The following is a 57418-nucleotide window of genomic DNA, read 5'->3' on the forward strand; positions in this document are numbered from 1 at the left end:
CCACGATTCAAGCCGCCCCCTCCCCCGAGCCGCCTCCGGCCCCCGCTGACGCGGATGCCGAGGACGACGAGGACGACGACGAGGAAGACGACGACGAGGTAGACTTGGCCGAGGCGGGCCTGGACGACGTCGTCCTGGGCGCCGAGGCCGCGCTGGCCGCCGCGGAGGCCGAGGACGCCGCCGAGGCCCGGGGCGAGGACGTCGAGGAAGTCCCCATCGTCCTGGAGCCCGAGCCGGAGCCGACGCCCGATGAGCGCGCGCTGCGAGCGCCCCACGTCCGGCCCACTGGCGAGCCGGCGGAAATCGACCCCGACGAGCTGGACCCGGACGCGCTCAAGGTGGTGCTCCGCCTGCACCAGCACGGTCATCAGGCGTACATGGTGGGCGGCTGCGTGCGCGACCTGCTGCTGGGGCGCAAGCCGAAGGACTTCGACATCGCCACCAGCGCGACGCCGAACGAGGTGCGCAGCATCTTCCGCAACTGCCGCCTCATTGGCCGGCGCTTCCGGCTGGCGCACGTCTACTTCAAGGGCGGCAAAATCATCGAGGTCTCCACCTTCCGCGCGAACCCGACGGAGCTGGAGCCCGCGGCCACCGGGAGTGAGGAGGACGGGGAGGGTGAGGACCTGCTCATCACCCACGACAACGTCTTCGGCACCGCGCAGCAGGACGCGCGCCGGCGTGACTTCACCATCAACGGCCTGTTCTACGACGTGGCCGAAGGGCGGGTCATCGACTACGTCCGTGGCCGCCGTGATTTGGACGAGCGCTTCATCCGCACCATTGGCGACCCGGAAGTGCGCATGCGCGAGGACCCGGTGCGCATCCTGCGCGCCGTGCGCTTCGCGGCGAAGCTGGACCTGGACATCGAGTCGCGGACGTACGCGGCCATGGAAGGCGCGGTGGAGGATTTGCCCCGCTGCGCGCCCGCGCGCCTGCTGGAGGAGACGTTCCGCCTCATCCGCGGCGGTGTGTCCGCGCCCGCGCTGAAGCTGCTGGACGCGCTGGACGCGCTCAAAATCCTGCTGCCGCCCGTCAACGCGTACCTCAAGCAGCATGGCAAGGAGGGGGAGAAGACGTTCTACGCCTTCGCGGAGTCGCTGGACCGGCGCGTGTCCGCGGGCGAGGCGTTGGATGACGCCATCCTCCTGGCGATGTTGCTGATTCCCATCAGCCGCTCGACGGGGCCCGAGGAGTCTCAGGAGGGCCGCCCGTCCGTGTCGCAGGTGGTGGAAGATTTGCTCGCGGGCTTCGTGCAGTCCGCGCGGCTGCCGCGCCGCATCGCCGAGCGCTGCCGCATGCTGCTGCTGGCCCAGCGGACGCTGTCCGGTGAGCGCCGCCGTCGCAGCGCCGCCTTCAAGCGGCACCCGCTCTTCAGCGAGGCCCTCACCGTGTTCGAGATGACGGTGGAGGCCACGGGAGAGAATCGCGACCAGCTGGAGGCGTGGAAGGCCGGCGAGGTGCCGCAGCCTCGCGCCGCCGCCGCGGACGGCGAGGAGTCCGACGCGGGAGGCCAGCGCAAGCGCCGCCGCCGCCGCCGTCGCCGTCGCCCCTCGGCGAGCGGCTCGACCGGTGAGAGCTCCGAGCCAGGTGACGCCTGAGCCGAAGTCGTGTCCGTGAGGTGAGGGCGCCGGCTCGTCCTCCGAGCCGGGTGACGCCTGCGTCGAGGTCGCGTCCGTCAGGCATGGGGCCGCCCCGCCAACAGGCGTGAGGCCCCGCCCGTATCGGGGCCTCAGTCCCTGGGACCGCCTTTTTCCACCGGGCGCTCGGAGCGGTGTTCGGCGCTGTCGGTGGCCTCGCTGCCGGCGATGTCCGCGGTGGTGATGGCCTTGCTGCCGAACCGCTCGGCAATCTTGTCCAGCGCCGCGTTCAGCTTCGCGGTGCGCGGCGCGGCTGCGGGGAAGAGGCCCAGCTGGGGCGGCTCTTCATCCAACTGCACGCTGACGCCGGTGAGCCGCAGCGGCTTTCCCTGGTGCGACTTGTCCAGCAGCTCCAGCGCCGCGCGGTAGAGCGCCTGCCCGTCATCCGTGGCCTCGCGCAGCGTGGTGCGCCGGGTGATGAGCGTGAAGTCCGCGAACTTCAACTTGAGCTGCACCACGCGGCCCTTCAGCGCCGCCCGCCGCAGCCGCCGCGCCACGCGCAGGGCCTGGGCGTGGACGTGTGGCTTGAGCGCGTCCACCCCCACGAGGTCTTCGTCGAAGGTGTCCTCCGCGCCCACGCTCTTGGCGGCCCGGTCCGGCACCACCTCGCGCGTGTCGATGCCCTGGGACAGCTCCCACAGGTGCCGTCCGCTGGAGCCCAGCCTGTCCTCCAGCCAGTCCAACTCCCGGTGGGCCACGTCGCCAATCGTCTTCAGCCCGGCGAGCCGGAGCGCCTCCTCCGTCTTCGGCCCCACGCCCCACAGGCGCGACACCGGCAGGCCCGCGAGGAAGGCCACCGTCTCCTCGGCGCGCACCTCCCGCTGGCCATTGGGCTTGGCGAGGTCGGAGGCAATCTTCGCCACGAACTTCACCGTGGCCACGCCCGCGGAGGCGGGGAGGCCCAGCTCGTCGGCAATCTCCTTGCGGATGCGCCGGGCAATGTCCGCGGGCGTGCCGAAGAGGCCCACCGACGCCGTCACGTCCAGGAAGGCCTCGTCCAGCGACAACGGCTCGATGAGCGGCGTGTAGCGTTCGAAGATGGCGAACACCTGCTCGCTGGCCTCCGCATACGCGGCGAAGCGGGGCTTCACGACGAGCGCATGGGGCGCGGCCTTCGTCGCGCGGGCCATGGGCATGGCGCTGCGCACCCCGAAGGGGCGCACCTCGTAGGACGCGGCGACCACGACACCGCGCTGGGCATGCCCGCCCACGATGAGCGGCTTGCCCCGCAGCGCTGGGTTGTCCCGCTGCTCCACGGACGCATAGAAGGCATCCATGTCCACGTGGATGATGGCTCGCATCGTGTGAGTCACTTTAGCGGGGCACTCTGACGCCTGGCGGAGCACCTGGGGTTCGAGGCACCGCGGCGGGAAGCTGGACCTGGGACCCTGGCAACAGGTGATGGGCGAATCGTGGAAAGCCCTCAGTCCCGTTGCTCTCCGTGGGGCAGGGGCAGGCCATGCCGCTCCAGCTCGGCGCGCAGCTCCGAGGGCAGGGGACTGTGGACCGTCAGGGGCCGCCGCGTCTGCGGGTGCGTCAGGCCCAGGGAGCGGGCGTGGAGGAAGAAGCGGCCCAGCTCCGGGGCCTCGCGTCCGCCGTAGAGGGTGTCACCGACGATGGGGGCGCCAATGCCCGCGAGGTGCGCGCGCACCTGGTGCAGCACGCCGGTGAGAATCTTCACCTCCACCACGCTGAACTCACCCGCGCGCGACAGCACGGTGAACTTCGACACCGCCTCCCGGGCGTCCTCGGCCCCGTGGGGCGCGGGCTCCACGCGGTCCGGGTGCCGGGGGTGATGACGCAGGGGGAGGTCGATATCGCCCTCGTCCGTCAGCGGCCCCGTCACCAGCGCCAGGTAGCGCTTGTCCACGGCGCGGCTGCCAAAGGCCTCGCGCACGGCGTTCCACGCCTCCCGCGTCCGCGCGGCCAGGACGACGCCGGAGGTCTCCACGTCCAGCCGGTGGCACAGGCCGCCCTCGCGCGCGTCCACGGAGGCCTGGGCGCATTCGGGGTAGCGGGCCACCAGCGCGTTGGCCACCGTGCCCGTCTCCCCGGACTGCAGCGGGTGGGAGGGCCGGCCCGCGGGCTTGTCCACGAACACGAGCGAGTCGTCCGCGTGCAGCACGATGAGCGGGAAGTCCGTGTCGGGCACGGCCTCGCGTGATTCTTCTTCCACCTCGACGGCGATGTGCTGCCCGGCGGTGAGCGTGAGGCCCTTCTTCGCGGGGCGGCCATTGACCTTGACCGCGCCCGCCTCGAAGAGGCGCTTGAGCCGCGCGCGGGAGAGGCCCAGCGCGTCACCGACGAAGAGGTCCACCCGCTGGCCCGCCTTGTCGGCGTCCACGGTGAGGGTGTGCAGCTTGGAGGGATTCACTCGGACAGGGCCTCGTAGACTTCCTCGGCCGTCTGGAACCGGTCGTCCGGCTCCTTGCGGATGAGGCGGTGGGCGACGCGCGCGAGCTGCGGGTCCCCGTGCAGGTTCAGCGCCAGCACGGGGGGCGGCTCCGTCTCCAGCACCTGGCGCCAGAGCTCGTGCGGCGTCTTCGCGTCGAAGGGGGGCCGCCCGCTGAGCAGCTCATAGAGGATGACCCCCAGGCTGTACAGGTCGGAGCGTCCATCCAGGGGCTCGCCCAGAATCTGCTCCGGCGCCATGTAGCGGTAGGTGCCCACCAGCTTGCCGGCCTCGGTGATGGCCGCGTCGTCCGCCAGGAACTTGGCGAGCCCGAAGTCCATCAGCCGCACCTGCCGGTCATCGTCCACCATGATGTTGGACGGCTTGAGGTCGCGGTGGACCAGTCCGTGGCCGTGGATGTAGGCCAGGGCCTCGCAAATCTGGAGCATGGCGTCCTTGAGACGTCCCATGCGCTCGGGCCGGTTGAGGTCCTCTTCGCGCACCCCGCGCCCCGGCTCCTCCTCGGGCTCTGGGCCGCGCGGCATGGGCGGCGGCAGGTCGAAGCCCTCCAGCGAGTCATCCGAGCCGAGGCCCGGGTGCGGGCTGGCATCGGAGGAGAAGCTCTCCAACTCCTCGCTGGGCGGCTCCTCCGCGAAGGCCTCCAGTCCGAAGGTGCCGTCATGCGGGCTGTCGTCCGAGTCATCCATCGAATCGGAGAAGCTCCGGCTCAAGGGGCCGAAGTCATCGTCCGCGGTCCGGAGAATGGACAAGGGGCTGCGCGGCGTGTGGTTGCCCGGAGGGGGATTCCGCTCACCGCGGCTCAGGTCCAGGTAGTGGCGGAGGGTGAGGCCCTCGATGAGCTCCATGGCCAGGTACGGCACGCCCTGGTGCACGCCGGACTCGAACACCTTCACGACGTTGGGGTGAGACAGGTCCACGAGTGTGTCGAACTCGCGGGCGAGCCTGCGCGAGGCACGCGCGTCCCGTGCGGGGCCGGCTGAGAGCAGCTTCAGCGCGACCTCGTCGGTGGTGCGGCGGTCCAGGGCCCGATAAACGGTTCCTGCCCCGCCACTGCCAAGCGTCTCCAGAACGCGGTAGGGACCAATGTCCTTCGGGGGCATGGGGTGCCGAAATCCTACGGACCACGTCACGTCAGGGTCAACGTTGGCAGCGCCTGATTGCTCGGCGCACGGCGGAACCGGCGGCAAGTGAAGTTGATTTTACGGCTAAAACGCGGAGAGCACGACTTGGACCGGGGCGGGAAGTTCCAGTGGCGCGAAAGCCTGCGTCAGGCGGTGGCATGGGGAAGCTCGTGCTGGCGAAGGCCGAGGGCCAAGTGCTTTGGAGAAGACGGTTGTGCTCAAGGACATTCTCTCGCCCCTGATGGCGTAGAACCGACCGTCGGACTCGCACGAATCGGGCCCACCGCTTCAAGTGTCTTCGCCTGCGTCATCCTCGTCATCAGGAGTATGTGTGGTTGCGCTCGCGTGGGCGCGCAGTTGGTCCGCGGACGGCCTGAGCTGCGTCGGCTCAGGACGTAGTCGAGGGATACGTGCAAGGAGAGTTCATTCGGGTGGGCCTCGCTCGCGAGGAGTGCACGCTCCAGTCTCCAGTCGTTCCTCCCCTGAGGATGAAGTACGAGCAGTTCCACGCCGAAGCGGCGGCAGACCTCAAGAATGTGACTGCCGTGGGCGTCCAGATACTCATGTGAAAACGCGATGTCATGCGCCCACTCCAGCACGAGATAGGATTCGTGGCAGAAACCTGCATGGGCTGCCGTCTCAAGTACGCTGGAAAGCGATCATGCGGAGGTCCACCGCTTGACTTCGCAGGAGATGAGCCGCGCCCGCGTTCCAAGACCCATCGCGCCGGGGCGAGCAATGACTCGCAGGACGTCGGGCTAAAGGTCCCGAAGTAACTCACAGAGGGAGGCATAAAGCGCTCGCTCGCTGGTTGATCGCCCCGTACCCTGGTGCTTCTTCTCGAATTCTCGCCGCTGACGAGTCCCTTGGTGCTGAGCTCATTGCGAAGGCGATTGTAGGAGATTGGTGAGACGTTCAGCTCCCGGCGGAGATATTGACGAGGGCGCTTGGAGTCAGTTTCATATGGCATTCGAAGGACACGCAGTTCGTTGGTGGGGCGTCCAGCCGGCATGGCTGGGTTCCAATGGCTGTGGAGGGCGTTGGGGCTGCGCGGGGTATAGACCAACATGACGTCGTGTGAGGACTGGCGCGCTTCCTTGCTGGCGGCTTCGTGGGAATCTCGCTGTCTTGCTTGCGTTGACAGGTTCCGGGAGCCCTTCGCTCTCGGCGGCGCAATCAGGAGTTCGATGGGCGCTGTTCGCGTGCGTGGGTGTATCACGCGGCCGCACTCGGCGGTGTGTCGCCTCCATGCGCGGCGAGGATGCCCGTCGCCAGCGTCAGGAACCTCGTGCGCAGTGCTTCCGGAGCGAGCACCTCGAAGCCAGTTCCGACGTCGCAGAGCTGCCCGAAGGCAATCGCTTCGCGCTCGAAGTCCACGACCACCGTCTTGCTGCCATCCGCCGCGAGCGGCGCGGCGACCAGCCGTACACCATCCGCGCGCGGCCGAATCTTCCGCAGCGCCTCCGGGGTCAAGCGCAGCGTGACTTCGTACTGCGCGCGCTTCTCCGCGAAGCGCGAGCACCACGCCTTCCAGAACGCCGGCAGGTCGAAGCGCGCCGGCCGGACGAAGGTCTCCGGGCGCATCCGTGCGCCTTCCACGCGCGCGCTTCGATACACACGCGGTTCCTCCGCGCCCGTGCGCGCGACGAGGTACCAACGGTCCGCCTTGATGACGAGCGCGTACGGGTCCACCACCTTGCGGCTCGGCTTGCCCTCGAAGTCCCGGTACGTCAGGGACACGCGGCGGTCCTGCCAGACGGCGTCACGCAGCGTCGCCAGGTGCGGCACGGCCTCGCGCTCCGGAAACCACGAGGATGCATCCACGTGAAGCCGCTGACGCGCGTACTCCAGCGCGGGCTGCTGGAGCGCGGGCAGGGAGGCCGCCAGCTTCACCAGCCCCGAGCGCAGCGCCGACGTCAGCCCCAGGTCATCCAGGGCTCCCGGCGCCGCCACGGCCGCAAGGGCGTGCAGCTCCGTTCGCGTGAAGCCCGTGAGTTGCGTGCGCCAGCCTTCCATCAACGCCACGCCTCCCGCGGCGCCTCGGGTGGCGTACACGGGCACGCCCGCGCCGGAGAGCGCGTCCAGGTCCCGGTGGATGGTCCGTTCGGAGACCTGGAGCTCCCGTGCCAGCTCGCCCGCCGTCAACTTCGGGCGCGTCTGGAGAAGCAGTGTCAAACTGACGAGTCGGTCGGCGCGCATGGGCAGGTTCCGAAGCGAAGTCTACGCGGGGAATCATGACAGGAGGTGTCATGATTCCCGCGCCAGGCTGCGAACACGAACCCACGGCGGTCCACGGTCGCCCGTGGGCCTGGAGGAGTGCCAGCCATGAAGCCACTCGAAGGACGCATCGCCCTGGTCGCTGGAGCCACCCGAGGCGCCGGGCGCGGCATCGCCACCATGCTGGGAGAGGCAGGCGCCACCGTATACTGCACCGGGCGCAGCGTGCGCGGACGGCCCGCGACGGGCTCGCGGCCGGAGACCATCGAAGAGACGGCCGAAATCGTCGACGCCAAGGGCGGCCGCGGCATCGCCGTCCGCGTGGACCACTCCGTCGAATCGGAGGTCGAAGCCCTGTGCGCGCGCATCCAGCGGGAGCAGGGGCGGCTCGACATCCTGGTGAACGACATCTGGGGCGGCGACGGACTCACCGAGTTCGGCCCGGCCTTCTGGAAACAGTCCGCGGCGAAGGGGCAGCAGATGTTCGAGCGCGCCGTCTTCACGCATCTGCTCACCAGCCGGCACGCCGTGCCGCTCATGCTGGGTGGCGAGCGGGGGCTCGTCGTCGAAATCACGGACGGGGACTCGTTCGGCTACCGCGGCAACCTCTGGTACGACCTGGTGAAGCTGTCCGTCATCCGGCTCGCCTTCGGGATGTCCCGGGAGCTACGCCGCACGAACGTCACCGCGCTGGCGCTGACACCCGGGTTCCTCCGCTCCGAGGAGATGCTGGAGAACTTCGGCGTGACGGAAGCGAACTGGCGCGACGGCGCGGCGAAGGATCCACACTTCATTGCCTCGGAGAGCCCCGTCTACGTGGGCCGGGCGGTGGCGGCGCTCGCGGCGGATCCGAAAGTGGGCGCCAAGGCCGGCCGTGTCTTCAGCTCCTGGGCCCTGGCCCGGGAGTACGGCTTCACCGACGCCGACGGCTCCCAGCCGCACTGGGGCGACTACTTCGCGCGCGCCTTCGGCAAGCCGTACCGGGTCGCGGACGAGGACGCCTACACGTCCTGGCGCGACGGCCCCATGGAGCTGGCGAGCCCGGATTGGCCGCTGGGCTGAAGGGTCCTCCAGCGAACGGCTGCCTACCTTGACCTACATCGCGCAGCCCCTCTGACGGGGAGCGGCCACCCACCGCCACCGGGCGACCGGTCAGGGGCCGACCGTGACGGTTGGGGCACGCGCCCGTGGACGGCGCGCGGCGGCATCGCTAGGGTGCGCGGCTTCATGGACCGCCCCTCAGTGATTTCCACCCTGGAACAAGCCGTCAAGGCCCGGCCGATGCCGCGCCACGTGGGCATCATCATGGACGGCAACGGGCGATGGGCGGAGGCCCGGGGGCTGCCCCGGCTGGAGGGGCATCGGGAGGCGACGTCGAGCGTGCGTGAAGTGACGCGCACCGCGCGCCGCCTGGGCATCCAGGCGCTGACGCTCTATGCGTTCTCGTCGCAGAACTGGGCGCGTCCGGCGGAAGAGGTCGCCGGGTTGATGGACCTGCTGCGGGAGTACCTGGAGCGCGAGCGCTCCGAAATCCTGGACAACGGCATCCGCCTCAACGCCATTGGAGACGTGGACCGGCTGCCGCGCTACGTGCGCGACCCGTTGGAGCGGCTCCGGGCCGACTCCGCGCACAACACCGGCATGGTGCTGTCGTTGGCGTTGTCCTACGGCGGGCGGGAGGAGATCCTCCACGCGGCGCGGCGGCTGGCCGAGGCCGTGGAGCGTGGAGAACTGGCGGCGGGGCGGCTGGAGGAGAGCGACTTCGAGCAGTTCCTCTGGACGCAGGGATTGCCCCCGTTGGACCTGATGGTGAGGACCAGCGGCGAGCTGCGCGTGTCCAACTTCCTGCTCTGGCAGATGGCGTACGCGGAGATGTGCTTCACCGACGCCTTGTGGCCGGACTTCCGTACTGACGAGTTCCTCCGCTGCGTGTCGCAGTACCAGCAGCGTGAGCGCCGCTTCGGCCTCACGTCCGCTCAGGTGCAGCGGGAGGACGCTCCTCAGCAGGCCAAGGCGTGAACGACAAGAACCGAAACCTCGTCATCCGCGTCGTCTCCGCGGTGACACTGCTGCCGTTGGTCGTCCTGCTGCTGTTCCTCGGTGGTTACTGGAGCGCGGCCCTGCTCGCCGCCGCCGCCGCCGCGTGCGTGGGTGAGTACTACCTCATCGTCCAGAAGCGCCTGACGGTGGCCTCCTGGGTCGGAATGGCCTTCGCCGCGGTGCTGCCCTTCCTGCCGCTGCGGGACGCGGCGCGCACGGGCGAGACGGCCTTCTGGCTCACCATCGTCTTCGCGTTCTTCGCGTGGATCTACCACCTCTTCAAGGGCCCGCTGGCGGAGGCGCCCACCCGCACGGCGCACCTGGTCAACGGCTTCCTGTACGGCGCGGTGGGCCTCACGGCCATGTCCGCGCTGCGCCTGCTGCCTGATGACGGCATGGCCTGGGTCATCTGCGCGCTGGTCATCACCTGGGCCAATGACACCGCCGCCTACTTCTTCGGGCGGTTCCTGGGGAAGCACAAGCTCTACCCGGAGGTGAGCCCCAACAAGACGTGGGAGGGCTTCTTCGGGGGCATGCTGGGCTCGGTGGGCGGGATGTTCATTGCCCGCCAGTTCTTCTTCCCCGTCTTCACGGTGTGGGACTGCGTGCTGCTGGGCATCGCGGGTGGCATCCTGGGGCCGGTGGGCGACCTGTGTGAGTCCATGCTCAAGCGGGCCTACGGGGTGAAGGACTCGGGCTTCCTCATCCCCGGGCACGGTGGCGTGTTGGATCGCATCGACGCGCTCCTGTTCAACGCACCCCTGGTGTTCGTCTACGTGCAGTTCATCCGGGGCCTGCTGCCCTAGGGGCCGCCCCTTCCGGCTGCCCGTCTGCTCGGCGGGCCCGGTTGCGCGTTGTCCGCCTGGGCGCCCACGATTACTGTTGCGCCCATGCTCCAAAACATCGGGTTCTTCGTCCTTCTGCTCGGCGTGCTCGTCACGGTGCACGAGCTTGGCCACTTCCTGGTGGCGAAGGCCTGTGGTGTGAAGGTCCTGAAGTTCTCCATTGGCTTCGGACCCAAGCTGATCGGCTTCACCAAGGGCGAGACGGAGTACCAGGTTGCCCTGCTGCCGCTGGGCGGCTACGTGAAGATGGCGGGGGACATGCCCCACGAGGAGCTCAGCCCGGAGGAGGCCAGCCGGGGCTTCCTGGCGCAGCCACCGTGGAAGCGCGGCCTCATCGTCCTGGCGGGGCCGGCCTTCAACCTCATCTTCCCCATCCTCGTCTATTTCTTCGTCTTCCTGGGCCCGCACCAGGCCACCTCCACCTACGTGGGGACGGTGAGCGAGGGCATGCCCGCGGTGGCCGCCGGTATCCGCCCCGGAGATCGCATCCTGTCCGTGGATGGCGAGCCGGTGCGCACGTTCAATGACATGCGGGAGGCGTTCGTCGGCCGCTTCGAGCGGCCCGTCCCCATCGTCCTGGAGCGCAACGGCCAGAAGCTGACGCTGGACGTGACGCCCACGAAGAACGTGGAGACGTCCCCCATCGACACGGTGGAGCGCGGCTCCATTGGCGTGGAGGCCGTGTCGAAGCCGCCCATCGTCGGCGTGCCGCCGGGCTCGGTGGCAGAGCAGGCCGGGCTGCGGACCTTCGACCGCATCCTGGCCGTCAACGGCGTGAGCGTGGAGACGGAAGCGCGCTTCCAGCAAGAGCTGGACAAGCACGCGGAGGGCACGCCCCTGGAGCTCACCCTCCGGCGCATGGACCCCGTGGCCGCGGGCGCCGTGACGGGGCGGGCGGCTTCCGTGCTGAAGCTCACCGTGCCGAAGCAGCCGGGCGTGGGGCTGGCGACGGTGGGCGCGGAGACGTCCGACCTGTACCTGGCCACCGTGGCGCCGGGGAGCGCGGCGGAGAAGGGCGGCCTGCGACCCGGAGACCGCATCATCGCCCTGGATGGCGAGAAGCCGGAGTCCTTCGTCAAGTTCTCCTCGAAGCTGAACGCCCTGAAGGAGCGCTCCTTCCAGCTGACGTGGCGGGGCGCGGACGGCGAGCGCACGGAGACGCTGGCGCAGGCGCCGCTGAAGACGGAGGACGAGCTGGGCACGGCGAGCGCGCCCATCGTCCTGGGCGTGCGCAACTGGGTGCTCTCCGCGGCGGACATGCCGGTGCTGGACGAGGTGACGGTGCACCTGGGGCCGGGCGCCGCGCTGAAGCAGGCCGCCCTCATCGTCCCGAAGATTGTCGGGCAGATGGTGCGGGTCCTCGGCGGGCTGCTGGTGGGCTCGGTGCCGATGAACACCGTGGGCGGCCCCATCATGATGTACCAGCTGGCGTCCAAGAGCGCCGAGCAGGGCCTGGACAGCTTCCTCCACCTGATGGCGCTCATCTCCATCAACCTGGGGGTGATGAACCTGCTGCCCATCCCCGTGCTGGACGGCTTCCACCTGCTCTCCGCCGCCTGGGAGGGAATTCGCCGCCGCCCCATCCCTGTTCGCGTCCGCGAGGTGGCCAACATGGTGGGGCTCGCGCTGCTCGTCCTGCTGATGCTGTTGGCCGTGACCAACGACATCACCCGCTAGAGGACGCATGCGAGGACTCGCCGTTGCCGGACTGCTCTGCCTGGGCTTCACCTCCGCGTGCGCCTCGCGCGCGGCCAGGCCCGACCCGGCGGAGGACGCCGCCCGCCCGTCGAAGTCGCCGAAGTCCCGCGGTGGCTCGCCCGGGGTGACGCGGCGCGGGCAGATGCCGCGCTCATACCTGGGCGAAGGGCTGGCCTCGTTCTACGGCCCCGGCCTGCACGGGCGGCCCACCGCGAGCGGGGAGCGCTTCGACCAGGAGGCGATGACGGCCGCGCACCGCAAGCTGCGCTTCGGCTCGTGCCTGCGCGTGGTGAACATGGAGAACGGGCGCGCGGTGAAGGTGCGCGTGAATGACCGGGGCCCCTTCATCGACGGGCGCATCGTGGACCTGTCCAAGGGCGCCGCCCGGAAGCTGGGCATGCTGGACAAGGGCGTGGTGCGCGTGCGGCTGTACCGCTGCGAGGACCGGGTGTCGGAGATTCCGCAGGCAATGTGGGCCGCGCCGGTGTAGTGAGCCGTCCCATGTTTCTCTCGCTGGACACCTCGACGCTGACGTTGTCGCTGGCCCTGGTGGAGCGCGCGCCGGGTGGCGCGCTGCGCACGCTGGAGCACGTGGTGGTGGGGCCGCCGCGCAAGCAGAGCGAGCTGCTGCCCGGCATCGTCGGGGAGCTGCTGGAGCGCCATGGCGCCACGCTGCCCGCCCTGGAGGGGCTGGTGGTGGGGCTGGGGCCGGGCTCCTTCACGGGGCTGCGCATCGGCCTGGCGACGGCGAAGTCGCTGGCCTACGCGACGAAGCTGAAGGTGGCCGGGGCTTCGTCGCTGGCGGCGCTGGCGCTGGAGGGCCCCGAGGACGTGCCGCTGTACTGCCTGGCCGTGGCGCGCAAGAACGACCTGTACCTGGGGGCCTACGTGCGCCAGGGAGGCGCCGTGGAGTCGCTGGAGCCGGAGACGGCCATGTCACCCGAGGAGGTGGCCGCGCGCATGGCGGCGGAGCCCCGGGCCGTGGCGCTGGGGCCCGCGCTGGTGGACTACCGCGCCGCCCTGGAGTCGCACGGGGTGGCGCCGCACCGGCTGCTGGCGGCGCCGACGTTCCCGTCGGCGGTGGCGCTGGCGCACCTGGCGCGCTTCCCGGAGGCGCAGACGCTGGAGGCGCTCTTCGCCATGGAGCCGCACTACGTGCGGGCCTCGGAGCCGGAGCGCAACCCGAAGTTCCCGCCGCTGCCCGGGCCGGCACCCACCGCGCGGTTGAAGGAAGACTGAGCCGCCTCGTGGCGCTCGCGCTCCCGGCCCCCGGTGGCGTAAAGGACGCGCCATGAGAGACGACTTGACGATTGGCGTGGTGGGCGCGACGGGCGTGGTGGGCCGCGAGGTGCTCGCCGCGCTGTACGCGCAGGACGTGCCCGCCGAACAGGTGCGCGCCTTCGGCTCCGAGCGCTCCAAGGGCCTGGAGGTGGAGTACGGCGAGGACTCGCTCGAGGTGGAGCAGGCGACGCCGGACGCCTTCCGGGGCGTGAAGCTGGTGCTGCTGGCCACGCCCGCCGAGGCCTCTCGCAAGCTGGCTTTGGCCGCGCAGGCGGCGGGCGCGTGGGTGGTGGACGCCAGCAATGCCTTCCGGGGTGACGGCAACGTCCCCCTGGTGCTGCCGGGCTTCAACACGGACGTGCTGGGCGCGGGCTTCACCTTCAAGGGCCGCATCGTGTGTCTGCCGGGGGCCGTGACGACCGCCGCGGTGCACGTGGTGGAGCCACTGCGGAAGGCCTTCGGCGTGGCGCGCGCGCAGGTGACGGCGCTGATGGCGGCGTCCAGCGCGGGGGTGCGCGGGGTGGCGGAGCTGGAGAAGCAGACGGCGGACCTGCTGTCAGGCCGTGAGCCGGAGCCGCACGCCTTCCCCCACCGCGTGGGCTTCAACCTGGTGCCCCAGGTGGGCGGCTTCATGGTGAACTCACCCTGGACGGAGGAGGAGGGGGGCTGGACGCTGGAGGCGGCCCGGCTGTTCTCGTCCAAGGGGGACGTGCCCGTCATCGCCGGGACGGCGGTGCAGGTGCCGACGTTCTACGGCCACGGCCTCACCCTCAACGTGCAGCTCAAGAAGCCGGGCCCGGTGGAGCAGGTGCGCGCGGCCCTCAAGACGTCCGGGGTCTTGAAGGTGCTGGATGTGCCGGGCGAGCGCGTGTACCCCATGCCCATGCTCGTCACGTCCGACCCGGCGGTCCATGTGGGCCGGGTGCGCGCATTCCCCCAGGCCCCGGAGTGGGTGACGCTGTTCGCCTCCGTGGACAACGCCAGCCGGGGCGCCGCCCTCAACCTGGTGGAGGCCGGGCTCCGCCTGGCCGAGCGCCCCGCCTGACAAATTGGCAAAGCTCCCGGGGCCGTCCTGCCTGTTTGGCGCGGCGGGGCGGCCGTCCCGGAGTGATGCCCAGCGGACGAGAATGCGTTTCATGTGGCCTCCCGCTTGCTAGCCTGGGCGTACCCATGCGCCTCATTCTCGTTGGCCTCTTGCTCTTCGCGTCGACTGCCCTGGGGCAGCAGACCGTGACGTTCACGGCCTCGCCAAACATCCTCCAGAACAATCGCATCGTCGTCTCCCAGGCGGACTGCACGGCGGAACGCACCGTGACCTGGAGCCGGACGGGTCTGCTTTGCGAGACGCTGTACTTCTGGCTTTCCAGTGACGGCGCCTGTACGCGCGCTCCCGCGGGGGCGGACCTGTTGCTCCAGCAGGTCGCCGCTGGAGATACCACTACCACCACGGGAACGCTGACCCTGCGCGCGAGCGCGGCGCTGGAGGCGGGGGGGGATACCTGTGAGTCGCAGACCGCGACCGCGACCTTTCGGCTCTGCGCCTCCACCCCGCGTGTGACTGTTGACGTTATCGGCAACCAGACGTGCGCGGACACGTTCAGCTCGGTGGGCACGCCAGCCATCGACCTCGTGTATGACCCGGAGCCCCCCTCCGCGCCCTCCGCTCCCGCGGTGACGGGCCTGGACGGCGCGCTCAGCGCCACCGTGACGGTTCCCAGCGATTCAGCGTCGATGGTGGTGGAGGTGCTCTCGCTCGTTGGCGGTGAGGATGGTGGGGTAGGCACGGGCGAAGTGGTGAACTCGAAGGTGCAGGCCGTGTCGAACACGGTCTTCCGCATGGATGGGCTCGAGAACGGTGTGGAGTACGCCGTGCGGGCGATTGCCATTGATGCGGCGGGCAACCGGAGCGAGCCTTCCGCCGTGACGTTGGGGACGCCCATCGCGAGCGACGGTTTCTACGGCGGTTACCTCGATGCTGGCGGCTCGGAGACGGGTGGTTGCGCCGCGGCAGGCGGAGGCATCACGGGATGCGCGGTGCTGGCGTCCCTCGGAATCTGGTTGTCGTCGAGGAGGAAGCGGTCATGAGTCGGGCATCGGCCCTGGGGGTCGTGGCGTTGCTCGCCGCGCTGCCCGCTTGGGGGCAGGACACGGTAGTGGTGGAGGAGGAAGTCTCGCTGCGCTCGCCGCGTACGGGCGGCATTCAATTCCGCATGGGTGGCTACAAGCCCCTCATTGATGAAGAGCCCGGCCTCAATGGCACGCCGTACGAGGACTACTTCGGTGGCGAGTCACTGCTGACGTTCGAGGTGGAGCTCCAGAGGTACTTCTACCAAGGCGTGGGCACGGCGGGCGTGGGCTTCTCCGCCGGTTACGGCGAGAAGTACGGAACGGCGAAACTGGCCAATGGTACGGATGCGGCGGAGCGCACGGCGCTGCGCCTGGTGCCCCTGGCCTTCAACGTCTTCTACAAGTTCGACTACGCCGCCTTCGAGTGGGGCATCCCGCTGGTGCCCTACGGCAAGCTGGGGCTCATCTACACGCCGTGGTGGATTACCAAGGGCGCCGGCACCGAGGTGGTGGATGGGAACCGGGGCTCGGGCGCCCGCTGGGGCTGGGGCGCGACGGGTGGCATCGCCTTCATGCTGGACGTGCTGGAGCCGCGCTTCGCGCGCGACTTCGACTCCGACCTGGGCGTCAACCACAGCTACCTCTTCGCCGAGTACACCTATGCGGATGTGGACAACTTCGGCGGCGCGGGGCTGAACCTGTCGAACCGGCGCTGGATGTTCGGACTGGCGCTGGATTACTAAGCGGCTCATGCCGCTCATTCCGCGCCGCCCTGGGTCTCTTGTCGCGCTCCTCCTGATGACGGTCGCCGTGGGCCCCTGGGCCTCCGGCTGCCGCCGCGTGGTGCGGCCAGACCTGGGGCAGGACCGGACGGTGGAAGCGGGCGTGCCGGTCGACCTCGGCTCGCAGCGCGAGGACGCCACCGCCGTCACCTGGGACTTCGGTGACGGCAGCGACGCCCAGACGGCGCCGTGGGTGTCCCACGCCTTCTCCCGGGCAGGCGCCTATACCGTGCGCGCCCTGCACGAAGGGGAAGAGGTCGGCCACGTCCAGTTGACGGTGGTGCCGCGGCCCGTGCTGCGCGCGGTGCCCTCCAGCGCGCGCACCGTCATGTGGCTGCCCGAGCTGCGCGGCCATGTGGACCTGTTGATGGACTTCTACGCGCGGCTCGTGGGGCCGGAGAACGCGCGGCGAGCCGTGGAGTCCTCGCCGCTGCTGCCGCTGCTCTTCGCGGACCTGGAGGACGGCACCGGGACAGTGGTGGACCCAGACGAGGGCTTCGGCTTCTTCCTGCTCCCGGAGTTCGACGGCGTCGTGACGCTGCTGGGCATCACGGAGCCGGAGGCGGCCCTGAAGGCCGTCGCCATTGAGCTGGAGCGGGCGGGGCACGGCGTGATGCCGCAGCCGGACGGCGCCGTCACCGTGGAGCCCGCGTCGGGTGGACCTCCGATGTTGCTCTTCGAGGACCGGGGTTACCTCTATCTCGCCGTGCCGGAGGAGGGGCTGGAGGAGCCCGAGGAAGGCGAGCCTCAGCAGGCGCAGGTGCTGGCCATCCCCGACGCGGAGGTGGCACGCATGGCGGTGCGGAGCCTCACGGGGCCGGGCATCTCCGAGGATGCGCTGCTGACCGAGCTGAGAGGGAAGGTGGCGAACGGCAGCGTGTATCTCTTCTCCGGGCAGCAACCCGGTGTGACGCCTGATGAAGAAGGCACCCACCCGATTCGAGGTTTCGCCGCGTCGCTGGCGGTGAAGCCGGAGCGGTTGGACCTGGATGGGTTCCTGTCCTCGTCGACGCCGCTGTTCCAGGGCGCCCGCGCGCCCGCGTCGGCGTTGCTGCAGGACGCGGAGCTGGGGCCCATCGCCGCGGCGCAGCTCTCCGTGCCGCCCGAGGAGCTGGCGCGGCTGGCGTTCGGCGCGCCGGGCTCCGAGCGCCGCGAGCGCATGGTGGCGTCCTGGCGTCGTGAAGGACTGGACGTGGAGGCGTTGCTCAAGGCGCTGCGCGGCGACGTGGTGCTGCGTGCGTACTTCGACATCCCGGCCTTCTTCCGCAACTTCATCCGGAACAAGCGGCCCGACCTCAAGGGGACCCTCGTGGTCGAAGCGGGCTTGACGGCGTCGGAGCCCGTGCGGGCGCTCGTGCAGCAGCAACTGGAGGACTCCGCGCTGCGCTACACGACGCAGCAGGAGGCGAATGGCACGCTCTTCCGGACGCGGCTTCGGGCGCAGCCGGTGGAGCTGCGAATCATGCCCGAGCGCGCCAGCCTGCTGGCGGGGGAGCTGCTCCAGGGACGCCCTCGCGGTGACGTGGGCGCCCAGCTGCGGGAGCGCTTCGGCGGCGAGGCCTTCAGCGCGGGCCACGTGTCGGTGATGGTGGACCTGGGCCGGCTGCGCGCGGACCTGCGCGCGGCGGAGAAGGTGCCCGGCGTGCCGGGGCCGCTGCTCGGGGCGACGAAGGCGCTCTCGGGGGCGCTGCTGGACCGGATTACGCCGCTGGACTCGGGCTTCCTCGACTTCAGCCCGGTGGAGGGCGGTGGCCGGCTCAAGGGGCGCCTGTCCTTGCGCGCGGCGCAGGAGGCCTCGCGTTGAGCGGCGGTATGGCGGACACAGGGCATGTGCGCGTCACCGTCCTCTACTTCGCCGCGGCGCGCGAGCGCACCGGGCAGGCGCGTGAGTCCCTGGACGTGCCCGAGGGCGCCCAGGTGCGGGACGTGATGCGGCTGCTGACCGCCAGGTACGCGGCGCTGGCGCCACTCCTGCCGCACCTTCGTGTTGCCGTGGACCAGGAGTTCGTCGGGCCTGATGCCCTGGTGCGTGATGGGGCGGAGGTGGCGCTGATTCCTCCCGTGGCGGGAGGCGCACCTGGGGTGTTCCGGGTGGTGGACCGGCCGCTGCGGCTGGAAGAGGTGGTGGAGGCCGTCGGCGGAGAGGCGTACGGCGGGCTGGTGACGTTCAGCGGCTCCGTGCGCAACCAGACGAAGGGCCGGCGCGTGTTGCGCTTGGAGTACGAGGCCTACGCGCCCATGGCGGAGAAGAAGCTGGCGGAGATTGGCGCGGAGGCCGCGGAGCGGTTTCCCGGCGTGCGCCTGTCCATCATCCACCGCGTGGGGACGCTGGTGCCCGGCGAGCTGGCCGTCGTCATCGCCGCGGCGTCGCCGCACCGGAAGGAGGCGTTCGGGGGCTGCGAGTACGCCATCGAGCGGCTCAAGCAGGACGTCCCCATCTGGAAGAAGGAGTTCTTCGAGGATGGGGAGGTCTGGGTCGGCCTGGGGCCCTGAAGCGCCGCCTCAGCGGACGCGCAGGAAGGCGGGGACCGTGACGTCGTCACCGCCGTCGGGCTGCGTGCCGAGCTCTTCCTCCGTGAGCGGACGCAGGGGGGTGTCCAGGCCCATGGCCTTGCGGCGCTCGGCTTCCTTGTCGGCGGCCATCTTCATGGCGCGGACCTTGGATTCCTCCATGCGCTGAGGCGTGGGACCCGCGATGAGGAAGCCCACCGGCAGGCTGAGGAAGAGCATGCTCACGATGATGAGCCAGCCGAAGTCCTTCCACTGGAGCCGGTTGACCTGCTCCTTCACGACGGAGCGTTGGATGCGCAGCGAGAGCTGGCCTTCCGAGAGGCGGAGCGTCATGCCCTCCGCGAGCTCCACCGTGGTGCGCCCGTCGTGCTGGCGCAGGTCCGTCTGTGGCACGGCGGCGTAGGCGTCGCCTTTGATGGTGCGCTCGGCGCGGGCAGCGGGCGGCAGGTGGATGCGCCAGCCCTGCGCGGTGCGCTCGGCGAGCAGGAACGGCTCTTCGGGCAGGGTGAAGCCGTAGAGCGGCAGCGGTGCCGTCTCGTCCGGGGCGGCGTGGACGTTCGAATGCTCCGGCCCGTAGCTCCACGCCTCGGACAGATTGTCGCCCCAGTACAGCTCACAGAAGATTCCACCGCCTGCCTTGGTGTTCATCGCGGGGGGAAGCATAGGGCCTTGCATGGCTCGCGGCTCCTTCATCGACCAGGAGACGTCTTCCGAAAGACGGCCGACGCCCGGTTGGTCCCTGGACAGCCGGGAGGCGGGCTGGGTTCCGTCCCAGGCGGGAAAGACGGAGACCACCGCCGCGCCGCGGGAGAAGGGCCCCGCGGCGCGGTTTGGGGACGTTTGCTAGGTCTCGCCGGAGCCTTCCGCCAGCGCGGCTTCCGTCAGGACGCCTTGACGACGCCGGAGGCGCTGAAGCGCCGTCAACGTCACCCCTGCCATCAGGGACGCGTATCCCACCAGTGGCCACGCCGTGTCGCCGTCCAGCAGGACAATCACCAGGGTGCCGAGGACGCCGACGATGAGGCTCTGGATGCAGAAGTAGAGCGCGACCGCCGTTCCCGCCACATCGCCAAAGGTCTGGAGCGCGCCATTCGCGGTGACGGACACGGCGAACACGATGCCGGCCGAGATGAGCCACATCGGCGCGACGAACGTCCAGAATGACGGTGTCGCCGGGAGCTGTCCGGCCGTCAGGAGCCCCGCGCCGAGCAGCAACATGCCCATGCCTCGCGTGAGGCTTCCCGCCAGTCCCCAGCTCGCCACGAAGCGCTTCGCGAAGCGGGTCGTCAGCATCATCGCGAGCGCGGTGGTGGCGAAGGCCAGACTGAACCCGAGCTCGGAGAAGCCGGCCTGACCGATGAGCACCCGGGGCGCCGTGGAGAAGAACACGAAGAAGGAGCCCATGGCCGCGCTGAAGCCCAGGGTGTACGTCCAGAACGTGGCGCTGCGCAGGATGTGCCGGAGCGCGGGCCGCGGCTGGAGGCACTGGGCCGGGCGCGTCTCACGCCACCGCGGCAGGGCTTGCAGCAGCGCCGCCGTCGCCAGGATGCCGAGCGTGATGAAGATGGCTCGCCATCCCAGGTGCTGCATGAGCAGCGCTCCCGCGATGGGGCCGAGCGCGGGGACGAAGGCCAGCATGGCGCTGAACAGGCTGTAGAGGGTCGCGCTCTCGGGGCGCTCCGCATAGACATCGCGGACCGTCGCGAACGTGGCGACGAGGGCCGCGGAGGCCCCCATGGCTTGGAGGAGCCGGAGGCCGACGAACAGCGCGGCATCCGAGGTTCCCGCGAGCAGGAAGGATGAGGCCGCGAACAGGAGGGCGCCTGTCAGCAGCACGGGGCGCCGGCCGATGCGGTCGGAGACCGGGCCGAACACCATCTGCCCGAGCCCGAGCACCGCCAGGTACAGGCTCAAGGTGAGCTGGACGATGGCGGGGGAGGTGTTGAGGATTCCGGGCATCGCCGGAACGACAGGCAGGTAGATGTCCATGGCCAGTGAGGCCAGGAGGTCGAAGGGCGCCATCAGCAACAGCGCTGCTGGCACGGAGTGATTCCACGACGGGGATTTGAAGTCAGGCACGATTGCATCCGCACAAATGAGGAACATCTGGCGGCGCTCTGCCTCTCCACGGGTACCGGGATGAGCTGGCGCAGAGGGCCGCGGCAACGATTGACGTGTCGCCGCGGCTCACTCATCTGCGGATTCGGTGCTTCCCATCTCGCTGACTCCCATGCGGCGCGTCCGCGCTCGAAGGTCGGGGCTGGGTGTAGCAATCACGACGGTGTCGGGCAAATGCCCGCCGTGGCCGGACAGGACGTCGACGCCGAGCCATTCTGACGAGAGGCGCCGCGTCTGGCTGCACCCGCTGCGTTGGTTCCGGTCGGTGCGGCACCCGGGGCAGCGCCGGTGGCTGCCTACGTCCCCGCGTCAGCTCCTGCCGCGGAGCCTGACGCCGCGGGCGGAGGCTGTGCCGCCCCTGTCGTCCCCGCGTCCTGCGCCGGCGATTCCTCCATGCCGAGCCGCGCCGGCAACGCGCGCCGAATCTCCGCGGTCGCCATCAACACCACGGCCACGGCGATTCCCAGGAACCCCACCGTCTGCGCCACCGTCTCCACGCGAGGGGGAATCCGCCGGCCGCTCGCCGCCTCGACCAGGAGCAGCACCACGCGGCCACCATCCAGCCCAGGCACGGGCAGCAACGTCAACAGCGCCAGCACCACGGACGCGGCCACCAGGGTTCGCAGCAGGGCATCCGTCCCGGACGCCATCGCATCCGCGGACTCCTGCCGCACCATCGCTCCGGGGCTCGCCGCGTCCGCGCTCTCCAGGCCGTGCCGCATCATCCGGTTCAACAGCGCCACGCCTTCCGCGGCCACCTTGACGGTGTGCGTGAACGAATGGCTCAGCGCCTCGCCCGCGCTGTGCGCCTTGTAGACGTACTGCTGGCTCACCCCGATGCGGCCCGTGCCGCGCTCATCCCGCCGGGGCCGTACCACCACCGAGCGCGCATCACCGCCGCGCTCCACGCCCAGCTCCAGCGGGACGCCCGGCGCCGCGCCCACCTTCTCCACGAACTCCGACCAGCTCCGCAGCGGCTGCCCCGCGACCTTGACGATGCGGTCCCCCGGCAACAGCTGCGCCCGCGCCGCCTCCGAGCCCGGCTGCACCGTCCCCACCGTCAGCGGCACCACCACGTGCGTGCCCGACGTGTACAGCGCGAACAGGACGCCCAGCGCGAGCGCGTAGTTGGCCAGCGGCCCCGCCAGGATGATGAGGATGCGCAGCAGCGGCCCGCGCGCCGCGAAGCCCGCCGCCTCGTCCGCGTCCGCACGGTGTGGGTTCATCCCCTGCAGGTGCGCCGTGGCGCCCAGGGGCACCGCCGCCACCACGTACTGCGTCCCCCACAGCCGGAAGGACACCAGCGGGGGACCAAAACCGAACACGAAGCGGGGCACCCGCACACCGAGCAGCCGCGCGGCGACGAGGTGCCCCAACTCGTGGAGGGTCAGCAGGCCTCCCAGGGCGAGCAGGACGAGCGCGTAGTGCATCCTCCCGCGCCGCTCCTAGAGCTTCCGCCGCTGACCGGTCCGCTTGTACGTCACGTAGTCGGACAGGATGGTGTCGTGGTCGAAGCACAAGTCCTTCGGCAGCTCCTCCACGCGGAAGGCGCGGGCCTCGGCCGCGTCGTCGGCGCCCCGCGGTTCGCCCTCGGCCGAACCGATGTAGACGGTGGAGATGTTGTGCTGACGCGGATCCCTCCGGGGGTCCGAGTACGTGAAGAACTGCTCCGACAGCTTCACGTGAAGGCCCGTCTCTTCCAGGACCTCGCGCACGGCGGCGGCGTCGAGCGGCTCGCCCTCATCCACGAAGCCACCCGGCAGCGCCCAGCCGACAGGCGGATTCGCGCGCCGGATGAGGACGATGCGTTCACCGGGCAGCTCGATGATGCAGTCCACGGTGGGCTTGGGGTTGCGGTATTCGGGCATGACCCCCAGTCTACCCGCTGCCGTCACGCTCGCACTTCCTAGATGCGGGCCGTGGGGTATGGTGCGCGCCGTGTCGACTCCGAGACGCCATCGCCTCGTCCTCTCCGGCCTGCTCCTGGTGTGCCTGGCGGGCTGCCTGCCCCGCGTCCAGGAGCCGGGTGATTACGTCTTCGAGCCCGTCGAAGTGCTCCGCGACGACTGCGGGCTGCTGGAGACCAACCGCGGCCAGCTCTATGGCACCTTGCAGATCAGCGGGCGCGTCGTCCGCCTGGACTTCGGCTTCCTGGACAGCCACCTCGTGGGCTATTTCCTGGAGGACGGTGACCACTTCTCCATCGACGGGAGCGTGGTCAAGGCCGCCGCTGAGGTGAACGGCCAGGAGTGCCTGTTGGATCAGATCAACATCCACATCGACGGCACGACGCAGTGCGAAACGCAGTTCAATGGTGTGCTGCGGGTCCGCTACGACACGCGCCGCCCCGACGAATGCGTCTGCGAGATGTGGCTGCGCTACGAGGCCGTCAAGGAGTCGAAGCGCTGTGACACGGAGGGTTGAGACGGGCACCCTGGGTTCCTAGAACAGGGTGGCATTGTCCACGCTGGAGGAACGCATGGCGGATTCGAAGCATGAGATTCACTCGGTCCTGACGGAAGCACGCGTCTTTCCGCCGCCAGAGGCGTTCGCCCGGCGCGCGCACATCCGGAGCATGGCGCAGTACCAGCAGCTCTGGGATGAGGCCGCGAAGGACCCGGACACGTACTGGGGCGACCGCGCCCGCGAGGAGCTGTACTGGAAGGAGCCCTTCCAGACGGTGCTCGACTGGAAGCCGCCGCACGCGCGGTGGTTCGTCGAGGGCAAGACGAACCTGGCCTACAACTGTCTGGACCGGCACCTGGCCACCCGCAAGGACAAGCCCGCCATCCTCTTCGAGGGCGAGCCCGGCGACCGCCGCACCCTCACGTACGGCGAGCTGTCCACCGAGGTGAACAAGCTTTCCAACGCGCTCAAGTCGTTGGGTGTCCGGAAGGGTGACCGGGTGGGCATCTACCTGCCCATGGTGCCCGAGGCCGCGGTGGCCATGCTGGCGTGCGCTCGCATCGGCGCGGTGCACTCGGTGGTGTTCGGAGGCTTCTCCGCGGAGGCGCTCCAGGAGCGCATGAATGACGCGGGCGCGAAGGTGCTGCTCACCGCGGACGGCGGCTGGCGCAAGGGCGCGGCGGTGCCGCTCCTGACGAACGTGGAGGCCGCGCTGCCGAACATGCCCACCATGGAGAAGGTGGTGGTGCTCCGCCGCACGGGCAGCACGCTGGCGCTGTCCGGGCCCAGGCTGGTGGCGTGGGACACGCTGGTCAGCGGACAGCCCGCGGAGTGTGAACCGGAGTGGGTGGAGAGCGAGCACCCGCTGTTCATCCTCTACACGTCGGGCTCCACCGGAAAGCCCAAGGGCGTGCTGCACACCACGGGCGGCTACGCGGTGAACACGTCGCTCACCATGCGCTGGGTGTTCGACCTGCGCGAAGACGACGTCTACTGGTGCACCGCCGACGTGGGCTGGGTGACGGGCCACTCCTACGTCGTCTACGGGCCGCTGATGAACGGCGTCACCACCGTCCTCTACGAGGGCGCGCCCACCCAGCCGGGGCCGGACCGCTTCTGGGACATCATCGCGCGGTACAAGGCCACCATCCTCTACACCGCGCCTACCGCCATCCGCGCCTTCATGCGCCTGGGCGAGGAGCCGGTGCGCAAGCATGACCTGTCCTCTCTGCGGCTGCTGGGCAGCGTGGGCGAGCCCATCAACCCCGAGGCGTGGATGTGGTACCGCGACGTCATCGGCGGGGGCCGCTGCCCCGTGGTGGACACGTGGTGGCAGACGGAGACGGGCGGCATCATGGTGTCGCCGCTCCCGGGCGCCACGCCGACGAAGCCTGGCTCGGCCACGCTGCCGCTGCCCGGCATCCACGCGGAGATCCTGGACCGCGAGGGCAACAAGGTGCCGCGAGGGCAGGGCGGGCTGCTCTTCATCACGCGCCCCTGGCCCTCCATGCTGCGCACCGTATACGGCGACCCGGACCGCTACGTGCGCACGTACTTCAACGAGCTGCCCGGCATGTACTTCACCGGTGACGGCGCCCGCACGGATGCGGACGGCTACCTCTGGTTGATGGGTCGCGTGGATGACGTGGTCAACGTCGCCGGCCACCGCCTGGGCACCGCCGAGGTGGAGAGCGCGCTGGTGGCGCATGCCACCGTCGCCGAGGCCGCCGTGGTGGGCCGTCCGCATGACTTGAAGGGCACCGCGCTGGTGGCCTTCGTCACCCTGAAGCAGGGCAACACGCCCTCCGACGCGCTGAAGAAGGCGCTGGCCGTCCACGTGGGCAAGGAGATTGGCGCCATCGCCCGGCCGGATGAAATCCGCTTCGCGGAGGCGCTGCCGAAGACGCGCTCGGGGAAGATCATGCGCCGGCTGCTGCGGGACGTGGCCGCGGGCAAGCAGGCCTCCGGGGACACCACGACCCTGGAAGACCTCAACGTCCTGGCCGCGCTGCGGCAGAACGACGACTGATGGACACTCGCTCGCACTTCAGGGCAGGGGGGCGTCAAAAGCAGCCTCTGCCCTGGGGTGGAAAAGCGGGAATCGTCGTTTCTGACCCTGGAAATGCGTGACTGTCTTGTTGTTAAGCGCCGGTTTCAGCCTAAGCAGCACATCCGGTTGAATCGGAACAAACGAATACAGCGGAGCCGTCAGGGTAGGCTGGTTGACACTGGAAAGATGCAGAGGCATTAAATGCACGGCTCGCCCCCCACGAGCACCGCGCCTCTCGTTGACCGCGCGACCTTCCCCCCTGGACGTGCTTCATGGATTTCCGAGCTCAACTCGACTCGCCGCTCTTCACCCACTTCATCTCCCATTACGCGCAGCCGACAGGGCCTGACCTGCTGGGGCGGACGGAGCCCTTCTTCGAGTGGCAGGAGTCGCGGCGGCAGGCCGGGCTCTGGCCGTTCTCGCGAAGCCTGGAGGCGGCGCCGAAGGCGGAGTGTGGTGTCCGCAGCGAGGCGGGGACGGCGCGCCAGGGGCTGAACTTCGGTTCGCAGGACTACCTGTCGCTGTCCACGCACCCGGCGGTGGTGGAGGCCGCTCAGCGGGCCATCCAGGACTACGGGTTGCACAGCGCGGGCTCGGCGATGCTGGGGGGCAACACGGCGCCGTCGCTGATGCTGGAGAAGGCGCTCGCGGAGCACCTGCAGACGCCGCACGTGGCGCTGTTCTCCACCGGCTGGGGCGCGGGCTTCGGCGTCATCGCCGGGCTGGTGCGTCCGGATGACCATGTGGTGCTCGACGCGCTGTCGCACGCGTGCCTCCAGCAGGGCGCCGCCGCCGCGACGACGAACGTGAGCCGCGTGCCGCACCTCAACAACCGCGCCATGCGGCGCAAGCTCCAGGAGATTCGCGCCCGCGACACGCAGAACGCGGTGCTCGTCGTCACCGAGGGCCTGTTCTCCATGGACTCGGACGTGCCGCGGCTGGAGGAGCTCCAGTCCATCTGCCGTGAGTATGGCGCGGCGCTGCTGGTGGACGTGGCGCATGACCTGGGCGCGATGGGTCCCCGGGGCACGGGCAGCCTGGGCGTGCAGGGCCTGCTGGGGAAGGTGGACCTGGTGGTGGGCGCCTTCTCCAAGACGCTCGCGAGCAATGGCGGCTTCGTGGCCACGCGCTCGCCGGCGGTGCGCCAGTTCATCCGCATCATGGGCGGGCCCCACATCTTCTCCAACGCGCTGCTGCCCATGCAGGCGGCGGTGGTGCTGGAGTCGCTGCGCATCGTCCGCTCGGAAGAGGGCGACGCGCTGCGCGCGAAGGCGCGGGAGAACATCCTGGCGCTGCGCGGGGCCTTCCAGGCGCGGGGCGTGACGTGCCTGGGCGAGCCCTCCAACGTCGTCCCCGTGCAGGTGGGCGACGCGAAGGTGGCGCGCCTGGCCTCGAAGAAGGTGTTCGAGCGCGACATCTTCGCCAACCTGGTGGAGTACCCGGCCGTCCGCCTGCGCGAGACGCGCTTCCGGATGCAGGTGATGGCGTCCCACACGCTGGAGCAGGTCCAGCGGGCCGCCGACGGGGTGTGCGACGCCATCGACGAGGCCCGCGCGGAGCTGGAGGTCCGTCCGGTCGCGACGCGCGCGTCCCGCCGCGACGACCGCCCGCAGGTGGAGCTGTAGCGCCCGCGTGGCGTGGGCGCTCAGGTGTCGTCGAGGCTGGTGGCGCGCAGGTGGGTGACGTCGCCCCACGTCACCAGCCGCCACGCGCCTTCGTGGTAGTCGAACTGATTCCACCCGGCGTTGAGCACGGAGAAGGTGCGCGGCGCCGCGTGCGGAATCCCCAGGCTGTGGCGGAACAGGAGGCTGAGCACGCCCCCGTGCGTCACCACGACCAGCCGCTCGCCCTGGTGGCGCGCGCCCAGCTCCTCCAGGCACTCCACCGCGTGGCGCAGCCGCTGGGACGTGCTCTCCCCGCCGGGGACGACGTAGTCCGGCGCGCCTCCGGCGTACGCGGCGAAGACGTCCGGGTGCTGCTGGCGTGCTTCGTCCCGGGTGAGGCCTTCCATGATGCCCAGGCCCCGCTCGCGCAGGCGCGTGTCTGACTGGACGGTGTGACCCGTGCGCGTGGCGATGCGCCGCGCCGTCTCCCGGGCCCGTCCCAGGTCGCTGCAATAGAGCGCCGAGAAGTGGACGGGCGCCAGGCGCGCGGCCAGGGCGTCCGCCTGACGCAGGCCCACCTGGCTCAGGGTGCTGTCCTGATGTCCCTGGAGGCGCCCCAGGGAGTTCCACTCCGTCTCTCCATGGCGGAGCAGGATGAACTCGGTCGTCATGGACTCAGCGCGTCCGCTCCAGGTGGGTGATGCCTTCTTCCAGCAGCGCGGCGACGCCCCGCCTCACCACGTGCACCACCTTGTGGCTGTAGGCCGGCCCACCGTGCGTGTAGTGGCCGCTGACCTTGTGGTGCAGCTCCGTGGCGCCCCACACCAGCACCAGGTCTGCCCAGTCCAGGTCGCTGCGGGCGCGGTCCGCCGTGCGGCGCTCCGTGCCGTCCACCATCCGCAAGTCAATCAGGTGGCCCAGCTTCTCCTCCAGCTCCTCGCGCACGGCCGGCGAGCCGCCCACCACCACCACGCGGCGCACGCCGTAGCGCTGGCAGGTCTCCACGAAGGCCACCTCCGCGCGGCGGTTGGCAGAGCCGCCGCAGCGCTCGCAGTGCAGCCGCGGCTCGACGCGAATCGGCTCGCGCCCGCTGGCCTGCGCCACCTTGAGGCACGCGCCCTCCGCGCACACCGGGAAGAAGCGCCCCGTCAGCAGCTCCGCCGCCTTGAGCAGCTTGGGCTCGCTCATGCGCTGGCGGCCGGGGCGGGTGAGGCCCTCTTCCTCCAGCACCGCGCGGGTGCGGGCGCGGACCTCGGGCAGGGTGAGGCCTCGCGCGGCCATCCACTCGTCGATGTCCCGGTCGGCGCTCATGACTTCACCACCGTCCGGGAAGGCGCCACGGGGAACAGCTCCGCCTGGAGGGCGGAAGGCGGCGAGCCGGTCGACAGGCCCAAGGCCTCGCGTACCGGCGCGAAGCTGCGCCGGTGGATGGGTAGCACGCCCTTCTCACGCAGCACCTGCAGGTGCTGCGGCGTGGGGTAGCCCTTGTGCGCGGCGAGCCCGTAGCCCGGGTACTGGGCATCCAGCTCCGCCATCCATCGGTCGCGCGTCGTCTTCGCCAGGATGGAGGCCGCGGCGATGCTCAGCGACAGGGTGTCCCCTTTGATGATGCCCTTCTGCGGCACCGAGCACTCCGGCACCGTGCGCGCATCCACCAGCAGGTGGTCCGGCTTCACCGACAGCCCCTCCACCGCGCGGCGCATGGCCAGCAGGCCCGCGTGGTAGATGTTGATGCGGTCGATCTCCTCCACCTCCGCGCGGCCCACGGCCCACGCCACCGCGTCGCGCTTGATGGCCTCGGCGAGCGACTCGCGCTTCTCTGCGTCGAGAATCTTCTTCGAGTCATCCAGCCCCTTGAGCCGGAAGCCCTTGGGCAGCACGGCCGCGGCGGCGACCACCGGCCCCGCGAGCGGTGCCATGCCCGCCTCGTCCACGCCGGCGATGTGCGTGTGCCCCCGCTCCCACAGCTCCGTCTCGAAGCGGAGCAGCTTGCGCAGGCGCTGGCCCTCCGCGCGGTTCTTCTCCTGGCGCGAACGGATGCGCCGGGCGAGCGCCTGCGCTCCCGCGCGCGGGTCCGCGTCCAACGCCTCCAGCACGCCGGCGGGGACGGGATGGGCCAGGGTGACGAAGCGCGTGGTCAGCTCGGACAGCGCGCACTGAAGCAACTGTTCCACGGTGTCTGCGGACATGATGAGCGCCCGGACCTACCTGGAACGTGTGCTGACAGGACCCCATGCGCAGGGAACGCGCTCACCGCGGCAACACAGCCCCGTGGCCCCGTGCACGGAGGAAGCCGACTGGAGGGCCCCCCTGGAAGCAGGGTGGGCCAGACGCGGGGAAGGCTGACGGGCGTCACGCATGTCAGCAGCCGTACTCCATGGGGTGGGTGGAGCACAACCACCCTCGCGTTCATTCAGATGAATCCGTGAAGCCGAGGTTGTTTCAGCGTCGCGCGGGGGCGGGTCCTACGGATTGAGCTGGAGTTGGAGGGTGGCCGGCTCTGGCTGGCAGTTGCAGGCGTCACACACCCACTCCACCTGCTGGGCCCCGGACACCTTGGCGCCCGCGGTGGCCACCACCCGCACCGCGCTGGGCGCGAGCGATTCGTTGATGGCGGTGCTGACGCCCTGGTCGTCCGTCACGCCGGTGATGCTCACGTTGGAGCTCACATTGGTGCCGGTGACTGTCGCCCCGCGCACGCGCGCGCCCTCCGCGGACAGCACCTCCACCTTGAGCGACACCAGCTCCGCCTGGCAGTCGTCCACCGCGCGCCCCATGCGAGGCGCCTGGTCACATGCCGCGAAGAGACCGAAAACCATGAGCCACGAAAGCGAGCGTGCGCGAACCATGCCGTGAAGGGTGATGCTGGCGTGCGGGCGCGGCAACGTCTGTATCAGTCGGAAGTCGGAGCCACGCGTTCACTCGCGAAGCGTGCCGCTGCCGTGTCTGGGTAACGGTGGAGCACGTAGCGGTAGACTTCTTCCGCGCGCGGCGCGTCGTGCATCCGTTCGCCCAACACACGCGCCAGAAGTACCAACGCACGGGGCGCGGTGGGCGCATCGGGCGCCGTGTCCGCCGCGGCTTCCAACGCCGCTACCGCCAGTGGGAAATCTCCTTCCACGGCCGCGGCTTGTCCGACGAACAGGTGGTGCTCAGGGGACACACGCAGCCGCGGTTGCTGCCGCAAGGCGGCATACAGCGACATCACGAGTGGAACATCGCGGGCGTTCACCGCGGCCGCCAGTGCCTCCAGGGCGTCGTCGCTGGAGGTCCCCGTCTCGGTGACGGTGGCCGCCGCTCCGGTGAAGGGGAGGGGCCCGGCTTCCCGCAGGGGCGGCGCCAGGCGGCTCGGTGGGGCGTCGCCCAGCACGGGGCCCAGGTAGTCTTGCTCCAGGCCATACCCCAGCGCATCGCCCCGCGTGTACAGCAGCAGCCCCACCACGTGCGCGGCGGTGAAGGGGATGACCAGCGTGACGGCTTCGGCCAGCACGCGTGAGATGATGAAGAGGTCCAGCACGCGCAGCAGCAGCGCCACCCCGTGCGTCATGAGGTGGAGGACGCCCAGGCCCACCAGCGTCCCCGCGACCAGCGTGTAGTCCCGTCCCAGGCGGCGGACGATGCGAAGCGTTCCGGGCACATCGAACAGGGTCAGCAGTGGCTGGCGCGCGGCGGTGATGAGGAGCGCCGCAGGCAGCCAGAGGACACCGAGCAGCAGCAGGCCCATCAGCACTGGATCCACCGTCAGCAGTCCGGGGGTGTCCAGGCTCCGAATCCACGCGCCGAGCGCCGAGCGCCCCTCTTGGAGGAGCGGGCGCAGCACCGTGACGTAGAGGAACGCGGGCATCCAGACGACGGCGAAGGTCACCACGCCGCGGAGGCCGGGGAGGACCGCGTCATGGAAGTAGTCGCGGTAGTCGGGCGAGCGCAGCGCCGTCTCGCCGCGGGCCGAGTCCCGCGCCAGCGTGAAGAAGGTGCCCCAGAAGACGCCTCCGTAGAGCGTCAGCGGGATGATGGCCGAGAAGGAGATGGCCAGCTCCACCAGCCACCGGAGCGCCGCCAGGAAGACGCTGACCGCCACCATGACCTGCACGCCGGACGGGGTGAAGACGTAGCGCCACGCGCCCTTGAGCCGCTGCGCCACGGACACCCGGCTGCGGGCGGTGAGCAGGGTCTGCGCCACGTCGCCGCAGCGCGCGCACGCCACCAGCTCCACCGTCTGCGCCCGCCGGCCCACCACGCAGTCAGGGCAGAGCGCTTCGTCACACCGCTCGCAGCGCCATCCGGCCACGGCGGTCCGATGCCGCTGACAGCGGGGCAGGGGCGCATCCGGTGGAATGATGTTGGGCGATGAGGGGCTCATGGCCCCCAAGCCTACGACTGCCCCGGGGACTCTTCCCAGGGGGCGCCGAGCCACGCCTGATAGGCGGCCTTCTGGGCGTCGGTGGGGCGCTCCACGCGGGACAGCCACGCCGCCTCCGCGGGCTTCGTTCCCAGCACCACCGGGACTTCCACCAGCCGGTCGCGGCGGAACACCGTGAGCCGCACCGTCTCGCCGGGCCGCCGCTCCTCGCAGCGCGGCAGCAGGCTGGCGCCGTCCACCTTCCAGCCATCCAGCGCGACCAGGTCGTCCTCCACGTAGAGCCCCGCGTCCTGTGCGGGCGAGCCATCCATCACCACGGCGATGGTGCCGCTGCCCCGCGTGGTGACGCCCAGCCAGCCCTTGGGCTTGCCTTCTCCCGTTCGGCCTCGCGGCGGCGGCGTGCCTCCCTTGTCGCTGGCGGCCTCGCGCGGACGGAAGTTCAATTCCAGACCCACGTGGGAGAAGACGGAGTAGTCCAGCGGCTGCGTGGTGCGCAGCGCCCGGTCAAAGAAGGGCGTCAGGTCCACGCCGGCCACCTCACTGGCCGCGGCCTCCACGCCGTCCTCGGGGACACCGGAGCCGTCGCCGTGGCGTTGCCACAAGAGGCGCGCGACGTCATCCAGGCTCCGGGCGTCATGCGTGGCGCGGCGGAGCTCCAGGTCGAGCAGCGCGGAGACGACCTCGCCCTTGAGGTAGTAGGAGATGGCGCTGTTGGGCGAGTTCTCGTCCGGGCGGTAGTGCTTCACCCAGCTCACCAGCGACGCCTCCGTCAGCGTCTGCACGCGGCGCCCCGGCGTGGCATGCAGCGCGGTCAACGTTTCACCCAGGCGCGTGAGGTAGCGCTGCGCGGACATCAGCCCGGCGCGCCGCACGAAGAGGTTGTCGTAGTACGCCGTGGCGCCCTCGAAGGCCCACAGCAGGGACGTGTAGTTCTCCTTCGCGTAGTCGAAGGGCACCAGCGCGCGCGGCTTCACCCGCTTGATGAACCACAGGTGGAAGTACTCGTGCGCCACCAGGGTGAGCAGGTCCTCCCAGCCTCGGTTGGTGGAGAGGCCGACGCGAGGGAACAGCAGCGCGGTGCTGGCCTTGTGCTCCAGGCCGCCTCGGCCCCGGTCCGTCAGGTACAGCAGGATGAGGTAGCGCGGCATGGGCAGGCCGCCGAACACGCGGGCCTGGTGCTCGCAGATGCGCTTGAGGTCCGCGCACAGCCGCTCCGGGTCCTGCACCGTGTCGCCCCACACCACGACTTCGTGTGGCACGCCCTCCACGCTGAAGGTGAGCGGCGTGTGGGGACCGACCTCGAAGGGGCTGTCCACCAGCTCGTCGTAGTCCTGGGCGACGAAGGTGTTGGCGCGCTGGCCCAGCGCGCAGAAGGTCCGCCAGCCCGCGGGCGCGTCCACCGTGACGTGGTGCTCCAACCCGCGCGTGGCCTCCGTGTAGAGGAACGTGGCGGCGCCGTTGAAGTAGGCGTGCGAGCCGTCCAGGTGGTTGGTGCGCACCGTCAGCTCGTTGGCGTAGAGGCGGTAGCGCAGCGTGACGGCCACGCCCCCCGCATCCACCCGCCAGGTGCGCTTGTCCACGCGCCGCACCGGCAGGAGCGTGCCGTCCGGCGCATGGGCCGTCACGTCCTGCACCTGCCGCGCGAACTCCCGCACCATGTAGCTGCCGGGCGTCCACACAGGCAGCACGGCGTCCAGCTCGCTGGCGCCTCCTGGGAAGGAGGCCTCCACCTCCAGCAGGTGCGTGTGCGGCCGAGGCATGGAGACGCGGTAGCGGACGGCAGGGTGCATGAGCAGGGTCTCCCTCCTCCGGCCGCAGGTTACTTCGCGCGGACGAGGACGGCGCCGAAGAATCCGTCAGTCCCATGGGTGTGGGGCGCCAGCCGGAGGAAGGGCCCGGGGCCGACCTTCTCGGCCAGCTCCGCGCCCAGCAGCTCCGCCACCGGCTTCACCGTGAAATCCGGGTGCTTGGCGAGGAAGTCCTCCACCACGTTCTCGTTCTCCTCCCGCAGCACGCTGCACGTGCCGTAGATGAGCCGGCCGCCGGGCTTCACCAGCGTGGCGAAGCGCGCCAGCAGGGCCTTCTGCCGGCCCACATGCATCTCCAAATCCTCGGGCGTGAGGCGGTAGCGCGCGTCCGGCTTGCGGCGCAAGGTGCCCGTGCCGCTGCAGGGCGCGTCCACCAGCACCCGGTCCGCCTTGCCCTTGAGGGGTTCCAGCGCGCCGTCGGCCTCCGGGCCCTCGTGGGGGATGAGCTGGGCGCGCACGTTGTGCACCCCCGCGCGGCGCGCGCGCTTCTTCAGGTCCTCCATGCGGCGCTCATCGATGTCCAGCGCGTGCAAGTCACCCCGGTTCTTCATCTGCGCGGCGAGCTGCAGCGTCTTGCCGCCGGCGCCCGCGCACGCATCCACCACGCGCGTGGGCGGCGCGTCCACCAGCATGCCGAGCAGCTGGCTGCCTTCGTCCTGCAGCTCCAGCAGCCCGTCGCGGAAGCTCTCCAGCGAGAAGGCGTTGATGCGCGTCTCCAGCACCAGGCCCATGGGCGACAGCGGCGTGGGCTTGACGTCCACCGTCTCCGCCTTCAGCCGCTGCGCCAGCGCGTCGCGGTCCCCCTTGAGGAGGTTGGCGCGGGCGACCAGCGGGGCGCGCTCGTTCATCGCCTCCGCGGCGCGCGCGGCATCCCGGCCGAACGTCTGGAGGAAGCGGTCGGCGAGGAAGTCCGGCAGCGACGCGGCGATGGGGAAGCGCTCGCGGGCGGGCAGGGCCTCCAGGGCGGCGGCGGCTTCGGGGAGGGCACTCAGGGCCTGGGCATCCGGGGGCGCCAGCGCGGACTGGCGAGCCACCAGACCTTGGGGCTCGCCGTAGAGGACGCGCGAGGCGGCCAGCCGGAGCACGTCCTGCCGCGACGTGTCCAGGCTGTCGAAGCGAGGGTGGGCGCGGGACAGCAGGAAGTCCACCGTCCGCTGGCGGCGCAGCAGGCCGTAGACGCGCTCGGCCACGGCGCGGCGCTCGTTGGAGTAGAGGTTGGCCTTGCGGCGCAGGGTGAAGTCCAGCGCGCGGTCCGCCATGCGGCCCTCGTGCCGGACCGAGGCGTAGGCCTCCAGGCAGGCCTGGAGGACCAGGTCTTCTCGCAGGGGCCGCTCGGGCCGCTCGGAGGGGGCGAGTTTCTTCCTGGACGGGGCGCCGGACTTCTTCGGGGCCGACCGCGAGTGCGGGCGGGACTTGCGTTGGGTGGCCATGACGGAATGCGGCTTTGCATCCCTCGGGCCGGGTTGACAAGCGCGGAAAGCAAATCCGCCCTGGCGGACGCCCGGCCCACCTCCAGGTGTCGTCAGGAGGAGGGGCGCGGGCGACCAGGGCGGGGGAGGCCCTATTTACGGCGCCGGTGAAGCAGCCCCGCGGCAAGCAGGGCCAGGGCCGCCGGGAGGAGGGTGGCGGTGGGCCCCGCGGCGCAGCCTCCGCTCGCGCTGCTCAGGCCGTCATCCGGGGGGCCGGGCGAGTCCGGAAGCCCCGGACGGGGGGCCGGTGAGCCCGGGTCTGTCGTGCCGGAGTCCGGCGTCTGGGGCTCCTCACCGGGCGTCTCTGTCGCCGCCACCTGGACCAGGGCGGTGGCCGTCTGCATCACCGAGCCCTGGGTGGCGGTGGCCGTCACCGTGTACTGCCCGGGAATGGCGAAGACGTGCTCGGCGACCGCTCCCTCGGCCGCGCCGCCGTCACCGAAATCCCAGGTCACCGTGGCGGCCTCGAAGGACGGCGTGGCCCGGAAGAAGGCGCGGTGGGGCACCACGCCTCGCTCACCCTCCACGAGGAGCGTCAGCGCCCCCTCGGGAAGCTGCTCCTGGGGCGGCAGCTCCTTCCGCAGCGTGAAGCGGTCCACGATGTCTCCGTTCACCCCGAGCAACTGCGCGGTGAGCGTGCCGTCGACCACCGTCACGTCGAGGAAGCCATAGGCCTGGTTGTCTCGGATGACGCTCCAGTCCGGCTTGCTGCCGGGGAGCTTCCGCAGCGTCGCGCCGCCGCCGCCCACCACGAGGTAGGGGATGCCCGTTTCGCCGGACCCGGCGACGGCGTCACCCTTCATGGGCTTGCTGCGCTCGTAGTTGTGGTCGTGACCGGTGAGCACCAGGTCCACGCCGTACTTCTCCATGATGGGGCCGAAGTGACGGCGCATGGAGAGCTGCGAGCCGTGCTCGCCGCTGGACCAGGGTGGGTGGTGGAAGAAGACAATCTTCCATGGCTGCGTCGACCCCGCCAGGTCCCGCTCCAGCCACGCCTTCTGCGCATCCCGCGTGCAACGGTCCGCCGACGCCAGCCCCACGGCGCAGTTGGAGTCGAGCGCCACGAAGTGCACGTGGCCCCAGTCGAACGAGTAATAGCGCTCCGTGCCCTCGGGGTTGTTGGAGGGCAGGTAGAGGTTGTCCAGGTAGGGCTGCCCCTGGTTCGTCACGTACTCATGGTTGCCGATGGCCGCGAAGAACGGCACCCGGGCCAGCAGGGCCTCCATGGGCACGAAGAGGTTGTTCTGGATCTCCGCCTCGGTGCCATCGGCGTAGGCGTTGTCCCCCAGCGCGACGAACAGCTCCGCCTCCCGCTTGACCAGGGCCGCGGCGACCTTCCTCTGGTTCGAGCCGCCCGTGCCGAAGTCGCCCACCGTCACGAAGTGCACGCTGCGGGTCCCCGGCACCGGCGCGGTACGGAAGCGGGTGAGCGGCGTGCGCAGGCCACACGCCGACACCTCGTATGTGTACTCGGTGCCCGGCTCCAGTCCGGTCAGCACCACCGCATGTACCTTCCCAGCGTCCTGGGAGACGGCGGCCTGGTTGGTTGCTCCCTCGCCGTAGCGCACCTCCGCCTGGCAGTTGGCGGCGAGCCGGAAGGCAATCGTCGCCGTGTCCGGCCCCACCTTCTGCAGATACGGGTCCCGATACAGCGTCCCTGCACTCGCGGTGCTCGCCACCAGCATCAGCGCGGCCACCCAGGGGGCAAGGTGAAAGGGGGTCATCCGGTGCATGGGGCCTCCTCCCGAACAAGCTCGGGATGGAGGCGCAACCGTTCAACCGCTGACCTTCATCCTGCCCCCGCCCAGAGGAGGAGGCGGCGGGGCAGGGCCCCGTGTGTCCGCCTCCTCCCCGGTCAGGCGTCAAGGCTTGATGTCGTAGGACGCCAGGTCCTCGGTGCGTTCGCCTTCCTCACGCACCTTTCCGATGCCCGGGACGAGCCAGTAGAGGCGCGTCTTGTCCTGCTTCACCTCGCCGTTGTTGTTGACCTTGTCGCGCTGAATCTTGACGGCGTTGGTGAAGGTTCCCGCCCGCGTCGTCACCGTCACGCCGGATTCGAGCACCTTCCAGATGTACGTCGGGTCCTTCTGGTCCTTCGAGCCGTCGCCCATGGTGATGTACTCGAGCACGTCGCTCTTGTACGTCCAGGGCAGGGCGTCCGGGACTCGCGCCACGGACTTCACCGTGGCCGGAGACCAGGTGGTGGAGCGGACCTGCTGGCCGTCGCGGTAGTCGTCCTCGCGCAGGCGCACGACGAGCCCGTTGGTGAGCTCCACCTGCCACGAGTACTCCTCATAGAGGGTGCCGTTGAGCACGCGGTCCTGGCGGCTGTGCACCTGGACGGCGTTGATGCCCGCCTGGCCGGGGACCTCGCCAGGGCCCACCACCGTCACCTGCTTCTGGAAGTTGCCCTCGACGGGGTCCTGGATGTCATAGGTCCAGGTGCTGCCCGCGGTCAGCGGCCACAGCGACTGCGACCCGGTGGGCTCCTCTCCGTTGCCCTGTCCACCCGGTCCTCCCGGCACCACCGGCTCTCCCGGCAGTCCTCCGCCGGGCGTCGGGCCCTGCGAATCTCCCGCGGGCAGGCTGTTGCCGCCACACGCCACCAACCATCCCGCCGCGAACACGGCCACCCAGCTGCGCCTCATACCCGCTCCTCCCGTGTGCTCCTCGGATTCACCGCCGTCCACCGCAAGCCCCGCAGGGCCGCCCCCTCCGTGCGGCCCAGCGCCGCGGCGAGGGAGCCCGGCTCGGGCTCCTCGACTTCCAGCTCCAGCCGTCGCCCGTCGAAGTCGAGCGCGCAGCTCTTCACCATGACGTTCCGCTCACCCAGGACCCGGCGCAGCGTGGCCTCCGCGCCCACCAGGTCATCCGACTGCGCCGACAGCACCAGCCGCTGCTTCGCCGTGGCGGGGGGCGCCTCCTCGCGGTTGAAGCAGTCCAGCACGAAGAGCAGGGCCATCACGAACAGCATCCCGACGGAGGCCAGCCCCAGGCTGCCGTGGCCGCACGCCATGCCCAGTCCAATCATCAGGAAGAGGATGGCCGCGTCACGCGGGTCCTTCAGCCCCGAGCGGAACCGCACGAAGCCGCCCAGGCCCACCAGCCCGAAGGCCTTCGCCAGGCTGTCGCCGATGACGGCGGTGATGACCGCCGCCGCGGCGCACAGCAGCACCTGCGCCTGAATCATGTCCGCCTTGGGCAGCGCCCGCTTCATGAGCAGGCGCCAGGGCCTCAGCGACAGCAGGGTGCCAATGAGCGCCGCGGCCAGCATCCGCGGCAGAATCGCGGTGACGGACAGCGCGCTGAACTCCGCTTTCGCGCCTTCGAACAGGGCTGAGAATGGTGCGTCCATGTCGGTGACCTAGGCCTCCACCCGGGAAGAGGTGTCCACGCGGGGCGTGCGCGCGGGCTGCTGAGAGAGCGTCCGTGCGGTGGCGGCCACGGCGTAGGCGTTGCGCAGCACCGGCAGCCGGTCTGGATGCTCCGCCAGCACGCGCTCGACGAGCGCCTGCGCGTGAGGCCCCATGGGCAGTCCCTTCAAGGAGGACAGCGCGGTGGTGGGCCACCGGCCCAGGTGGTCCACACGCAGCTTCCAGGCCCGCGAGGCAGCCATGCCGTCCACCGAATCCAGCGCCTCCTTCGTCTGCGGCGCGCCGCGCTCGCGCAGCGCCCAGGCCTCCTCGGTGTCCAGGCCCGTCAGCGAGCGGAGCACCAACTTCAGCGCCTTGCCCGCCAGGGACTCCCGCAGGCCCCGGGCCACCGGCGTGTCCAGGCCCTGGGTGCTGCGCAGCACCGCCAGCCGGTCATGCGGCAGCAGGACTTCGCGCAGCGCATCCGCCCGCGCCCCCGGAACACAGGTGAGGCTGCGCGCCACCTCCGCGAACAGCTTGCGCTGCATGCCCGCCTCGCGCACCACCCAGGACTCCTCGCAGTCCTGGCCCGCGAGCCCCGCGAGCACGTCCGCCAGCCGCCCGTCCCGCATGGCGCGCTCACGCAGGGCCCACGCCGGGGCCGAGCCGTCCTGCTTGAGGCTGGCCAGCACCTCCGTCGGGGCCCGCGCGTACAGCCGCTGACGGAGCATGGCCGCGCGCGAGTCCGTGCGGCCCGTGAGGCTGAAGGCCACCTCCGCGGGCGCCAGGTCCGACAGCAACTCGCGCAGGTCCATGGCCGGCACGTCATCCAGGCCCACCATGCCGCGCGCGGTGAGGCCCGGGAAGCGCTCCGCGAAGGCCAGGCGCTGCTGGTGCGCTGCCAGGCCCGGGATTCCGCTCAACATCCACACCGCGAGCGCCGGTTCGCGCTGCTCCACGGTGTCCAGCGTCTGGAAGAAGCGCTCCTCCAGGTTCTGGAGCGTGGTGGGGCTGGCATGGCGCGGCCGGGCCGGCGCCGGGACGATGCGCTGCACCTGCTGCTCGCGCCCCTCCAGCCGGGCGACGACGGCGTCCACCAGCCGCTGCTCCAGCACGCGCAGGGGGACGTCGTTGTTCTCCAGGATGAGCCACCGCTGCGGGTCCTTGCGCGCCATCTCCAGGAAGGACTCGCGCACGCGCACCGCCAGGCCCGCGCCCACCAGCCCCTTCCGGCTGTCCCCGTCACTGGCGCGCTTGCTCTGGAGCTTGCCCAGGCGCTTGCGCAGCCGGGCGAGGTCCGGATCCACGTCCACCAGGATGACCAGGTCCGGCCACAGCCCCTGCGAGGCCAGCTCGCACGCGGGCCGCAGCTCGTCCATGGGCAGCCCGCGGCCTCCGCCGCTGAGCGCCAGGTGTGAGTACAGGTAGCGGTCGGTGATGCACACCTCGCCCCGGGACAGCGCGGGCGCCACCACTTCATCCAACTGCTGGGCGTCCCGCGCCAGGTTGAGGAAGAACTCCGTGCGTGGAGACATCTCCAGCAGCCGGGAGTCTCGCGTCAGCTCTCGGATGCGCCGCGCCGCGGGCGCCTGCAACTCGCCGCCCTCCCGCGCATGCGCCACCCGGTAGCCCAGCCGCTTCAGCTTCGCGGCCAGCAGGTTGGAGAGCGTCGTCTTGCCGCTTCCGTCAATTCCCTCGAAGTCGATGAACACTGTGCCCTATCCCCCTGCGACGCCATCCGAGGCGAAAGCGTGGACCTTCGCCATTCCCTCTGCGAACTTGCTGTAGGCCGGCGCTCCGCCCGGATTGAGCGACGCCAGCCACTCGGGCAGCTCCTGCCCGAGGTGCTTCACCTCCACCACCACTCGCGGCTCCACCCACTGCGCGGGCTCCAGCCGCTCCACCGACAACGCAAGCTGGGACAGCGCCTGCTCCGGCGCAATCCGGTGGTAGCGAATGTCCCGATCCACCGTCACCCGCCACGCCCGCGACGACTGGTACACGTGGCGCGTGTACGTCACCGCCAGCACCGGGCCGAGGCTGCCTCCGGCGATGAGCGGCAGCAGGCTGGCCCCGCCGCGAAGGACGCGGCCCAGGTCCGAGCGCGGCACCCAGACGCGGCGCTTCTGCGTGAGGCCGCGGCGCTCCCGTTTCACCTCCAGCACCACGCGCGCCTCGCCGTCCGCGCCCAGGTCCGGTGCGTACTCCTTCGTCCGGACCTTGAGACAGTCGTCTGGCGTGAGCAGGGCCCGCGCCGCCAGCGGGCCACCGGGCCGGTCGAAGTAGACGGACACGATGCGCGTGGGAGGCGGCAGGTGCCCCTCCAGCTCCAGCGACAGGCGCGTGCCCAGGGCCGAGGCCGTCTTCTCCTCCAGCACCAGCTTGAATTCCCGCCGGAGCTTGGTGACTTCACCTTCCGCGAACGACAGCATCGTTTGGGTCTCCGTGCTCAGAAGCGTGCGCCGAGTTCGATGGAGTGCTGCAGCCCCGGGAATTCATCGCCGGGGCGCAGCGCGCGCTCCGTCTGGAACTGGGCCCGGAAGCGAGTGCCGAGCAGCACGTTGAAGCCGCCCACCAGCGAATGTCCGTCCCCCCGCACCGTGTCGCCGCGAAGCTGCAGGGCCTCCACGCCCGCGACGGGCTGGATGGCCCATTCGTCGCCCACGTGGATGAGGTACTGGGCCAGCAGCATCTGCGCCGTGAAGGGCCCCAGGGGCAGCCGCCCGGAGATGGCCTCGCCGGTGAAGACGAAGCCCGCAAGCTTCAGCTCCGCGTCCGCGGCCACCGCGTGCTTGCGCGCCAGGTCCATGGCTTCGGAGACGTAGGTGCTCACGCCCACGGTGAGCGGCTTGAAGTTGAAGGGCCGCAGGCTCACGCGCGCGGCGGCGTCCTCCTTCAGCCGCACGCCCGCCTCGTCGATGGCCCCCTGGAAGAAGCCCGCGGAGATTTTGAGCCCCCAGACCTGCTTCAGCCGGACCTCGCCCATCAGCCCCATGCGACGGCCGCCCATCTGATGGGTCTCCGTGATGTACTCCTCCACCAGTCCGCGGGCCTGGATGGGCAGGTCCCACGACGACTCCAGCGAGCGCTGAAGGAAGGGCGTCTTGAACTGGCCGCCGTAGAGGCGGAAGCGCTTGCGGTCATCCGCCAGACGCACGAAGGCGTCCTTGAGCATCTGCGAGTCCGCCAGGTCCGCCGTCACTTCGGCTTCCAGGTTGGCCAGCGACGTGCGCACGCCCACGCGTGCGTCCGCGATGGAGAGGTTGCGCTGGTACTGGGTGCGCTCGTCGGCGCGGGCCCGAGCGGACACGCGTCCGATGACGCGGATGGCCTGCGCCCCGCCCTTGGGCTTGTCGTCAATCGCGTCCGGATTCTCGCCCAGCGAGTCGTCCTGCGGCTGACCGGGCCGCTGCTTTGGCTTGCGCTGGTTCGCGTCCTGCTCGGCCTTCGCCCCGTCATCCGCTCCAGGGAGCGGCTTCACGGAGGGCGGCTGCGCGCCGGGAGACGTCCTCGACGGCGGCGGCAGGGCCTGGGCCATGGCGCCCTCAAGCTGCGCCTGCGTGGCGCCGTCCTCCTCCGGCAGCAACAGCTCCGGAGGCTCCACACCGTCCACCACGCCACCTGAGAGCGGATCATCCTTCACGGTCGCGGCAGCTGCTTCCGTCCGCGGGCCAGGTGTCTTGGCGACAGCCCACGCTGGCATGCCCATCAAGATTGCGACGAGCAGGTTCCGCCTCGTCCGCTCATTCACCCGCCACCCGCCCATGTCCACGCCTCCCCGACCGCCACCGGAGCGCGTCCACTGCAACACGGGTGCCCGTTCGATGAGCGGACGCGGAGGGCTGGGTAGGGTCCGGTTCCGGACGAAAAGCAGGCCTGACGGTGTAGAAAACCCGTGACCAGGCCGTCACGTTGCCGTGACAGGGAACGAAAGTTCCCAATGTCGCGGCAGGCGACCCTGTACGAATGCCCGTCGGTTGGAAGGAGTTACTGGCTGGACGGAGGATCGGCCGGCGGGGTGGGGGGGCTGCCCGCTTCCGGCGTGGAGGGCGCCGCCGGTGGAGGCGGAGTCACCGTTGCCACAGGGGTGGCGCCGGACGACTTCACGCGCCGCAGGACGTTGCGCAGGCCCAGGGCCAGCGCCGTGCCAGCACCCACCAGAATCAATCCCCAGCCCATGCCGCGGGGGAGGGGCGAGCGGGCCACGGAGAAGCGCGCGGTGATCACCTTGAGGTGGGTGCCGCGGTATCGCACCTCCAAATCCCACGGCCCGGGCTCGTCCGGGGTGAACTGGGTGTGCCAGTTGACCCCGTCCCGCGTCAGCGTCTTCGTCTGCTGGGACGGCGACCCGGTGGGGTGGAAGGTGACGGTGAGGGGGCCATCGAATTCGGGGCCCTCGAAGTTGCCTACATGCAACGACACGGAGATGGGCTCACCCTCCGTTGGCATGGCTGGGTGGATGGTCCCCTGGAGCCGCTCCTCCGCGTCGGACCAGCGGAGTTCCAGGACGTCCCCCCGGCGTTCGACGCGAATCTGATCGTTCGCGGGAGCCGCAACCGTGGTAGTTGCAATGAGGAGGCTGGCGAGCAGTACCCACCCGGATTTGAATCCGGGGTGCCTTTGCCTCCGAAGTGGCTGTCCTCTAAGATGCGCTGCCCTGCTGCATTCCACCTGAGCCTGCTCCCCGCCGGCAATGTCCCGGGATGAACCCTCAATCATTCGGGAAATATCAGCTTCTTAAGAAGCTCGCCACGGGCGGCATGGCCGAAGTCTGGCTGGCGCGCCAGACGGGCATTGAGGGGTTCCACAAGAACCTCGTGGTGAAGCGCATCCTCCCGCACCTCGCGGAGGACCGTGAGTTCGTGGAGATGTTCCGGAACGAGGCGCTGATTGCCGCGCGCTTCAATCATCCGAACATCGCCCAGGTCTACGAGTTCGGCGAGGCCAACGGCACCTACTACATCGCCATGGAGTTCATCCACGGCGAGGACCTGGGCCGGGTGATGCGCAAGGCCGCCAGCACGGGCCAGTGGGTGGCCCGGCCGCTGGCCATCCGCATCGTCGCCGCCGCTTGCGAGGGCCTGTTCTACGCCCACAGCCGCACGGATGACGCGGGCCGGCCCCTGCGCGTGGTGCACCGCGACATCTCGCCGCAGAACATCCTGATCAGCTTCGACGGCTCGGTGAAGCTGGTGGACTTCGGCATCGCCAAGGCGGCGGATCAGGCGTCGCTCACGAAGTCGGGCGCCATCAAGGGCAAGTTCGCGTACATGGCGCCGGAGCAGGCCGCCGGCAAGCCGCTGGACGGCCGCGCGGACATCTTCGCCATCGGCCTGGTGCTCTACGAACTGCTCACGGGCGTGCGTCCGTTGAAGCGCGACTCGGAGCTGGCCACGCTGCAGGCCGCCATGGAGTGCGCCATCGCCGCGCCTTCACAGGTGGCGGACGTGCCGGAGGAGATGGACCCGGTGGTGATGCGGGCCATCGCGAAGAACTCGGACGACCGCTACCGGGACGCGCGCCAGTTCCAGATGGCGCTGGAGGAGATTCTCGTCGGGCAGCGCTGGGTGGCCGGCTCGGTGCAGATCTCCGAGCTGATGGAGACGCTCTTCGCCGACCGCCTGGCCGAGGAGAAGGCCCAGGGGCAGGTCGTTCCCGTGGGCGAGGACTCCGCGAACTCCGGCACGCCCATGCCGCCCACGCCGCCGCCGCAGGAGCGTGGCCGCAGCCGCACCTCCGCCGCCGCGGACATGAACTGGGAGGCGCCTCCGGGTGAGGCCTCGGTTCGCGAGCGTCAGCGTGGCGCGTCTTCCCGGACGTCCATGGGGCCTCGGCGCACCTCGGCCGCGGCGCCCGCGGTGGAGCCCGACGAGCAGGGGGAGTGGGAGGCGCCGTCTGGCGTCGATGAGGCCCCTCCGCCGCGCCGGAGCAGGACGTCCGCGGAGCTGCGCCGTCCGTCCAACCCCAACTCCACGCAGATTGCGCGGACGAGCTCCCGTTCGGACCTGAGCCGGACCGGCGTGGGCGAGCCGCCCCCGCCTCGTCGCTCCGCCACGCGCGCCGCGCCCATCGTGGATGATCCAGGGCCGCCGCCTCCGTCCCGCTCGCGCGCGAGCATGGCGGCGGTCGACGAGCGCACCCGGATGGAGGACGAGGAGCTGGACGACGAGCGGACCATGCTCCCTCCGCCGGAGCCCGCGCCGCCGCCCCCTCGCCGCCGGACAGGGATGCAGTCCGGAATCCACCCCTCCGAGGCCCAGCCGCGCCGCCGCACGTCGAGCCGCGCGGAGATGCCGTCGGCCCCGCCGCGTTCGAGGACGTCGAGCGTGGCCCTGGCGCGTTCGCGCGCCGAGGACGCCGAGGTGGACCGGGCGCTGGAGAAGTCCGCGCGGAGCGCTCGCGCGGGTGTGGCCAGGCGCAACATCGCCACGGTCGGGTTCATCGTGGGGCTGGTGGCCGTGGGGTTGGTGTTCCACAAGCCCATCCTCGCGGTGCTCAACAGCCGCGCCTCCGACGGACAGTCGGTGACGCTGTCGGTCAACACCAACGAGAAGGTGAAGGTCTCGGTGCGCCACACCGAGCGCTGCGGCAGCCAGCAGCCGGTGACGGAGCTGGGGGAGACGCCCCTCGTCAATGCGGCGGGCGCCCATCTCCAGGACACGCTCATCCTGGTGAACGAGCAGCAGGGCATCTACAAGGAGGAGGTCGACACGCTCGCCTTCGGTGAGCCCGGTCAGGCCAAGTCCTTCACCTACGAGTTCCGCCGGGGCCAGCTCCAGCTGACGCTGAAGCCGGACGGTCTGCGCGGCATCTCCGTGAAGCGCAATGGCCAGGACCTGGGGCCCTATCTGGGCAACAAGGGCATGAAGCTCGACCTCATGGAGGGCCGCCACAAGCTGGAGCTGCAGGGCGGGCCGCTGAAGGAGCCCTTCATGTTCGAGGTCGACATCAAGCCCGGCCTCATCAACAAGCAGACCGAAGACTTGTCCGCCTTCGTGGGTTAGCGGCGTGCCGCCCCGTCAGTAGCGGGGCAGGCGGGGGTCCACCTGCCGGGAGTACAAGTCAATGCCGCCTCGCAGCGACACCGCGTCGATGCCCAACGACATCAGGTAGGCCGCGCCGTCCAGGCTGCGCACGCCATGGTGGCAGTAGACGACCACGGGCCGGCCGCGCAGGGGCTCCAGCTCCTCCGCGCGTTCCTCCAACTCCGGCAGGGGAATCAGCAGCGAGTCCGGCAGGGCCACCCAGGCATTCTCCGAAGCAAAGCGCACGTCGAGCAGGGCGGGGCGGGACTCCGCGGGGCCGGCGAGCAGCTCGGCGAGGCGGGCGGGGGCAATCTCGGGAATGGGCATGGCGTGTGGGCACCTCAGGCGGGCGTGGGGACGGCGCAGAAACGCTCGTAGTCGATGAGCTCCACCGTCGCGCCCGGCGCGCATACGGGGCATTGCGTGTCCCGGCGCAGCTTGAGCTCCTGGAAGCGGGTGCCCAGCGCGTCGAAGGTGAGCAGCCGTCCCACCAGGGGTTCACCTTGGCCAAGGATGAGCTTGAGCGCCTCGGTGGCCTGGAGCAGGCCAATGAGTCCGGGCAGTACGCCCAGGACGCCGGCCTCCGCGCACGAGGGCGCCAACTCGGGCGGCGGCGGGGCGGGGTAGAGGCAGCGGTAGCAGGGGCCCTGGCCGGGGACGAACGACGTCACCTGACCCTCGAAGCGGAAGATGGAGCCGTGGACGTTGGGCTTGCCGAGCATGACGCACGCGTCGTTGAGCAGGTATCGCGTGGGGAAGTTGTCCCCGCCGTCGAGCACCAGGTCGAAGCGCTCCAGAATCTTCAGCACGTTGTGCGAGGTGAGCCGCTCCTCGAAACCCACCACCTCCACGTCCGGGTTGAGGGCTTCAATCGCGGCCCGGGCGCTGGCCACCTTGGGTTGGCCCTGGCGCTCGCGGGTGTGGATGACCTGCCGCTGGAGGTTGCTCAGGTCGACCACGTCCGAGTCGACGATGCCCAGCGTGCCCACCCCGGCGGCGGCGAGGTACAGCGCCGCCGGCGAGCCCAGTCCGCCGGCGCCCAGCAGCAGGACGCGGGCCTGGAGCAGCTTCGCCTGTCCCGCCTCGCCCACCTCGGGGAGGCTCAGGTGGCGACGGTAACGCTCCTTCTGCTCGGCGGTGAGGACAAAGGGCTTCTCTACCGGGAGGGCGGCGTCACTCCACCGGTTGTAGCCGCCGGCCAGGGAGGCCACCCGCTCGTACCCCAGCTCCTTCAGCGTCTTGGCGGCCAGGGCGGAGCGGGTGCCACCGGCGCAGTAGACGACCAGCTCCTCGTCACGCTGGACCTGACTTTCGACGCGTAGCTCCAGGTAACCCCTTGGAATGTGTAGGGCGCCGGGCAGCCGGCCACCGGCGTATTCGTCCGCCTCCCGGACGTCCAGCAGCCGCACGGAGGCCCGGGCATCCAGCAGCCGCTTCACGTCCTCCACGGAGACCTCGCGAATCTCTTGTTTCACTCCGGCCAGCAGCGTCTGGAAGGTCCGAGCCATGTCGGATGCATATAACCCAGGGGCTGGGCCCATGGCTTTTCCGGGCCCGGGCGTTATAAGTCCTCCAGAGGAGACATGGACATGGACAGCACCCCCACGACTTCCGCCGCCCCCGCCGCCTCGCCGGCTTCCCAGGCCACTCCGGTGGCCGTGCGCCTGACGGACGCCGCCATCCAGCAGGTGAAGAGCGTCATCAAGGCCCAAGGCTTCGAGGGCTACTTCTTCTCCATCCGCGTCGTGCCCGCCGGCTGCAGCGGCCTGGGTTACGACCTGAACCTGGTCAAGGAGTCCAAGGCTGGTGACGCCGTCTGGGAGCAGGACGGCGTGCAGATTGCCTCCGACCCGATGAGCAGCCAGTACCTCGCGGGCACGGAGATTGACTACGTCTCCGCCATCACCGGTTCGGGCTTCAAGTTCAACAACCCGAACGCGAAGTCCTCCTGCGGCTGCGGCACGTCGTTCACGACCTGAGCCGAGCCACCGCGGTAACGCCCCTGACGCGGGAGGGAAGGCCGGGCCGGGGCGGATGCCTCGCCCGGCCTTCGTGCGTCAGGCGCCCGCGATGGGCGTCATCACCTTCAGCCAGGACTGGTTCTCCTTCTGCCGGGCCAGCCGCAGCGTCCGGCGGGCCTGGGCCTCCTGGAAGGCGGCGCGGTCCGCGTCTGTCTCCATCAGCAGGGGCGGCACCGGGACGCGCTTGCCGGCCTTGTCGAGGGCCACGAAGGTCAGCAGCGCGCTGGTGGTGAGGTGTCGCTCGCCGGTGAGCGGGTTCTCCGCGTGCACCGTGACGCCCACCTCCATGGAGGTGCGGAAGGCGGCCAGCACCCTGCCGTGCAGCAGGGCGATCCAACCCACCTTGATGGGGGCGTGGAAGTGCAAATCATCCATGGAGGCCGTCACCACGACCTGCCGGCAGTGGCGCTGCGCGGCCACGGCCCCGCAGACGTCAATCCACTGCATCACCTTGCCGCCGAAGGCGGCATCCAGGTTGTTGGCGTCCGGAGGCAGGATGAGCTGAGTCATCACCACCTCCGTGTCCTTCGGATTCTTCGCGCTCGGGTCGGTCATCTCGCACCTTGGGTTGTCGGACGGAGCCTGCGGCGGGGCCGCGCCGGTTCATCCGGTGGATATCCCAAGCGCTGACGCGATGGGCCAGACAATGTCCGTGCAGGTGACAGACGCGGGTGCGCCGCTCAGGCCAGGAAGGTGGAGACGCGGTCGAGGAACTCCTCGCGCCCCCGGCCGCGCCGGATGTCCTGCTTCGACACGTCGAGGGTGAGGCAGTCCACGCTGTACTTCTCCTGCAGCACCTGGGGGAAGCTGGCGTAGTAGCCGTTGAGGCCCCGGAGGAACTGGTGGCGGATGCCCTTCTCCTCCTCACGGCCTCGGGTGCGGATGCGCTGGAGGAGCACGTCCACGCTGCCGACCTCGAAGCAGATGACCTTGTCGGGCCGGATGATGTGGCGCGACAGCCGCTGGAAGTACTCGTAGTACAGGTCCAGCTCCGCGTCCGTCAGGTGCCCCAGGCCGTGGAGGTACTTGGCGAAGATTTCCGGGTCCTCGTACAGCGTGCGGTCCTGCACGCAGCTGCGACGGTACGAATGGATGAGCTCGTGGTGTTCGACGCGCCGGATGAGGAACTCGAGCTGGAGCGTGAAGGACCAGCGAGTCATGTCCGCGTAGTAGTCACGCAGGAAGCGGTTGTCGATGACGGGCTCGTCGAACAGCTCGTAGCCGAAGGCCTGGCTGATCATCTTCGCCGCCGTCGTCTTGCCCGCGCCGATGTTGCCCGCCAGCGCCACGAAGCGCCGCGCCTTGGGCACCTTGACGCGCATCGTGTTGCGGGAGCGCGGAGGGGCCGAGGGGGCCTCTTCCTGGGCAGGGGCGGCCTGGGCGGGCTTCGAGCGCGTGCGAGCGGGGGTGCGAGGCATGAATCCGGGGCTTAGCCCGGCTTCGAGGGAGCGTCCATGATCTGCCTCAGGACGTCCGGCCGGTCGGTCATGATGCCGCCGACGCCTTCCGTCAGGAGCTGCCGTATCTCCCCTGGGTCATCCACCGTCCAGACGTTGACCCACTTGCCCCGGGCCGCGCACTGCCGGAGGAAGTCCGTGTCCACCAGCCGGACCTCACCGAAGTAGAGCGGCATGTCGAGCACGGTGTAGCGCGGATCCTCCGGCGGCGTATCCCCGCCACGCAGGGCGATGACGAACGCCGCGAGCGCATCGCGGGGATAGAAGTGACAGGCGGAGGGAAGGCGCTCGGCCAGCCGCTCGGCCACGGTGTCCAGCTCACTGCCCATGCACACGCGCTCCAGGGCCCCTTCCTCTTGAAGCACCTGGGCGAAGGTGTCCTCGATGCCAGGGACATCCGGCTTGAGCTCCACGTTGAGGCGCAGGTCGGGGAAGGCGCGCAGCAGTTCGCGGAGGCTGGGGATGCGCACGCCCTGGCCTCGGAACGGGAAGGTGCGGCCTTCATCGGGCGTGAAGTGGAAGCCCGCGTCCAGCCGCTGGAGTTCGGCCAGCGTGAGCGCGGCCAGGGGGCCGGTGCCGTCCGTGCAGCGCTCAAGCGTGGCGTCGTGGGCGACGACAAGCTCCCCATCCCGGGTGAGGTGGACGTCGAGCTCCAGCATTTCCGTGCGGTAGCGCTCCACGGCCTGCCGGAAGGCCGCCAGCGTGTTCTCCGGCGCCACGGCCGCGCCCCCACGATGGGCGATGTGCAGCGTGGGCCGCAGGCCGCGGAGGAAGGGGAGGGGAGAGGATGCCATGCCGCCAGTGTAGCGACTGGCGGCATGGGGCTGGCTAACGGTTGAAGCGGTAGACGAAGATTCGTGGATGCCCATCTTCGGCCGTGGCCTCACACGCGACCCAGGGGATACCGTCCGCGTCCACCTGGAGATTCAGGCTGCCCACGCTCGTGGCGTCCGGCAGAACGTTGCTGGAGCCATGGAGGGCCCTCCATTCGAAGCCTGCCCACTGGCGGACGTGGACGCGGTTCGTCGCGCCGTCGCTCTCTCTCCAGGCCACCATCGGTGTGCCGTCGGGAGCCATAGCCAGGGACGGATGGTCCGCGGGGGTGTTTCCAGGGGTGGCGCTCAAGCCGCTTCCCAGAGAAACCCACTGACTGCCGTCCCATCTTGAGACGTAGACGTTGGCTGCAGTACCCGTTGGCCCGTTCGGGGTTGTCTCTGACCAGACGACCAGCGGATGGCCGTTTCCATCCAGGTTCATGTCCACCTGGCTCGCACTGGTATCGGACGAATGAGTCTTGAGGGCGGAGCCCAGTGGTACCCACTCATTGGACACTCGCCGCCACACGTGAACGCGGCCGTTGATGGGGTGGTTCTGCTCGTTCAGTTCGAACTCGGACCAGGCAATGTAGGGCACGGCGGCGTGGAATCTCAGGGACACGTCGCTGACGCGACCGAGCTCGGCCGTGACTGCCCGGAACGCGCCGCCGACGTTCTCCCACTGCGCACCGTTCTGCCGACGAACGCGGATGCTCGTTGCTCCCTGCTCCGGACCGTCTTGGATGACTGTGAGCCACGGAGACGACTCGGTGCCGAAATGGAGATCTGGCTTGCCCGCCCCGTCCACTGCGTCGCCAACGGACTGCCAATCGCTGGTAACCCAGGCGCGGACATAGGCGGTGCCTCCGCCAATTTCCTCCTCGGTCCAGCTCACGAATGGGGTGCCATCGTGGTTGATGACCGTGGGGGCTGACGGGAACACATCAATGTCATTGGCGCGTACGTTGAGGTCCCCGCCCAGGTTGTTCCAGTTGCCCTCCTGGAAGCTGCGGACTGAAATGCTTGTGGCGTTCCTCCAGGTCAGGAGCGGAGCGGTGCCCGGGGCAAGGTGCAGATGGGGTGAACTCGCCCAGGGAGGGCTGACTCCCGCTGTTGGGCCGACGCTCAGCCATGCCGGAGCGCGCCATGACCACGTCCTGCCTGAGTCCTCAAGCCGGTTGCCGGCCAGATCCGTAATCGAGTCGGCCAGCGCCAACTCGAACTCATGCGGTACGGGACCTGTCTCCGTGGGGATGATGGTCAGGAGGGTCTCATCCTCCGTGAGTTCGACAGTGCGGTCGATGAGGACGCCTCCCAGTCGGAGCCGGACCGATGTTCCGGTCAGCGTCGCGCTCTGCACAGGCTCCGAAATGCGAACGCGAATAGGGCTCCCAGCCGCGACGGCGTCGTCATCTGGGGCGGGCTCCCTGGAGATGATGGTGGGCGGGGTGCGATCCACGACGAACCGCCGTTCATCGCTCGTCGCGATACGCCCCCCCTTCGTGACTCGGGCAACCAGCGTGTGAGTCGTCTCGGGCAGCGAGGTGGTGTCCCAGGTGTACGTGTAGGGAGGCTGCAATGAAGCCAGCAGTTCGTTTCCGACAGAAAGCTCGACTGCGTCGGGTTGCTGCACGCTCGTGCTGATCTGGAGTGTGACGGTGGCTCGAACGTGCGTCGCGCCATCGACGGACGTGAGCGTGACCTCTCCGTCGAGCGGGCCGCCATCGGGCTCAGTGATGTCGCCTGCATCGGGTTGTGCGTCCACGATGTCGGGAACGTTGATGCAGGCAGTGAACAGCGAAGTCAGGGTGACGTAGGGGAAAAGGGCGCGGAGGCTCATGAGGGTGGGCTTCAGCAATCCCCGTTCCCGGCCATTAGACAAGAGCCGACCTGGTGCACCTTTCCCAAATCGGCGACGGGCCATCCAGGTCGGTGGACTGAAGAGCCATCGTAGAGTTGCCTCTTCACGACGCGGCCCGGACGACTTCGTACCTCCTTTGAGGGCAGAAGCCAGGGGGACGTCTTTCTCGGAATCCTGAGAGTGTCGGGCCCGAATCCGGACCCAGTGTGGAATCCGGGACTCACGTGCCTGGAGTTCACCCACGTGTCACCAGTGCCGTGGGTGCCTTCCTTGCCGGCCCCCGTAAGGCGCCGGTATAAGGCCCCATCCTCAGGCCGGCAGGCGTCGGCGTTGCGCGAATCGTGGCGCCGAAATGAATGGAGACTCGAGACATGGAACTGCGCAAAACGCTGGGCGCCGCGGCGCTGATCACCGCAGCGACGATGGCTTCCGTTGCTGGCTGCTCTGGCCGGGAGGATGATGGCGATCCGGATCCGACGTCGGATGCGGGCTGTATCGGTAACTGTGGCGCTGATTCGGGCACCGACGCGGGGACGGACGCGGGTCTGCCTCCCGAGGACGCCGGCCCGCGGATCTGCCCCGAGCCGGTCGAAGGCAAGGGCCCCATCGGACGGCTGCGCGAGAGTGGCACCCGTGGCGAGGCGGTGACGCTGGACGAGGTCATCGTGACGGCCGTCAGCCAGATGACGCGCGGCAACCAAGGCGACTACACTGCACGGTTCTGGGTCGTGGATTCGTGCTTCCCGACCGAGGGTATCTTCGTCGACAAGTTCTACACGGACGAGACCAAGGCATATGGACCCGTCGTGGGCGATGTGCTGCGTGTCCAGGGCTTGTTCCGCACGTTCAATGCCCAGGCGACTGACAATGCCCCCAACATGCGCGAGGCCTATCGTCCGGTCATCAAGAGCGCGTTCCGGCTGGATGTGACGGGCGCGACGGGGAACCTGGTCATCACCAAGAAGGGTTCCGGGGAGCCGCTGCCCGACAACACCGTGCCGGAAGGCTTCGGCGACGCGGAGGGTGGCGTGGCGGTTCCCAATCCGGAGCTTGGCGGTACGCGCGTCCACATTCCGGGCCCGCTGACCATCACGAACGCGACGCCCGCGGCGATGCAGCAGCGCCCGAACGAGCCGGAGAACGACACCTACCTGGGCTTCGAGGTGACGGGTGGCATCCTCGTGGCCAACTACAAGACCTACAACGTAGAGGGGTGCGACGTGCGCGCTGCTGCTGCGGACGGTGGCACGGTGACGTTTGAAAACGGCCTCCGGGGTGTTTGGGACACGTACTCGAACGTGGTATGCACGGATGGCGGCACCACGACGACCAGCGATGGTGGCACGGCCTTCCAGTGCAACCAGTACGCGGACGGCGTCGTCCCCGGCACCACGAACCCGTACACCTACGTCCTGATTCCGACGGACTGCACGACGGACATGGTGGGAACGGTCACTCCGGCGGAAGTGCCGTAACGGTCCGTCTTCCTATCGCTGGTTCGTAACGAGCCGCCCCTCGCCCACCCGGGGAGGGGCGGCTTCTTTTTGGGCCCGGAAGGCGGGGTGGGTGTCCGGAACCCACCGAAGCGGGTCCCTGGCTCCCAGGAGCCGGTGATTGTGGGTAAGCTCCGGAAAAGTCCAGCCCATTCACCTTCAGACAGACGGCTTTTCTTCGTGAGCTCGCCCCAGACGGCCATTCCGTTCGGTAACTACCTGCTGATCAAGCGGCTCGCCGTGGGAGGCATGGCGGAGCTGTTCCTATCCCAGCGACCGCCGGACCCCGAGCTGGTGGTGCTCAAGCGGATCCTCCCCTACCTCTCGGAGGAGCCCGAGTTCGTCCAGATGTTCCTGGACGAGGCGCGCATCGCCGCGCAGCTCCACCACCCCAACATCGTGCAGGTGCACGAACTGGGGAAGGAGGGCGACAACATCTTCATCGCCATGGAGTACGTGGAGGGCGTGGACCTGCGGCGCGTCATGGCCGAGGAGTCCAAGTTCGGCGCCACGGTGCCCTATGGCGTGGCCGCGCGCATCTGCGGGCAGGTGGCCGCCGGCCTGGACTACGCGCACCACAGCCGTGGCGTGGATGGGCGCCCGCTGGAGTTGATCCACCGCGACGTCAGCCCTCAGAACGTGATGATCGGCTACGACGGGCGCGTCAAGCTGGTCGACTTTGGCATCGCCAAGGCGGGCGCGTTCATGGAGCGCAGCAAGCCGGGCGTCATCAAGGGCAAGTTCCTCTACCTGGCGCCGGAGCAGGTGTCGCAGGAGCGGCTGGACCACCGCGCGGACATCTTCGCGCTGGGCACCATGCTGTACGAAATCACCACCGGCCGGCAGCCCTTCGCCAAGCCGACGACGGAAGGCATCCTCTACGCCATCCGCTACGAGGACCCGTCGCCGCCGCACCTGCTGCGCGACGATTACCCGCAGGCGCTCTCGCGCATCGTCATGCGCTGCCTCACCAAGGACCGCGCCCTGCGCTACCAGCGCGCGTCCGAGGTGCACGACGCGCTGGAGGCCTTCCTCGCCTCCGGCACCCTCCGGCAGAGCCTGGACGTGTCGGAGTACATCTGTCGGCTGCTGGGCGAGGAGGAGGAGCGCACCATCCTCCACATCCCCGAGGCCAAGGGCCCCGGCCGGCGTGAAGCCACCGTGCCGCTGCAGGGGGGCCGGCTCTCCCTGGACGCAGAGCCGCCGCGGCGCCCGTCCGTGCTGGAGTCCACAGCCCCCACGCTGTCCTCCACCACACCCGAGTCCGACCTGGCCCCGGTGCCCAGCGCGCAGCTCACGCCTGGCCTCACGGCCCGGCCCACGCCTCGCCGCGCCTCTGGGGACTCGGTGCCGGTGTCCTTCTCCGGCGACGAGCCCGAGCCCGCCACGCAGATGGCGCGCCCTCGCGAGCTGCCTGCCCGCCAGGCGGATGACGACGACGAGGATTCGGAAATGTCCACCGCCGTCGCCACCACGCCCGTGGGTTACCGGGCCGCGGCGCTGGTGGTGGAGGACCTGGACATCGGCGACGGCGAGTCCACCGTGCCGCAGCGGAGTCGCCCCAAGGGCATTCCATCCCGTCCTGCCGCGACCCCGCCGCCGCCGGTTCGCCGCTCCGCGCCGCACATGGCGCCTCCTCCCGCGCGCGTGGCGGAGGCGCCCCGCACCCGTCGCCCGGGCCCGTCTTCTCCCTCTCACGTAGCGGCCTCTCGCAGGCCCCCTCCGCCGGAGGAAGACGCGGCTTCGTCCGTCTCCATCACGCCGGTGCCTCCGCGCCGCGCGTCCTCGCTGGACCTGGAGCTCTCCCAGTCCGTCTCCCTGACCCCCGCCACGGTGAATCAGCGACCACCCCCACCACGGAGCCCGCCGCCGTCCCGAGGCGCCCGGCACGTGGAAGCGGACGACGAGGACTACCAGGACACCGGCCTGAGCCACTCCTCGCTGGAGTACACGGACCCTCGGCCCACGCTCCGGGATGATCCGGAGGATGACGAGTCCACCATGGGCTATCGCGGCGACTCGGGCGAGTTCACAGCCGACACGCGGGCCACGCCGCCCACGCGCAAGCGTCCGGTGGTGCGGGTGGTGGCGTGCGTCGTGGGGCTGCTCGCCCTGGGCATGGGCGTGATGTGGTGGTTCATGGTCGGCGCGCAGGCGGCGTCGGCGAAGCCGCCGCGGGACTTGTCGGTCGGCGCGCTGGATCAGCAGGGGACGGCGTCGCCTGTCGTCCGGCCCGTCACGGGACAGTCGCCGCCTGCCGCCAGGCTCACGAACGCGCCCGCCGTGGCGCAAGACGACGGCCGCCCGGAGGCAACGGCGCCGACTGAACCGACGAAGCCTCCGGAGCCGGGAGCCGCATCGGCCCCAACCGCCGAACCGGATGCGCCGCCCACCGCCGCCGCGGAGCCCACGCAGGTGAGCGTCCGCTTCAATGCACCCGCCCGCACCGTGCTGCGGCGCGAGGGGGGCGAGCGCCTCCCCATCAACACCCTCGTCTCGCTGCCCGCGGGCCCCATCCGGGTGAAGTACCAGTGCCCGGGACGTCGGAAGCCAAAGGGTACAAAACCCTACCTTATAGAGCCGGCGAGCGAGGGACCGCTCGTCCTGCAGATTCCGTGCAAGAGGCGACGCTAGTGACATCGGGCGGTTGACGGGTATGCGGCATCCTCCCCCAGCGGCGGACAAGTGGGACCTGGTGGGCTTGAGTGTCCTTAAGTCGTTGGAATTCCAGGGTTTTCGCCTTCCCGAGCGCGTTTACACATGTCAGACGGGTCCGTAGAATCCGGAACCCTTATGGCGCGCCCGAAGAGTCAGAAAAACGTAATCAGGAAGCGGAGTTACACGGCCGGCCGGGTGGCCCGGCAGGTTCCTCTCGTCCCCGAGCCCAACAGGCTCCTGAAGGTCTGGCGTCGCGTGCTCGAACGGCGGCTGCGCACGCGCCTGCGCGCGAAGGTGGCGCTGGAGATTCACGACAACACGCACACCATGCTGACGTTCCAACGCCAGCGGGCCATGTGGCGGCTTCGGCTGCACCACATGTTCCTGGTCGCTCCGGACGACGTGGTGCAGGCGCTCGCCAGCTTCGTGCGCAAGGGTGACCCGGACGCCAGCGTGCTGCTGGACAAGTTCATCGAGCGCAACCGCGTCTACATCCGGCGCCTGTCTCCGGCGCAGATGCGCAAACGCATCCGGCTGGAGCCCGTGGGGCAGCATCACGATTTGGAGCGCATCTACGACCGGCTGAACGAGCGCTACTTCGACGGCCGCATCGACGCGGCCATCACCTATGGCCCGGCGCCGCGGGTGAAGGGGCCTCGCAAGAGCATCAAGATGGGCTCCTACTCCGCGGACTCGAAGGTCATCCGCATCCACCCGGCGTTGGACCAGCCGGTGGTGCCCCGCTACTTCGTGGAGTGGATTGTCTTCCACGAGATGCTCCACCACGTGTACCGGACGCGGAAGGGCGACGACGGGCGGCGCTGCATCCACCCTCCCGAGCTGATGGAACACGAGAAGCAATTCCACGACTACGCCCGCGCCGTCGCGTGGGAGCGGGAGAACCTGGACCTGCTCCTGCGTGCCCGCGTGACGCCGGCCTGAGTGGCCGCGCGTGGGTCCCCTGTGCTCAGGGGATGATGAGCCCGCCGGGGCTGCGCCGCTCCAGCGAGGGGGACGGCGCGGCCTCCACGGGGCCGGTGTCCGCGCCGGCCCGCGCCCCAGTGGCGGCCACCAGGGCCACCACCTTCTCGAAGAGCCGCTCGGCGAAGCGGGAGAGGGGCTCCTGGGCCCCATGGAAGAGCCGGCGGGCCTCGGCCCGGGCAAGCTCCGCCTCACGTGGGCGGCTGCTCCGCTCGAAGTAGTCCGCCATCCGCCACAGCCGCAGCGCATAGCGCTGGCGCACCTCGGGGGTGAAGAAGTCCCGCGCCACGCCGAGCACCGCCGCCTGGAGCTGCTCCTGGCGCTGCACGTCGCTCAGCGACAGGGGGCTGTGCACCACTTCGTCCATCTTCTGCACCAGGGCCCGCATGTCGGGCTCCGGAGGCAGCCACGAGGCCAGCTCCACGGTGTCATGGAGGACGTCGGCTTCCAGCGCGCGGCGGAGGTCCTCGGGCTCGGGCGGGGGCAGCTCGGTGGGGGACAGCCGCGGCTGGACGCCGAAGTGGCGCAGGACCACGTCCAGTCCGTCGGGGAAGGGCGTGCGGGTGCGCAGGTTGGTTCCGGCGGCCTCGGCCAGCAGGACCGCGGCTTGCTCCAGCGGCAGCTCCACGATGCCGCCGTGGGCCAGTCCGTCCTTCACCAGCTTCCGCCAGGTGGCGCGGTTCCTGTCCCCCAACTGGAGCGCCACCACGCCGAGCTCGTCGGACAGCTGCATCTGCACCACCTCCACGCCCGCGCCGCGCAGCACCCGGGCCAGCACCAGCGCCCGCTCGCCGCCACCGGTGACGGCGCTGGCCAGCGCGTTGAGGGACTCGGGCGCGGCGGTACGGGCCGGCTCGACAGGGGCGGCACGCGCGGGCCCGGCCACGGCGACGCCACGCGAGCGGAGCTGGTAAAGCGCCTTCTTCGCGGCCTTGGCCAGGGCCTTCACCGACGAGGATGACAGGGCCTCCGGCAGGGCGGTGTGCCCGTCCGACACGGCGGCTTCGAGCACGGCCAGGGCCAGCGGCTCCGGAAGCGCCTCCACGCTGGCGAGGGCGGCCTGGGACACGTCGCGTGCCAGGGCGCGGGCGGACTCCACCGCTTCGGCGGGAAAGGCGGGCAGCGGCGCGCCGGAGCGCAGGGCGTCCAGCAGGGAGCGAGGGTCCGAAGAGGAGGAACGCATACCGGACCTTCTACTGCACGGCGCCTGTCCCGGGGCATGCCCCGCGCGGGCATTGCGCCCACCAAATCACAGTGCCAGGCGCGCCGGAGGACTCAGCGCCGGCGCACCAGCGCGCTCCTGCCTGGCTCCGCCACCACGGCC

Annotated in this window: 50 protein-coding genes (1 of these 50 cut by a window edge); 20 read left to right on the plus strand and 30 right to left on the minus strand. The window is 70.1% G+C overall.

The genetic code is table 11. From position 1 onward, the window contains the following. The first annotated feature begins 5 nt into the window (after positions 1–5). A complete protein-coding gene (gene pcnB, locus HV826_RS01690; protein ID WP_176415399.1) occupies positions 6–1601 on the plus strand; it encodes a polynucleotide adenylyltransferase PcnB in 1596 nt (531 codons plus the stop codon). A 131-nt stretch (positions 1602–1732) separates the two neighbouring features. On the opposite strand, the gene dinB is transcribed toward pcnB, so the two are convergent. The 4 genes from dinB to HV826_RS01710 all read right to left on the minus strand — a co-directional run bounded on the left by dinB (position 1733) and on the right by HV826_RS01710 (position 7373). Next, positions 1733–2941 carry a DNA polymerase IV gene (gene dinB / locus HV826_RS01695; protein ID WP_176415261.1) on the minus strand — a complete coding sequence of 403 codons (1209 nt, stop codon included), beginning with the start codon at positions 2939–2941 and terminating at the stop codon, positions 1733–1735. Positions 2942–3063: 122 nt separating this feature from the next. Beyond that, positions 3064–4014: an RluA family pseudouridine synthase gene (locus HV826_RS01700; protein ID WP_176415262.1), complete on the minus strand. Its 951-nt coding sequence runs from the start codon at positions 4012–4014 to the stop codon at positions 3064–3066. Then, positions 4011–5153 (minus strand): serine/threonine-protein kinase, encoded by a 1143-nt coding sequence (locus HV826_RS01705; protein WP_176415263.1) that lies wholly within the window; start codon positions 5151–5153, stop codon positions 4011–4013. Before HV826_RS01705 ends, HV826_RS01700 begins: the two co-directional genes overlap by 4 nt. A gap of 1236 nt (positions 5154–6389) precedes the next feature. Beyond that, positions 6390–7373 (minus strand): YafY family protein, encoded by a 984-nt coding sequence (locus tag HV826_RS01710; RefSeq protein WP_176415264.1) that lies wholly within the window; start codon positions 7371–7373, stop codon positions 6390–6392. Between the two features lie 126 nt (positions 7374–7499). On the opposite strand from HV826_RS01710, the gene HV826_RS01715 reads away from it, so the two are divergent. From HV826_RS01715 to moaD, 11 genes are all read left to right on the plus strand, one after another. Beyond that, positions 7500–8453, plus strand: a complete 954-nt coding sequence (locus HV826_RS01715; protein ID WP_176415265.1) for an SDR family oxidoreductase — start codon at positions 7500–7502, stop codon at positions 8451–8453. A 165-nt stretch (positions 8454–8618) separates the two neighbouring features. Further along, complete coding sequence (locus tag HV826_RS01720; RefSeq protein ID WP_176415266.1) at positions 8619–9410, plus strand: isoprenyl transferase; 792 nt, start codon at positions 8619–8621, stop codon at positions 9408–9410. After that, positions 9407–10237 carry a phosphatidate cytidylyltransferase gene (locus tag HV826_RS01725; protein ID WP_176415267.1) on the plus strand — a complete coding sequence of 277 codons (831 nt, stop codon included), beginning with the start codon at positions 9407–9409 and terminating at the stop codon, positions 10235–10237. Before HV826_RS01720 ends, HV826_RS01725 begins: the two co-directional genes overlap by 4 nt. A gap of 84 nt (positions 10238–10321) precedes the next feature. Beyond that, positions 10322–11953 carry an RIP metalloprotease RseP gene (gene rseP, locus HV826_RS01730; RefSeq protein ID WP_176415268.1) on the plus strand — a complete coding sequence of 544 codons (1632 nt, stop codon included), beginning with the start codon at positions 10322–10324 and terminating at the stop codon, positions 11951–11953. A 7-nt stretch (positions 11954–11960) separates the two neighbouring features. Further along, the gene (locus tag HV826_RS01735; protein ID WP_163784352.1) at positions 11961–12464 is read left to right on the plus strand and encodes a septal ring lytic transglycosylase RlpA family protein; all 504 of its coding nucleotides are present in this window, start codon (positions 11961–11963) and stop codon (positions 12462–12464) included. Between the two features lie 11 nt (positions 12465–12475). Next, positions 12476–13213 (plus strand): tRNA (adenosine(37)-N6)-threonylcarbamoyltransferase complex dimerization subunit type 1 TsaB, encoded by a 738-nt coding sequence (gene tsaB, locus HV826_RS01740; RefSeq protein WP_176415269.1) that lies wholly within the window; start codon positions 12476–12478, stop codon positions 13211–13213. Between the two features lie 52 nt (positions 13214–13265). Continuing rightward, positions 13266–14300, plus strand: a complete 1035-nt coding sequence (locus tag HV826_RS01745) for an aspartate-semialdehyde dehydrogenase (RefSeq protein WP_176415270.1) — start codon at positions 13266–13268, stop codon at positions 14298–14300. 125 nt (positions 14301–14425) lie between these two features. Further along, the gene (locus HV826_RS01750; protein WP_255208109.1) at positions 14426–15340 is read left to right on the plus strand and encodes an MXAN_2561 family MXYO-CTERM-anchored protein; all 915 of its coding nucleotides are present in this window, start codon (positions 14426–14428) and stop codon (positions 15338–15340) included. Beyond that, positions 15337–16065, plus strand: a complete 729-nt coding sequence (locus tag HV826_RS01755) for an MXAN_2562 family outer membrane beta-barrel protein (RefSeq protein ID WP_176415272.1) — start codon at positions 15337–15339, stop codon at positions 16063–16065. The genes HV826_RS01750 and HV826_RS01755 overlap by 4 nt, the downstream gene beginning before the upstream one ends. 7 nt (positions 16066–16072) lie before the next feature. After that, a complete protein-coding gene (locus HV826_RS01760) occupies positions 16073–17908 on the plus strand; it encodes a PKD domain-containing protein (protein WP_176415273.1) in 1836 nt (611 codons plus the stop codon). 8 nt (positions 17909–17916) lie between these two features. Beyond that, positions 17917–18597, plus strand: a complete 681-nt coding sequence (gene moaD / locus HV826_RS01765) for a molybdopterin converting factor subunit 1 (protein ID WP_176415274.1) — start codon at positions 17917–17919, stop codon at positions 18595–18597. 9 nt (positions 18598–18606) lie between these two features. On the opposite strand, the gene HV826_RS01770 is transcribed toward moaD, so the two are convergent. From HV826_RS01770 to HV826_RS01785, 4 genes are all read right to left on the minus strand, one after another. Further along, positions 18607–19410, minus strand: coding sequence for a hypothetical protein (locus HV826_RS01770; protein ID WP_176415275.1), 804 nt, complete (start codon positions 19408–19410; stop codon positions 18607–18609). A 48-nt stretch (positions 19411–19458) separates the two neighbouring features. Further along, a complete protein-coding gene (gene cml, locus HV826_RS01775) occupies positions 19459–20694 on the minus strand; it encodes a CmlA/FloR family chloramphenicol efflux MFS transporter (protein WP_176415276.1) in 1236 nt (411 codons plus the stop codon). A 335-nt stretch (positions 20695–21029) separates the two neighbouring features. After that, a complete protein-coding gene (locus HV826_RS01780) occupies positions 21030–22163 on the minus strand; it encodes an RIP metalloprotease (protein ID WP_176415277.1) in 1134 nt (377 codons plus the stop codon). 15 nt (positions 22164–22178) lie between these two features. Continuing rightward, positions 22179–22601: an NUDIX hydrolase gene (locus HV826_RS01785; protein WP_176415278.1), complete on the minus strand. Its 423-nt coding sequence runs from the start codon at positions 22599–22601 to the stop codon at positions 22179–22181. A 61-nt stretch (positions 22602–22662) separates the two neighbouring features. Between HV826_RS01785 and HV826_RS01790 the strand changes: the two genes are divergently transcribed. The 3 genes from HV826_RS01790 to HV826_RS01800 all read left to right on the plus strand — a co-directional run bounded on the left by HV826_RS01790 (position 22663) and on the right by HV826_RS01800 (position 26814). Further along, positions 22663–23157, plus strand: coding sequence for a hypothetical protein (locus HV826_RS01790; RefSeq protein ID WP_176415400.1), 495 nt, complete (start codon positions 22663–22665; stop codon positions 23155–23157). A 55-nt stretch (positions 23158–23212) separates the two neighbouring features. Beyond that, complete coding sequence (acs, locus tag HV826_RS01795; protein ID WP_176415279.1) at positions 23213–25168, plus strand: acetate--CoA ligase; 1956 nt, start codon at positions 23213–23215, stop codon at positions 25166–25168. A gap of 293 nt (positions 25169–25461) precedes the next feature. Beyond that, positions 25462–26814 carry an aminotransferase class I/II-fold pyridoxal phosphate-dependent enzyme gene (locus HV826_RS01800; RefSeq protein ID WP_176415280.1) on the plus strand — a complete coding sequence of 451 codons (1353 nt, stop codon included), beginning with the start codon at positions 25462–25464 and terminating at the stop codon, positions 26812–26814. 20 nt (positions 26815–26834) lie between these two features. On the opposite strand, the gene HV826_RS01805 is transcribed toward HV826_RS01800, so the two are convergent. The 14 genes from HV826_RS01805 to HV826_RS01870 form a co-directional block, all read right to left on the minus strand. Then, entirely contained in the window at positions 26835–27464 is a 630-nt protein-coding gene (locus tag HV826_RS01805; RefSeq protein WP_176415281.1) for a histidine phosphatase family protein, read from the minus strand. Between the two features lie 4 nt (positions 27465–27468). After that, positions 27469–28104 carry a hypothetical protein gene (locus HV826_RS01810; protein ID WP_176415282.1) on the minus strand — a complete coding sequence of 212 codons (636 nt, stop codon included), beginning with the start codon at positions 28102–28104 and terminating at the stop codon, positions 27469–27471. Further along, entirely contained in the window at positions 28101–28982 is an 882-nt protein-coding gene (locus tag HV826_RS01815; protein ID WP_176415283.1) for a ribonuclease HII, read from the minus strand. The genes HV826_RS01810 and HV826_RS01815 overlap by 4 nt, the downstream gene beginning before the upstream one ends. Positions 28983–29258: 276 nt before the next feature. Further along, a complete protein-coding gene (locus HV826_RS01820) occupies positions 29259–29570 on the minus strand; it encodes a carboxypeptidase regulatory-like domain-containing protein (RefSeq protein WP_255216999.1) in 312 nt (103 codons plus the stop codon). Positions 29571–29686: 116 nt separating this feature from the next. Then, complete coding sequence (locus HV826_RS01825; protein WP_176415285.1) at positions 29687–31153, minus strand: B-box zinc finger protein; 1467 nt, start codon at positions 31151–31153, stop codon at positions 29687–29689. Positions 31154–31164: 11 nt separating this feature from the next. Next, entirely contained in the window at positions 31165–32943 is a 1779-nt protein-coding gene (locus HV826_RS01830) for a M61 family metallopeptidase (RefSeq protein ID WP_176415286.1), read from the minus strand. A 29-nt stretch (positions 32944–32972) separates the two neighbouring features. Continuing rightward, positions 32973–34391 carry an RsmB/NOP family class I SAM-dependent RNA methyltransferase gene (locus tag HV826_RS01835; protein WP_176415287.1) on the minus strand — a complete coding sequence of 473 codons (1419 nt, stop codon included), beginning with the start codon at positions 34389–34391 and terminating at the stop codon, positions 32973–32975. Positions 34392–34522: 131 nt separating this feature from the next. Beyond that, the gene (locus tag HV826_RS01840; RefSeq protein WP_176415288.1) at positions 34523–36163 is read right to left on the minus strand and encodes a metallophosphoesterase; all 1641 of its coding nucleotides are present in this window, start codon (positions 36161–36163) and stop codon (positions 34523–34525) included. 129 nt (positions 36164–36292) lie between these two features. Continuing rightward, positions 36293–37078 carry a hypothetical protein gene (locus HV826_RS01845; RefSeq protein WP_176415289.1) on the minus strand — a complete coding sequence of 262 codons (786 nt, stop codon included), beginning with the start codon at positions 37076–37078 and terminating at the stop codon, positions 36293–36295. After that, positions 37075–37785: a DUF4956 domain-containing protein gene (locus HV826_RS01850; protein ID WP_176415290.1), complete on the minus strand. Its 711-nt coding sequence runs from the start codon at positions 37783–37785 to the stop codon at positions 37075–37077. Before HV826_RS01850 ends, HV826_RS01845 begins: the two co-directional genes overlap by 4 nt. 9 nt (positions 37786–37794) lie before the next feature. After that, positions 37795–39495 (minus strand): dTMP kinase, encoded by a 1701-nt coding sequence (tmk, locus tag HV826_RS01855; RefSeq protein WP_176415291.1) that lies wholly within the window; start codon positions 39493–39495, stop codon positions 37795–37797. Between the two features lie 6 nt (positions 39496–39501). Further along, positions 39502–40215 (minus strand): VTC domain-containing protein, encoded by a 714-nt coding sequence (locus HV826_RS01860; RefSeq protein WP_176415292.1) that lies wholly within the window; start codon positions 40213–40215, stop codon positions 39502–39504. Between the two features lie 17 nt (positions 40216–40232). Further along, a complete protein-coding gene (locus HV826_RS01865) occupies positions 40233–41594 on the minus strand; it encodes a hypothetical protein (RefSeq protein WP_176415293.1) in 1362 nt (453 codons plus the stop codon). 176 nt (positions 41595–41770) lie between these two features. After that, positions 41771–42232 carry a hypothetical protein gene (locus tag HV826_RS01870; protein WP_176415294.1) on the minus strand — a complete coding sequence of 154 codons (462 nt, stop codon included), beginning with the start codon at positions 42230–42232 and terminating at the stop codon, positions 41771–41773. Positions 42233–42486: 254 nt separating this feature from the next. On the opposite strand from HV826_RS01870, the gene HV826_RS01875 reads away from it, so the two are divergent. After that, positions 42487–44787: a serine/threonine-protein kinase gene (locus HV826_RS01875; RefSeq protein WP_176415295.1), complete on the plus strand. Its 2301-nt coding sequence runs from the start codon at positions 42487–42489 to the stop codon at positions 44785–44787. A 15-nt stretch (positions 44788–44802) separates the two neighbouring features. On the opposite strand, the gene HV826_RS01880 is transcribed toward HV826_RS01875, so the two are convergent. Further along, a complete protein-coding gene (locus HV826_RS01880) occupies positions 44803–45135 on the minus strand; it encodes a rhodanese-like domain-containing protein (RefSeq protein WP_176415296.1) in 333 nt (110 codons plus the stop codon). Positions 45136–45149: 14 nt separating this feature from the next. Further along, positions 45150–46316, minus strand: coding sequence for a molybdopterin-synthase adenylyltransferase MoeB (gene moeB, locus HV826_RS01885; protein WP_176415297.1), 1167 nt, complete (start codon positions 46314–46316; stop codon positions 45150–45152). An 81-nt stretch (positions 46317–46397) separates the two neighbouring features. Between moeB and HV826_RS01890 the strand changes: the two genes are divergently transcribed. After that, entirely contained in the window at positions 46398–46787 is a 390-nt protein-coding gene (locus HV826_RS01890) for an iron-sulfur cluster assembly accessory protein (RefSeq protein ID WP_163784835.1), read from the plus strand. Between the two features lie 78 nt (positions 46788–46865). Here the strand turns inward: HV826_RS01890 and HV826_RS01895 are convergent, their stop codons facing one another. The 4 genes from HV826_RS01895 to HV826_RS01910 all read right to left on the minus strand — a co-directional run bounded on the left by HV826_RS01895 (position 46866) and on the right by HV826_RS01910 (position 50941). After that, complete coding sequence (locus HV826_RS01895; RefSeq protein WP_163784836.1) at positions 46866–47384, minus strand: acyl-CoA thioesterase; 519 nt, start codon at positions 47382–47384, stop codon at positions 46866–46868. 125 nt (positions 47385–47509) lie between these two features. After that, a complete protein-coding gene (locus tag HV826_RS01900; protein WP_176415298.1) occupies positions 47510–48247 on the minus strand; it encodes a deoxynucleoside kinase in 738 nt (245 codons plus the stop codon). Between the two features lie 11 nt (positions 48248–48258). Further along, positions 48259–49080, minus strand: a complete 822-nt coding sequence (locus tag HV826_RS01905) for a glycerophosphodiester phosphodiesterase (RefSeq protein ID WP_176415299.1) — start codon at positions 49078–49080, stop codon at positions 48259–48261. 34 nt (positions 49081–49114) lie between these two features. Further along, positions 49115–50941: an Ig-like domain-containing protein gene (locus HV826_RS01910; protein ID WP_176415300.1), complete on the minus strand. Its 1827-nt coding sequence runs from the start codon at positions 50939–50941 to the stop codon at positions 49115–49117. A 392-nt stretch (positions 50942–51333) separates the two neighbouring features. Between HV826_RS01910 and HV826_RS01915 the strand changes: the two genes are divergently transcribed. The 3 genes from HV826_RS01915 (at position 51334) to HV826_RS01925 (ending at position 56055) form a co-directional block, all read left to right on the plus strand. Beyond that, positions 51334–52437 (plus strand): hypothetical protein, encoded by a 1104-nt coding sequence (locus HV826_RS01915; protein ID WP_255207748.1) that lies wholly within the window; start codon positions 51334–51336, stop codon positions 52435–52437. 198 nt (positions 52438–52635) lie between these two features. After that, on the plus strand, positions 52636–55089 hold the full coding sequence (locus HV826_RS01920; RefSeq protein ID WP_176415302.1) for a serine/threonine protein kinase: 2454 nt from the start codon (positions 52636–52638) through the stop codon (positions 55087–55089). Between the two features lie 219 nt (positions 55090–55308). Then, the gene (locus HV826_RS01925; RefSeq protein WP_176415303.1) at positions 55309–56055 is read left to right on the plus strand and encodes a hypothetical protein; all 747 of its coding nucleotides are present in this window, start codon (positions 55309–55311) and stop codon (positions 56053–56055) included. 25 nt (positions 56056–56080) lie between these two features. Here HV826_RS01925 and HV826_RS01930 read toward each other — a convergent pair whose 3' ends face one another. Continuing rightward, the gene (locus HV826_RS01930; protein ID WP_176415304.1) at positions 56081–57277 is read right to left on the minus strand and encodes a hypothetical protein; all 1197 of its coding nucleotides are present in this window, start codon (positions 57275–57277) and stop codon (positions 56081–56083) included. A 92-nt stretch (positions 57278–57369) separates the two neighbouring features. Continuing rightward, positions 57370–57418, minus strand: the final stretch of a protein-coding gene (locus HV826_RS01935; RefSeq protein WP_176415305.1) for a hypothetical protein. Its footprint extends 1520 nt past the window's final position; 49 of the gene's 1569 nt are visible here — the last part of the coding sequence; the start codon falls outside the window, past its right edge; it ends in the stop codon at positions 57370–57372.

The sequence above is a fragment of the Myxococcus sp. AM010 genome, from assembly GCF_013372585.1.
GTDB classification, from domain to species: Bacteria; Myxococcota; Myxococcia; order Myxococcales; family Myxococcaceae; genus Myxococcus; species Myxococcus vastator.

Excerpts from the sequence above, each read along its gene's own strand:
- dinB (WP_176415261.1), bottom strand. The coding sequence starts at position 2,941 with ATGCGAGCCATCATCCACGTGGACATGGATGCCTTCTATGCGTCCGTG.
- HV826_RS01705 (WP_176415263.1), bottom strand. The coding sequence starts at position 5,153 with ATGCCCCCGAAGGACATTGGTCCCTACCGCGTTCTGGAGACGCTTGGC.
- HV826_RS01710 (WP_176415264.1), bottom strand. The coding sequence starts at position 7,373 with ATGCGCGCCGACCGACTCGTCAGTTTGACACTGCTTCTCCAGACGCGC.
- HV826_RS01715 (WP_176415265.1), top strand. The coding sequence starts at position 7,500 with ATGAAGCCACTCGAAGGACGCATCGCCCTGGTCGCTGGAGCCACCCGA.
- HV826_RS01720 (WP_176415266.1), top strand. The coding sequence starts at position 8,619 with ATGGACCGCCCCTCAGTGATTTCCACCCTGGAACAAGCCGTCAAGGCC.
- rseP (WP_176415268.1), top strand. The coding sequence starts at position 10,322 with ATGCTCCAAAACATCGGGTTCTTCGTCCTTCTGCTCGGCGTGCTCGTC.
- HV826_RS01735 (WP_163784352.1), top strand. The coding sequence starts at position 11,961 with ATGCGAGGACTCGCCGTTGCCGGACTGCTCTGCCTGGGCTTCACCTCC.
- tsaB (WP_176415269.1), top strand. The coding sequence starts at position 12,476 with ATGTTTCTCTCGCTGGACACCTCGACGCTGACGTTGTCGCTGGCCCTG.
- HV826_RS01745 (WP_176415270.1), top strand. The coding sequence starts at position 13,266 with ATGAGAGACGACTTGACGATTGGCGTGGTGGGCGCGACGGGCGTGGTG.
- HV826_RS01750 (WP_255208109.1), top strand. The coding sequence starts at position 14,426 with ATGCGCCTCATTCTCGTTGGCCTCTTGCTCTTCGCGTCGACTGCCCTG.
- HV826_RS01755 (WP_176415272.1), top strand. The coding sequence starts at position 15,337 with ATGAGTCGGGCATCGGCCCTGGGGGTCGTGGCGTTGCTCGCCGCGCTG.
- HV826_RS01760 (WP_176415273.1), top strand. The coding sequence starts at position 16,073 with ATGCCGCTCATTCCGCGCCGCCCTGGGTCTCTTGTCGCGCTCCTCCTG.
- moaD (WP_176415274.1), top strand. The coding sequence starts at position 17,917 with ATGGCGGACACAGGGCATGTGCGCGTCACCGTCCTCTACTTCGCCGCG.
- HV826_RS01780 (WP_176415277.1), bottom strand. The coding sequence starts at position 22,163 with ATGCACTACGCGCTCGTCCTGCTCGCCCTGGGAGGCCTGCTGACCCTC.
- HV826_RS01785 (WP_176415278.1), bottom strand. The coding sequence starts at position 22,601 with ATGCCCGAATACCGCAACCCCAAGCCCACCGTGGACTGCATCATCGAG.
- acs (WP_176415279.1), top strand. The coding sequence starts at position 23,213 with ATGGCGGATTCGAAGCATGAGATTCACTCGGTCCTGACGGAAGCACGC.
- HV826_RS01800 (WP_176415280.1), top strand. The coding sequence starts at position 25,462 with ATGGATTTCCGAGCTCAACTCGACTCGCCGCTCTTCACCCACTTCATC.
- HV826_RS01805 (WP_176415281.1), bottom strand. The coding sequence starts at position 27,464 with ATGACGACCGAGTTCATCCTGCTCCGCCATGGAGAGACGGAGTGGAAC.
- HV826_RS01810 (WP_176415282.1), bottom strand. The coding sequence starts at position 28,104 with ATGAGCGCCGACCGGGACATCGACGAGTGGATGGCCGCGCGAGGCCTC.
- HV826_RS01815 (WP_176415283.1), bottom strand. The coding sequence starts at position 28,982 with ATGTCCGCAGACACCGTGGAACAGTTGCTTCAGTGCGCGCTGTCCGAG.
- HV826_RS01820 (WP_255216999.1), bottom strand. The coding sequence starts at position 29,570 with ATGGGGCGCGCGGTGGACGACTGCCAGGCGGAGCTGGTGTCGCTCAAG.
- HV826_RS01825 (WP_176415285.1), bottom strand. The coding sequence starts at position 31,153 with ATGAGCCCCTCATCGCCCAACATCATTCCACCGGATGCGCCCCTGCCC.
- HV826_RS01830 (WP_176415286.1), bottom strand. The coding sequence starts at position 32,943 with ATGCACCCTGCCGTCCGCTACCGCGTCTCCATGCCTCGGCCGCACACG.
- HV826_RS01835 (WP_176415287.1), bottom strand. The coding sequence starts at position 34,391 with ATGGCCACCCAACGCAAGTCCCGCCCGCACTCGCGGTCGGCCCCGAAG.
- HV826_RS01840 (WP_176415288.1), bottom strand. The coding sequence starts at position 36,163 with ATGCACCGGATGACCCCCTTTCACCTTGCCCCCTGGGTGGCCGCGCTG.
- HV826_RS01845 (WP_176415289.1), bottom strand. The coding sequence starts at position 37,078 with ATGAGGCGCAGCTGGGTGGCCGTGTTCGCGGCGGGATGGTTGGTGGCG.
- HV826_RS01850 (WP_176415290.1), bottom strand. The coding sequence starts at position 37,785 with ATGGACGCACCATTCTCAGCCCTGTTCGAAGGCGCGAAAGCGGAGTTC.
- HV826_RS01860 (WP_176415292.1), bottom strand. The coding sequence starts at position 40,215 with ATGCTGTCGTTCGCGGAAGGTGAAGTCACCAAGCTCCGGCGGGAATTC.
- HV826_RS01870 (WP_176415294.1), bottom strand. The coding sequence starts at position 42,232 with ATGCCAACGGAGGGTGAGCCCATCTCCGTGTCGTTGCATGTAGGCAAC.
- HV826_RS01875 (WP_176415295.1), top strand. The coding sequence starts at position 42,487 with ATGAACCCTCAATCATTCGGGAAATATCAGCTTCTTAAGAAGCTCGCC.
- HV826_RS01880 (WP_176415296.1), bottom strand. The coding sequence starts at position 45,135 with ATGCCCATTCCCGAGATTGCCCCCGCCCGCCTCGCCGAGCTGCTCGCC.
- moeB (WP_176415297.1), bottom strand. The coding sequence starts at position 46,316 with ATGGCTCGGACCTTCCAGACGCTGCTGGCCGGAGTGAAACAAGAGATT.
- HV826_RS01890 (WP_163784835.1), top strand. The coding sequence starts at position 46,398 with ATGGACAGCACCCCCACGACTTCCGCCGCCCCCGCCGCCTCGCCGGCT.
- HV826_RS01895 (WP_163784836.1), bottom strand. The coding sequence starts at position 47,384 with ATGACCGACCCGAGCGCGAAGAATCCGAAGGACACGGAGGTGGTGATG.
- HV826_RS01900 (WP_176415298.1), bottom strand. The coding sequence starts at position 48,247 with ATGCCTCGCACCCCCGCTCGCACGCGCTCGAAGCCCGCCCAGGCCGCC.
- HV826_RS01905 (WP_176415299.1), bottom strand. The coding sequence starts at position 49,080 with ATGGCATCCTCTCCCCTCCCCTTCCTCCGCGGCCTGCGGCCCACGCTG.
- HV826_RS01910 (WP_176415300.1), bottom strand. The coding sequence starts at position 50,941 with ATGAGCCTCCGCGCCCTTTTCCCCTACGTCACCCTGACTTCGCTGTTC.
- HV826_RS01915 (WP_255207748.1), top strand. The coding sequence starts at position 51,334 with ATGGAACTGCGCAAAACGCTGGGCGCCGCGGCGCTGATCACCGCAGCG.
- HV826_RS01930 (WP_176415304.1), bottom strand. The coding sequence starts at position 57,277 with ATGCGTTCCTCCTCTTCGGACCCTCGCTCCCTGCTGGACGCCCTGCGC.